The sequence below is a fragment of the Micromonospora sp. NPDC049275 genome (assembly GCF_043197115.1).
Classification (GTDB): domain Bacteria; phylum Actinomycetota; class Actinomycetes; order Mycobacteriales; family Micromonosporaceae; genus Micromonospora.
On record NZ_JBICSN010000018.1, the window covers coordinates 57,672 to 106,464 of the forward strand.

Below are 48,793 nucleotides of genomic sequence, written 5' to 3' on the forward strand. Positions count from 1 at the left end.
ACGCCCACGTGCGCCCACGTTGCTGTCACGGCTGCTGTCAACATCTGCATTCATCGATGATGGGCAGTCGGTGAAGTTGACCGGCTCCCAGCTCAGGGCCATGATCCATGCCATGCTGCCGCCTCGTCCGCCGTAGCTGCTCCACACGTACTATGTGCTCGCCGGCAACACGCCGGTGCTCGTGCACAACACCAATGGTTGTCGGACTGTCTCAAAGTATGAGGACATCACAAGCCCCGGCGCCCGCATGCCGAATAGGCTTACTGATGTCGGCCCCAATGAATTCGGGCAGAATCTTGAGGCAAACGGGTGGGCCCGTATTGACAAGGGCCCTAACATCATGTACGAGAAGGATGGGGCAAGGTACTTCCTGCGCGGGAAGGCTGACAGTTACGGCGGGTGGACGGCGGACTTCTACAAAGCGGGATCCAAAAAGGCCGATTTGAAAATCAGGCTGGGCGACGACTGATGGCAGAGGCGAGTTCGATCGTGACTGATCGCAAGGGGTATTTGGACGTTCGGGCCCACGTTTCGAGAGTCTTCAATTTTGATGCCAGGCTGCCCGGCCAGGTATTTAGGGGGGATGCGCGAGGGTCTCTGTTCTGTGAGTTTGACGCGGTCCTCGCCCCGGAGTTTTGGCTCGCGCTTCGCGCGATGGCCGGATGGCATGGTGATAGGCAGGTTGAGCTGCTTGTTCTTGAACCAGATTGCGATGATTTTTACTTTCCGGAGTATGGGATGTATCCGGCAGTATCGCTATCCGCCGAGGCTGACGTAGACGACTACTGGGCGGCGATCGGTTATGAGCCGGACGATGAAGTTCTGGGGTCGATCGCAATCTCAGCGAAAGTCATTGCGGTGACCGGACCTTCCGGAAGGTGGGGGTGCTGGGGTGAGAGGGATGCTGAAATAGCGGTTTTCCAAGGTTTCCCGAATATGCCTACGCGGAATGAATGGCGGGCGCAGTTCGGACCATTTCTGGAGGTGTCCGGAGCATTGGAAACTTATCTTCCCTTGGCCTTCGCGGGTCGGACCGTCCCTGGCGAGTACGCCGCCATCTTGGCCACCAACTATGGACCCGGGACCGATCCACCTTTACGAAATCACGACGGCCGTACTACGTCGCTGGCTTAGCACCCTTCCGGCGGTGACTGCTGCACCGTGAACAACAACCACGATTTCACTGTGGGTAATGACGTGCTGTCATTGGCCATGGCGGTCCGCCGGGGTTGCCGTCACGGTTGCCGTCACATGCATCTAGCTGATGTAGATGTATCGATGAAGGTCTCGGCGGGACGGCGACCTGATCCGGTGGCGTGCCGCGTAGCGGTGCGGCGTCGATCCCCGGAACCACGTGGCGAGGGTGATCGGTGGTGGGATCGTCACGGCCTCGGCTGGCGGGCGGCCGTACTCCTGTGCAGCGGTTCGGTGTTGGTGGGCGTGCGCGCGGGGCCGTAGGCCTGTAGCGCGTGCGCGCGGCCCGGCGTCAGCCGGGCCGTACTTGATCCTGTAGAGCAGTTTTGAGCCAGTCGGATCTTGGTCGAGGGCCTTGGTCCGGCTGGCTTACTGCTTCGGTGCGCGGTCGCGGCTGCTGCGGGGACGCTTGGCGGGCGGCGAGGGCTGGTCGCCGTCGTTGGCCCGTTGGAGGTGGTCGGGCTGTTGGGCGAAGTTGCCTCGGTCGGCCTGGTATTTGATCACTTCGTCGATGAGGTCGTTGTTGGTGTCGGCGTGGCGCAGCAGGTCGTGCAGGGCTGCGTTCTTGTCGTCGGCCGTGCGGGCGTGGTGGTAGCGGATGGTGATGGCCTGCTGGTCGGCGAGGTAGGCGGCGACTCTGCGGCGGAGGTCGGGGTCGTCGATGGGTTCGCGGAAGGCACCGCCGCGTAGGAGGTCGAAGGCGTCGGGGTGCACGAAGGTGCCTTTGCCGGCGACGCTGTAGGTGATGCGCCGGTGTTGCAGTTCGCGTAGTGCGCGTTGGGCGGTCATGGAGGCCGCCCCCCACCTCGGATAACGCCACCCATCGATGCCCTGACCACTGAACGGCGCGGACGTCTCCCCAGGTTGCCGTCACGGTCGCCGTCAACACCGATAGATTTCGATGCGGCGAGTTCGTGCCACACGCGAAAGGCCAGGTGAAACGCCATGAAAACGTAAGTCACACTGCGTGACGGGGTGAAAATCCCACACGTACTATGTGCTGGCCGGCGACACGCCGGTCCTCGTCCACAACACAGGGTGTGGTCCGACGGCGCGGTTCGAGGTCGACTCAAGCGGTGTCGCAACCGATCTAAAGCCGCTCGGCCGGGGTTCTACTGGACGTGCGACTCCGAATAACCTGACCGAGCAGATGGCGATGCACGAGGCGATGTCCAACCCGGCGACTGGTAGGCAGCTTCGCATTACCATGACTGATCCGCGATGGCTGTCTCAGGATGGTTGGGTGAAGATGTCGAACAATGTTAATGGTGTTGAGATTCACTATGTTAGGAATACGGTTACCGGGCAAGTAGATGACTTCAAGTTCAAGTGACGGGCAGTTGGATGATTGTCAGGTGTCGCACCAACAAAGGATACTCGCTGCCCTCGGATTACCGGGGCCTCTACTTCACGGAGCGTACCCGATTTGACATAACGCCAGGTCAAAGCTATCGCGTCTACGAAATGGCGCTGTTCAACTCGGGGCTCACTGTGCTACTAGTGGACGACAAGCGGCAACCCAATTGGTATCCGATGGAGTTGTTCGAAGTGGAAGAGGGAGCCCTGCCTGCCAACTGGACTTTCGCCTTACGTAATGGGGGTCAAGCTGGAACTCAAGCCGTTTGGGGTCATCCTCGACTCGTAAACGACTCAGCCTTGGATGAGTCGCTTGCAGATCAGGATTCTGATGCACAGGTGATTTTTTGGCGGGATGTCGCTGTCCCTGAGGGCGTGGAGTCCGAATAGAGCAGCCGAAAGTCTGCTGGGAAAGCCAGGAGGGGAGCCTGGCGGTCAGCGGTCTGGCTGTTCGGGACGATCGAGAGCGGTAGCGCTGAGTAGCGAAGGGCTGTCGATGACTGCTGTTGCGCGCCTGGGCTGCCGTCATGGCTGCCGTCAAGCACCACGCGTGTATGTACATGTGTCGAATGCGGTAAACGCTGGCGGTAACGGAGATCGCTTAACGTGGGCTGCATCCCCCGATCCCGTTACTGCGGAGGTGCAGCCGCATGGCTGTCTACAACTACCGCCTCGCCAACGGCCAGACCCGCTGGTTCTTCATCATCGACCTCCCGCCGGACGCGAACGGCCGGCGCCGCCAGCACAAGCGGCAGGGTTCCCCAATCAGACCGCCGCGCAGAGGGCGGAAGAGGACGCACGTGCGGCCTGCGGCGGCGCGGACCTCGGTGCCGACGGCAGTGTCGCCGCCGAGCTGGAGAGCTGGCTCGACGAACGCGAACTGGATGACGGTATGCACGAATGCAGTGCCGATCATCGGGTTGTAGTGCTTGCCGCGCGGCTTGCCCGCGGTGGCGTTGCGGTTCTTCTTGCCTTCGGCTCGGCCGACGTAGCGCCAGCCGCCGCCGTCGGGGATGTTCCCGAGCTTCTTGACGTCTACGTGCAACATCGCCCCCGCAGTGGGGTGCTCATAGCGACGCACTGCAGAGGGCCTGTGCAGGGTGAGCCCTGTTGGCCGTCCGGCGCGACCGGCATCACGGCCGGACGACCCCGACGGCATCCACGACGAGACTGCCGCTGCGCACCATGATCTCCACGGTGTGTGTGCCGGCGCCGAGGTTGCGCAGGGCGTACGTCTGATAGAACTCGGGAGAGGCGAGCGTGCTCGCCGCGGAGTTGACCACCGTACCGTCCACCCTGACCTGCAGGACGGCCGAGCCGTTGTTCGGCCCGATGATGTCCAGTCCGGTTCCGGCGAACGTGTAGGTCAGCGTCGAGCCGCTTCCCTGGCTGGTTGACAGGCTCCGCTGAACGTTGTACATACCCTTACCGTTTTCGTGCGCCCAGGACCCGCCGTACACCAGCTTCCGGGCGGGCGGATTGGCCAGGTCGGACATCTCCAGGTTGTCCAGCACCTCGGAGTAGTACCGCGGGCTTCCGTCGACCGTCTCCACCCGGAGGTTGTCAAACCGGGTGAAGTAGTAGCCGCTGCCCAGCGTGATCCGGCCGGACAGCTTGGGATTCGGGTCGGTGTAGGTGGCCAGTGTGACGCCGTCGAGGTAGGCGGTCACCGTGTTTCCGACGCCCCTCAGCGCGATGTTGTGCCACGCGTTGTGAGCGGTGTTGAACCCAGCGATCCGCACGCCGCCGGCGCCGCTGACCACGTTGCCGCTGGCGACCGCGCTGTTGTTGACCAGCAACTGCCAGCCCCCGTCGAAGGTGAACCTCACCGAGTACGGCGCACCGTTGTCACCGTGCTGCTCGCGGATGCCCAGCCGGGCGTGGTTGGCGCCGTTCTGGGTGCTGCTGTTCTCGAAGGAGACGTCGACACTGGCCTTGTAGTTGAGCCACCGGCTGTCACCGATCCTGGTGACCGCGTCCCCCCCGTTCCACGCACCGCCCAGGCCCTGGCTCGGGCTGTCCAGCTGCTGGCGCAGCACGTAATTGGTCGATCCGTCCGGCTGGTACGCCTCGAAGGCGCCGTTGCGGTCGCTGGCGTAGCGCGGGATGACGCTCCTGGCGCCGCCACGCGACGTGATGAAGTCCTCCGTGCCCGTGATGGTGCCGCCGCTGCCGATCACCGGGACCGTCTTGCCGGAGTAGTCGAAGCCGTCGGCGTAGAGGATGTTGTCGCTTGTGCTCTGCACGTCGCCGGAGATGTCGGTGTCCAGCACGGTGCGCTGGCCCTCCACCGGCAGGGGTTCCAGGTACTCGGGCTTGGTGTGGTTGGCCAGCGTCGTCACGGTGACGATCGAGTTCGGCCTGACCGTCACGGTGTACACCCCGCCGTCACCGGCCGGGACGCTGCCGAGGTGCTTCAGGTAGTTGGCGTTGAACGCCTGGCCGGGGTCGGCCGCGCGGGTTTCCCACAGCTGTAGGGCCGGAGTGCCGGAGTAGGCCATGTTCACCGGCTGGAGGCGGTACGACTGGGTGTACTCGCTGTCGTTCATGAAGACCGTGGAGAAGTTGCGCCTGTCGGGCGCGGCGAGCGTGAGATAGCTGGGCGTGCCGTTGCGTCCGACCACCGGGTTCGTCCCGGTCGCTCCGGTATAGCTGGATTCGGGGACGGCGCGCCAGATGCCGGCCGTGTTGCTGGAGTTCTCCCAGCCGGTCTTGGCGAACCAGCTGAAGTGCCGCAGCACGTCGATGGCCGCGTCGTAGTGCAGCCAGCCCGACCAGGGATCACGGGCGCTGACGACCTCCTTGTAGGAGTACTGCCCACCCTCGTAGAAGGACCCGATGGCCGGTTGGTAAATGAAGTTGGTCCGGCGCGAGTTGACGAACCCCTTGATGATGGTGTTTCCCATTTCCAGCGCACTGTTGGTGCCGCCGATGCCGGTTCCGACCACCGATGGGGACCGCATGTTGTTGTTGGGGCGCAAGGCGGAATTGCCGAAGGTCGCCTGTGCTTCGCTGTTCCAGATCTCCTTGTCGTAGTCCATCGCCAGGCGCTTGAAGTTGCCGGCGCTGTCGTCGTCGGGGCTGTAGTGGTAGCCGGCCGCCGCCACCACGTCGCGCAGGCCGGCGTCGCTGATCATGCTGCCGCCGAACGACCCGACACCGACCTCGTCGGAGATGACGACCTTGAGCTGGTTGTACCGGGACTGCTCTGTCGAGTTGGCGAAGTCGGCACTGTCGGTCCTGACCCGGTTGGCATAGGTCTTGGTCCAGTTCAGGTCCGCCCCGCGCTCGTTGAGACCCGGGTTGACGTAGTCGACCATGAACCCGTAGGTCCGGTACGCGCTCAGGATGGTCTTCTTGAACCAGGTGTAGACCTTGTCGTTGCTGTTCACCCAGCCGGGGGAGTTCCAGCGCAGCAGGGTCACCTTGACGTTCGGGTTGACCTTCTTCGCGTCGGCCGCGAGTTGGAAGCCCTGCGCACGCTTGACGTTGGGGGTCTCGGACTCCCAACGCATGGTCGAGGGGTCCGGTCCGGTGGAGTTGTTGCGGTCGTTGCCCATCTCGATCTTCACGTTGGTGAAGACCGGACTCTCCCCACCGAAGAGGACCCGCAGCAGCTGCGCGTACGCGGTCGGGCTCTGGGCCTTGTAATCCATCAGCAACTCGCTGGTGCTGTTGGCGCTGAGCGCACCGAAGCCCTTGAACGTCAGGCCGTTGACGTTGCCGGCGCGGATGTTGTTGCCGTCCACCGTGATCGTGCCCGATCCCGGAGTCGACACGTCGGTGACGATCCACTGCTGGTTGGTGCTGCCGCTGTTGGCGTACTGGACGAGGTTGGCGCCGTCGGACGTGCTGCCCCCGCCATCCAGGTACAGCCCGTTGGCCCGGTTCCTGAACTTGGTGTAGCCGCCGGAGTCCTCCCGGATCCACTGCTGGTTGGTGCTGCCGCTGCCACTCCACTGGCCGCAGATGGATCCGCCAGTCGTGCGGCCCATCCCGTCCAGGTACAGGCCGGTGGCCCGATTCTTGATCTGCACGTAGTCGCCGACGGCATCGATCGTCCACTGCTGGTTGTCGCTGGACGACGAGGAATACTGGCCGACTGCGGCGCCGTTGGTGGTCCGGCCCATGCCGTCGATGAACTTGCCGGTGGTCCGGTTGCCCAGTTTGACGTAGGCGGCGGCCGCCTCCATGGTCAGGCCCACTGGCGTGGATGCGACCGGCATGGCTACCACGTACGCAAGGACAAGCGCTGCGACCGCCAGCATGCTCAGCGCGGTGGGCCTGACGCGGGCACGGCGCGGGCCGGCTACTCCCGGAGTCTGCCGAGGCCGAGCGGATCGAGGGCTGGTCATGAGATCTCCAGTCAACCGGTCAGGGTGTGGCAGCCGACGCCTCGGGCTCGCCGGCCGGCGGTGTCCAGAGGTGGCACGCCACCGTCTGATCGCATCGAACCATATATATGCCATCCGGACTAGAGATGCCAGGAAACGGACCGAGACGTTCAAGAAGGTTCAGACTCGAACATCCGGCCGTCAGGCTGGAGGACCGCGACGGATCCACCCAGCGGTCGGGGGTTCGTCGCTCAACGCTGCCCGCTCGAACAAGATTCTCAACGGATTGAACACGCAGGTCAGAGCCGTCGAGACACCGGCTGTCGACGACATCCGTCGAGGTGCGGGCCAAGGTGCCCGACTGGGTACGCCCGAACGTGCACAGGTCCATAACGACGCTCAACGATTGATCTCGGAGGTTCGCCATCCTGCCGTCGATCTGCCATCAACTTCAGCGACGCTTGGCTCGCAGCAGATCCGGATGTTCACAGTCCCTCGACTGCTGGTGGGCCGCTCTTGAGGTGTACGAGCGCATTCCATTCGCGGGCTATCGCGGACGAAGGGTCGAGGCCCCCGTCTGATCGTGCGCAAAACGGCAGCCACTGCCAATCTTCAGCTCCCGGACAGGCCAGGGGAATCCAGCGGATGAGCAAGTCCTCGAACGAGGTCGCCATGGTCCGGCCGTGGCCTTCACCGTCGTCGTGGCTGAGGTAGACCACTCGGCCGTGCGTGTCCTCGTCCAAGTCCAAAGCGAGGTAGTCGCCGTTGCCAACCTCCATGAATGGCAGCTTGTGATGCCAGACCCTGTCGTAGGGGTCACTCGGGTCTGGGAACACGTCGTCAACCCACCCTCGGACTGCCGTTATCAAATCGGGCAGACCGTCGAGTGACCAACACAGGTTTCCAGAGAAGATCTCGCGGAACGGATCAGGGAAGGTGTGGTCGGTCGGCGCGAACCAGGCGAACTCCACCCGGCTGGCGACGGTCGTCAGGCAGTGCCGCAACGACGTCGGCAGCTTGCACCCCAGTTGACCCTCCACCGCATCGACCTCACCTGGCGAAGCGGGCGAATCGACCACCAGTGGTCGGGTGTCGAAGCCCTGCGCCGCGAGAGCATCCACGATCTCGGAAAGCCGGCCGACTGCCTCCGTCGCGTTCACGAGCGAAGTGTGCCACTGCTGCCGATCCCGACACCGGGTCCCCGGACCAGCGTGCGGCTTGCGGCAGATGAGGATGCCGAGAGTCGTACCGCTCCGCCTCCCCGACCGCTTATATCGCCGTTGCCAACACGGAGCCCTGGACCCGGGCTGAGGTGTCGAGCTCAGTTCGGTGGGCGCCGTTCACCGGCCGTCGAGTTGCTCGCGTGCCAGAGCGGCGATGCGGGAGAGCGCGGCGCCGAGGTGGCGTTGCTGTGCAGCGCTGAGTGGGTCGAACACCAGTTGCCTGACCCGCTCGACGTGAGCTGGGGCGCTGTCCTCGACTTTATGTAGTCCGGCGTCAGTCAGGGTCGCGAGGGTGTATCGGCCGTTGTCTGGGTCAGGGTATCGGGTGACCCACCCCTGCTGCTCGAAACGGACCATCAGCTTGGACAGCCGTGGTTGCGTGCTGTCGCACTGCGCGGCCAGGTCACTCAGCCGCATCGTGTGCGTCTCTGTCATGGACAGCCGAGCCATCACGCTGTACTCGAAGTTCGAGATGCCCTCGTCCCGCTGCAACTGGCGGTCCAGCAGCGTGGGCAGCGCGATGACCACGGTGCGCAAGTCCTGCCACAGCTTCTGCTGCTCGTCGTCGAGCCATCGGGGGGTGCCGGTCATAAGCGCAGCTTACTTGACTGGGCAACCCTGACACCCAGATGCCTTTCGCTGCTCAGGGGCAGGCACTGACCTGGCCGGCCCCTGTGATGCCACGCACCTTGACTTGCCTAGGCAAGTGAAGCACACTCGTTCACAGTTGCCCAGGCAAGTGCGGCGGCGTCACGGCGTCCGGAGATTCCCCTGTTCGCCACGGATCCGACACCCCGAAACCATGAGGAGAGTGCAGTGAAGGCTATTCGCTACCACGAGTTCGGCAGCACCGAAGTCCTGCGCCAGGAGGAGGTGGAGCGTCCGGTCCCCGGCGCCGGCCAAGTGCTGGTGAAGGTGGTGGCCACCTCGTTCAACCCCGTCGACGACCACATCCGGCTGGGTGTCCTCGCTGAGATGATCCCCACCCCGCTGCCGATCACCCCCGGCCTCGACGTCGCGGGCACCGTTGCCGAGCTCGGCGACGGAGTCAGCGGACTGCAGGTCGGCGACCCGATCATCGCCATGTTCCCGCTGCATGAGCACGGCGGAGCCGCCGAGTACGCGGTCGTGGCGGCCGACCGGGTGACCGCCGCGCCCCGCAGCATCCCCCTGACCGACGCCGCCGCACTACCCCTGACCGGGCTGGCCGCTCGCCAAGCAGCCGTCGAACTCGCCGGGATCAAGACCGGCCAGACCGTTCTCGTCAACGGGGCAGGCGGTGCGGTGGGAAGCATCGTGGTCCAGCTCGCCGTCGAAGCCGGCGCTAAGGTGACCGCCGTCGACGGCCAGCAGCATGCCGACCGCCTGAACGGCTACGGTGCGGAGAAGGTCGTCGACCCGCTGGACCTCGACGCAGGCCCAGCCCCTGTCGGTGGCCCCTTCGACGTGGTGGTGAACCACGTACGCCTGGCTCCCGAGGACCTCGCGAAGCTGACCCCCTACGTGGCCGACGGCGGCATCGTCGTCAGCTCCGCCGGCCCGGTGCCGGCCGACGACGCACGCTCGGTACGCACCGCCGGCGTGTGGGTCGGCCCCGACGCCTCCCACCTGGCCGACCTCGTCTCCCGCATCGACAACGGCGTACTCAAGCTGCACATCGCCGACCGCCGGCCGCTGGAGGAACTGCCGACCATCCACCAGGATGCAAGCAACGGCAAGCTGCTCGGCAAAACAGTCATCGTCGTCTGACGCCACGCCGCGTCCACGTCCACCATCGAAGCCCCTCTTCGATGGTGGACGCCGACGTACACGGAGTAGCCCGGCCGGCCGGTCGGAGCCGCGGCCAACTCGGGCGTCGTTCGTAGTCGTCATGGGCGCGGTGCTCGCAGCCGCCCGGCGACCGACACTCCGTCTTTCGCGTTCGGAGGGCTGCCATCGGTGACTGCACGGAAATCACGTCGTACTCAGCGCGCGGTCGATCGCAGACGCGAATGTCGTTCGGCGCGAAGGGGAATGTGGTCTGGCCGGTCGAGGGCAGAGATCGCACACGCGTTCATCGGCATGACCGCTCGCCCAGATGATCGTCGTATCGATACAGTCCGTAGTTGTGGATCTTGTGGTGCAGGCGGCCAGGTCAGGTTCGGGGCAGGATCGTGATCAGGTCTTCCGGTGCAACGTTGGCGGGTCGGTCGGAGACCTGGCCGTCACCGAGCTCGACTACGCGCCACACTCCGTCGGTGCGGCGGGCGAGGTCGACGGTGACGAACGGCAGGTCCAAGCCGGCGATGGCCGGTTGTAATGCGGTCAGGTCGAGGTCTTCCGGCGGCGGGTCGTTCGGTGTGTCCGGGTGTGCGGTGACCAGTCGACAAACGCCGCCGATCCACCAGGTGCGGACCTCGGCACCGGTGAACGGCTCGTAGCGGCGTAGCACGTACCCGCCGGTGAAGTCGTCACCGCGCAGGTCGGCCATCCGTGCGGCGATCGTCCACGCCGCAGCCGCGTCGGCAAGGTCGGGGATGTAGGTGGCCTCGTGCCAGTAGTGCTTCATCGACTTGCTGTAATCGCGCACTATGGCCGGGCCTGAACCCAGCGCGGCGCAGGCGGTGTCGAAGCCGCCCCGGCCGGTGCCGACGGTCCACGCCGACGCCGGAGTGAAGGCGGACAAAGCGGCGTACCAGCCGGGCAGCTCATGGCCGCGGTGATACTGCCCGGCGTCGGTGTGCAGGCGGCTCCCGCGGGCGGCCAGAGCGGCAGCGAGACCGCCGTACGCCCGGCTGGACAACATCCACCCGCGGTAGATCACGACCTCATCGGCGGGCACCCCTGCGACCGCCACCGCGCAATCAGCGCCGCCGGCCAGGGCATCGTGATCGACCAGCGCGATCGACCAGTCCAGCGCGCGAGCCGCTTGCGCCTCACCGGCGAAGTGCTCATCCACCCGCTGCGGCCGCAACACGTCCGTGGGAAACAGCAGCATCATGGCCCGGATTCTCCCGGCGGACTCGCGCCCCGGTCACCCGAGTTTCGCACCGCCCACAGCGAACACGTGGGCAGCCTGTACGCCCACGGGCACACCGCGAAGGCATTCTCCGTGACGAACTTATCGCGGCAGATGAGTTTGTTGAAGCGACCGAGATGGCCATACGTTGTGGCGGATCAGACGAACCGCCATCGGCCGGGATGCTCCATTTCAAGGTTGCGGTGCCGGTAGCCTGTTGCGGACGTTGACTTGCTCGGGGGAGGCCATGCCGTTCGTCCAGCCCAGAGCTGTGCCGTCTGCGATCACGCCAGCGGCGTTGCACCGCTATCGGGGAAGCAAATCAAGATCATTAATGCGTCGTCAGTCCGACATCGCCCACCCTGACAGACATGGCGTATCTTCCTCCCATGCCGATGCCACGGATCAAGATGGAGCTCAAGCTGCCGTTTCTGACGATCGGCGTTGATGATGTGCGGACCGTGTTCAAGGGTAGACGCAGGGAGGCCGGCCCCTTTGTCATCTTCGCCCGCTCTTGCGGCAAGGGCCTCGACACCGCATACGCCGCGGAGCCCAACCACGGCGTCATCGTTTGGGCGGCACACGGACAGCCCCAGCAACTGTGGACCGTGCAGCCAAGCGGCGTCCAAGGTGAGGTGCTCATCGTTTCCGCGTCGAACGGGTTGGCCCTGGACGCCACCGATCAGCGAAGCGAGGATCCTCATCCTGAGATGCGTGAGCCCAATGGTTCGCCTTCACAGCGGTGGCGGTTGAGTGGGACACCGGACGGCGTGGGCTATCGGATTCAATCTGCGAGTAGTCATCTCTATCTCGCCTTGAACGAGAGCGCCGAAAATGGCTGGCAACCATGGTTCGAGCCGCGCAGGGGAAATATGTCTCAACAGTGGATATTTGCCCTTCCGTACGGTGTGAAAGAAGGTTGACCGTAAACGTCGAGGAGTGTCTCGGCGTGGCAACATCGACATGACTACGTGCACTCAACTCGGCATGAGCGCTCACCACGTCGGGTCGTGAAGGCGCGCCTCAGAGGGCTCGTGCGCAAAGACGGGTCACGAACGTCTGGCTCGGGACCGTCCAAGGTGGGCCGATCTTCGGCCGAGCGGGATGGCGCCGATAAGGCGCATCCCACGTCGGGCATCGGTCGGCAGAGAATGAGTAATTTCGCACGAGCAAGTGGTAGACGCCAATAGCTGGGAAATGCCGAGAAGGCGCGGGATGCGCCAGATGGTGGTGGCAGGGTCAGGCGGAATTTCGCCACTTGCGGCCGTGCCGACCGATGAGCCGGTCGGCGTCGGTCGGGCCCCAGGAGGCGGCCTCGTAGGTGGGGATCGGCGATTTGTCCTTCTCCCAGTTGTCGATGATCGGGTCGACGATCCGCCAGCACTGCTGCACCTCGTCGCTGCGGATGAACAGCGACGCGTCACCGATCAGCGCGTCCAGGAGCAGACGCTCGTACGCCTCGGGGGACTCCTCGACGAACGTCTGGTCGTAGGAGAACTCCATCGTGGCGGTGCGGACCCGGAAGGAGTGGCCCGGCACTTTTGCACCGAAGCGCAGCGAGATGCCCTCGTTCGGCTGGATCCGCAGGATCAGCGCGTCAGCATCGAGGCCGGTGAGCTGGTCGGTCGGGATCGGCAGGTGCGGCGGCCGCTGGAACTGCAGTGCCACCTCGGTGAGCCGGGCCGGCAGACGCTTGCCGGTGCGTACGTAGAACGGCACGCCGGCCCAGCGCCAGTTGTCCACGTTGAGCCGCATAGCGGCGTAGGTCTCGGTCCGCGACAGGGGGTCGACGCCGGCCTCCTCGCGGTAGCCGGCCATCAGGTCCTCGCGGGTGCCGCCCCGGGTGTACTGCCCCCGGACCGCGGCCTCGGCGATGTCTCGGTCGGTGGGGAGCCGGATCGCCTGCAGCAGCTTCACCTTCTCGTTGCGCAGGCCCTCAGACTCGAATGAGGCCGGTGGCTCCATCAGTGCCAGTGCGAGGACCTGGAGCACGTGGTTCTGCACGATGTCCCGCATCGCGCCAGCGTCCTCGTAGAAGCCGCCGCGGCTGCCGACGCCGAGGGTCTCGGCGACGGTGATCTGCACGTGGTCGACCCAGGAGCGATCCCAGATGGGCTGGAAGATCGAGTTCGCGAAGCGCAGCGCCAGCACGTTCTGAACGGTGTCCTTGCCCAGATAGTGATCGATCCGAAAGACCTGGTGCTCGTCGAACGCGCTGTGCACGACGCCGTCGAGCTCGCGGGCCGTCACCAGGTCGCGCCCGTACGGCTTCTCGATGACCAGGCGGGAGAAGGAACCTTCGCGCGGCCGGTTGAGCCCGACAGCGGCCAGCCCGTTGATCACCGGCTCGAAGGCCCCGGCCGGCGTGGACAGGTAGAAGAGCCGGTTGCCGGACGTGCCCCGCTGTGCGTCCAGCTCGTCGAGGGTCTCCACGAGCCGCTTGTAGGTTTCCGGGTCGTCGTAGCCGCCGGCTACGTACCGCACGCCGCCCTGGATCTGGCGCTTGCTCGCGAGGGTGCGTTCGCCGAGGGCGCTCTCGGCGAACTGCTCGTCGGTCATCGACGTGCGGGCGACGCCGACCAGCGCGAACTGGTCCGGGAGCCGCTCGTGCCGAGCCAGGCTCTCGACTGCGGGCAGCAGCTTACGCCGGGTCAGGTCACCGGAGGCACCGAAGATCACCAGCGTGGCCGCCGGGGCGCTCCGCTCCTGGATGAGCTGAGATGCGTGGTCCATGGTCTGCGTTCCTCCGGGCAAGAGGTGTGGGGTTGGGGGATGCCGTCCTGTCATGCCGGGAATTGTGCGGCTGTGGCGGTGGTGACCAGGGCCACGCGGCGTGGCCCGTTGGTCGCGGAGCTTGAGCGTCGCATGCCGGGCTGAGGTTAGGCGACGCGGTGGCAACTCGGTGCGGTCTGCCGGCGGATGTGTCGACGCCACCCTGCGCCACGTCGATTACCATGCGACTGTGTCCGGAGACACTAGACGGAGCTCCGCCCGAGAGCCGGCACGACAGCGGTTTGTCGTCTGTGGGGATGGTGCGGTCGCTCGCCGTCTGGTCACTGAACTGGCAGACCGCTACGGTGTCGCGGTCACCGTGATCCTACCGTCGTCGAGTGACCACGACATACCCGACTTCGTCGACCTCGCTCCGGACTCCGGCGTGGCGGAGGGACAGCCGGAGATCATCCGAGCCCGTCGCCTGACCGGGGAAGTGCTCGATCAGGCTGGGGTCCGGGAGGCAGCGGCCGTGGCCTTCGTCGGTGTCGACGACGTGACCAACGTGGACGCCGCCATGATCACCAGGGAACTGGCTCCCGACGTTCGGCTCGTGGTCAGACTGTTCAACCCGGTGCTCGGCGAGGGCGTGGCCACGATGCTCGGGGACTGCGCCGTACTCTCCGGATCCGAGATTGCCGCACCGGCGTTCGTTGCCGCCACGCTCGGGGACGCCACGCCGACGTACCTGCGGCTGCCCGACGGTGAGCTTCTGCGGACCGCGATGCGCAGCGCCGTCGACCCGGCCAGGGCGGACGTGGTTTGCGGCCTGGCCGACACGACCGGCTCGGAGCCGGTCGTCCTTCCAGCGGACCAGGATTCGGCAGACCTGGTACTTGTCCGCGCATACGGGCGGCCTCGAATGGACCCGCCGCGTCGAAGACCGCGCCTGCTTCGGGCCCTCGGCTTGGTGTTCAGCCGCAATCTGCGACTGGCGTTGGTCGGCACGGCCGCGATACTCGCCGCGGCAAGCGTCCTGCTGGCGTACATCCGCGGCGTGAACCTCGCCGAGGCCGCCTACCTGACGCTGCTGACGGCGATGGGAGCCGCCGAGGTCGACCCCGCCGCACCGCTCAGCGAGAAGGTGACCGCGCTGGTACTGGTGACCACCGGGGTGGCGCTACTTCCCACCGTCACGGCTCTGGTGGTGGACTCACTGGTGCGCGCCCGGCTGACGGTCGCCGCCGGCGGCATGATCGAGCCGATCGACAACCACGTCGTACTGGTGGGACTCGGCAACATCGGCACCAGGGTCCTGGAAGAACTGCACTCCGTCGGCATCTCCGTGGTCGCCGTCGACCGCACGGAGTCGGCCCGAGGCATCGGTGTCGCCCGTGAGCTGGGTCTGCCGGTGATCGTCGGCGACGCGACCCGCCCCGAGACACTGCGCGCCGCGTCCGTACACACCTGCCGAGCGCTCGCGGTGTTGACCGACGACGATGTCACAAACCTGGAGACCGCCCTGTCCGGGCGCTCCTCGCATGAGGCGGACCGAGCACGGTCGGCAGCAACCAGGCCCCCGTTGCGGGTGGTGTTACGGCTGTTCGACGACGGCTTCGCGCAGCGCACACAGCGCATCCTGAGAATTGACGAGTCACGTAGCGTCTCATCCTTGGCAGCGCCCGCGTTCGCAGCCGCCATGATGGGCCAGCAGGTCATCGACACCATCTCGGTCGGCCGCCGGGTACTGCTGGTGGCTGAGTTGCCCGTCGGCGCCGGGTCCGAACTCGAGGGACGGTACTGCCACGACGTCAACCAGCCGGGCGCAGCGTTGGTGATCGCGGTGCGGACCGGTCGAACGGGACAGACCATCTGGTCGTTGCCGGAACGTCGGGCACTGGTCCGCACCGACCGGCTGATCGTGCTGGCCACACGCGCCGGTCTGGCCGCGCTGCTGCCCCGCACCGTGCCCAGCCCCGACGCTGAACCACTCGCCGATGTCGCGCCGTTGCGGCTGATCGCGCCGGCACCGCGCGATGGTGAGTGAACGCTCCCGTCGTCGGGCCATGCGCATGACCGGCCGATGCGGGACGAGGCGTACTGCACTGTTCGCCTGACCGACGACTCGGTGTGACGTCTCGGCCAGATCCACCAACATGGATATGGCTATGACTGGACATCACCCGCACCACTGCCATCACGGCCATGGATCCGACGACGGCCTGCCGTACGGCCAGGTTGAGGTCCCCGCAGGCTTCGGCCGACGGGCGCTTCTGGCCGGTGCCGGCGGGACGCTGATGCTGGCCGCGCTGCCAAGCGCGGCCCGGGCGGCCAATACGACGATGGCCGGCGCCCCGACCGCGACGGTCGGCGCCGGCCGGTCATCACGGATCACCCAGGGCACGACGTTGGTCCATGCGGACATGCACAACCACACGGTCATGTCGGACGGTGACGGCAGCGCCGAGGCCGCGTTCGCCTCGATGCGTGAGGCCGGTCTGGACGTCGCCGCGCTCACCGATCACGCGACGCTCTTCGCGATCGACGGGCTCAGCTCGTCGGAGTGGCGGACCACCGGTGACCTGGCCAACGCGGCCAACGACCCGGGTCAGTTCACCGCGATCCGCGGGTTCGAGTGGTCGCACCCGTTGCAGGGGCACATAAACGTCTGGAACACGTCCGACTTCGCCGACCTGTTGCGGGCCGGCAGCCCCGGCAGCCTGTACAACTGGCTCACCGGTCGGCCCGGCGGCCTGGCGAGCTTCAATCACCCCGGTCGGGAGGCGGGCCGGTTCAACAACTTCTCCTTCAACGCTGCCGCCCGCGACCAGCTCGTGGGGCTGGAGATGTTCAACCGGACCGACGACTTCCTCTTCGAGGGCTGGTCGTCCGGTGTGACGTCACCGCTGGTGGCCTGCCTGAACGCCGGTTGGCGGCCGGCGCTGACCGGCGTCACCGACGAGCACGGCACCACCTGGGGCTTCCACGAGGGAAAGGGACGCAGCGGTCTGTGGGTCGCCGAGAACACCCGCGCCGCGGTGTTCGAGGCGATGGCCGCCCGCCGTTCCTTCGCCACACGCGTCTCGGGGCTGCGGGTCGACGCCACCGCCGATGGCGTACGCATGGGTGGGGTGCTGAACGTGACCTCCGGCGACGTCCGGTTCCTGCTGGACCTGGACCGCGGCTCGGCCTGGGACGGCAAGCCCCTGCGGATCCAGGTCCTCCGCCCGGGCACCTCGGCGCCGACAGTCGTCGACGTCATCGACACCGTCAACGGTCAGGTCACCGACTTCACCGTGCCGCTCGACGTCGCCGACGGTGACTGGGTGGTGCTCCGGATCTCCGACCCGTCCCTGCCCAACGGCACCCCCGGCCCGGCCGGTCACCCGTGTAACGACTTCGCCGTGGCCTACACCAGCCCCTGGTGGCTCCGGCCCTGACCTTCGAGGTGCCGGTCCCGGCACTGCCGGCCAGCCGCAGACGGCTGCGTCGGTCTTCCGGGACCGGCATTCGGTCCTCCCGTCACGTCCCGTCCTGTGCTCAACGAGGTAGCGGGGGCAGCGTCGGGCTGTCGAGCCAGGCACCGAACAGGTCGTCCAGCGGCTCGCGGGCGAAGCGCTGGGCGTGCAGCCGGAACTGCTCGGTCGTCACCGTCGCGTGGGGGTGCTCGGCGACCCAGGCTCGCAGCAGCGCGAAGAACGACTCGTCGCCGACCCTCTTGCGCAGGGCGTGCACCGCGAGCGCGCCCCGCTTGTAGACGAGCGGGTCGAACATCCGGTCGACACCGGGATCCGCGACGACGACGTCGCGCGGGCGAGCCGCGACCCACGCGTACCACCGCGCGGCCAGGGCGTCCGTCGGCAGGTCGCCGCAGACGCCGGACCACAACCACTCGGCGTACGTGGCGAAGCCCTCGTTGAGCCAGATGTGGCGCCAGTCGGCCACCGTGAGGCTGTTGCCGAACCACTGGTGGGCCAGCTCGTGCACGATCAGCCGCTCGTGCGTGCGCCGCCCGTCGACGTGGTTCCGCCCGAAGACGGCCATGCCCTGCGCTTCGACCGGATCGTCGAGGTCGTCGTCGGCGACCACGACGACGTACTCCCGGAACGGGTACGGCCCGAAGAGCCGCTGCAACGCCGACATGATCTGACCATGCCGGCCGAAGTCGTGAGCGGCGTTGCGGCGCAGCGCGGGCGGGACCGCCGCGCGCTGCACCACGTCACCGACAGCCAGGTCGACCAGGTCGTAGCGTCCGATCTGGACGCTCATCAGGTACGGCGAGGTGGGTTCGCGCCGTTCGTACACCCAGGTCGTGCCGCCCGCACCCCGCCGCTGGAGCACCGGATCACCGGTCACCAGCACGGTGTACGGGGAGGGGGCCGTGACCGCCACCCGGAAGGTGGCCTTGGCGCCGGGCTGGTCGTCGCACGGGAACCACGACGGTGACCCGTTGGGCTGGCTGGCCACGAGCACTCCGTCGGTGAGCTCCTCCCACCCGAGCTCGCCCCACCGGCCGGAGATGGGCACCGGCTTTCCCGCGTACCGGATCTCCACCCGGAAGGTGTCCCCGGCGTCGATTGGCCGCTCGGGCTTGATCTGCAGCTTGTTCGGCCGGTGCAGGTACTTCGCCGGGCGCCCGTCCACGCGGACGTCCTGAACGCGGAGCCGACCGAGATCGAGAGTGAACCGGGACAACGACTGGACGGCCACCGCGGTGATGTCCGCCCGGCCGCCGAGACGGTTCGTCACGACCCGGTAGTCGAGGTCGAGGTCGTAGTGCCGCACCCGGTAGCCGCCGTTGCCGTGCTCGGGCAGGTACGAGTCGCCGGAGCGATCAGCGCCGGGTGTGGCACCGCGCGATGTCGACGCCTTCGGATTCATGCCGGCCGCGAAGCCGGCGCGGGCCAGGTGGTGATCGGGTTACCCCACCACCGGCTGTCGCAGGGCACGGCGTCGCCGCGGGTCACCAGCGAACCGGGCCCAACGGTGGTCCGCGCGCCGATACTCGCGCCCGGCAGAACGATGCCGTGCGGGCCCAGGGTGGCCCCCGCGCCCAGTGTCACCTCGTCCATGCTCATCACACGATCATGGAACAGGTGGGTCTGCACCACACAACCGCGGTTCACCGTCGCGCCGTCGCCGAGGCGCACCAGGTCGTACTCGGGCAGCCAGTAGGTCTCCAGCCAGACGCCCCGACCGATCTTCGCGCCGAGCGTGCGCAGCCACGCCGTCAGCAGTGGCGTGCCGGTCCCGAAACGAACCAGCCACGGCGCGGCGAGAACCTCGACGAACGTGTCCGCGAGCTCGTTGCGCCACACGAAGGAGGTCCACAACGCGCGCTCGGTGACCCGGAAGCGGCCGACCAGCAGCCACTTCGCGGCCGTCGCGATGGCGGCGGCGATGATCGCCGCGCCGAGCAGCACCGGCCCGGCGGTAAGCGCGGCCGCCCACCACCCGCCGGTCCGCCACACGAGCGCGAGTACGGCCAGGACGCCGATCGCCAGGGCACCGGCGCACATCACCGGAACGATCCGGCACAGCTCGATCGCCGCCCGGGCCAGCTTCAGCCGCAGAGGCGGGTCGAAGGTGCGGCTGGTGTCGGCCGCCTCCACGGTCCGGCGCAGCGGCATCGGCGGCGCACCGAGCCAGGACGTGCCCTTCTTCGCCTTGAACGGCGCCGACGACAACACCCCGACCAGGCCCCGCTTCGGCACCGAACGTCCGGGCGCCGCCATTCCTGAGTTGCCGAGGAACGCCTGCTTACCGATGCGGGCCGGAGCGACGCGCAGCCACCCGTGGCTCAGCTCGTAGGTCGCGACCATGGTGTCGTCGGCCAGGAAGGCCCCGTCGGCGACCGTGGTCATCGCCGGCACCGCGAGCACTGTGGAAGCCTCCACCCCGCGCCCCACCTTGGCGCCCAGCAGCCGCAACCACACGGGCGTGAAGAGGCTGGCGTAGAGCGGGAACAGCCCCACCCGCGCCATCCCCATCAGCCGCTCGGTCGTCCACACCTGCCACGCCACCCGCCCCTGCACCGGGTGGTACCCGGCGTGCAGGCCGATGCTGAGCGCCCGGACGGCCCCGAGCACCAGCAGCGCGTAGCCCACGACATAGGCGACGGTCGCCACCGCGACGGCGGCCAGCACAGCGCCGACCATTGGTCGGATGGCGAGCGTCCAGCCGAGCAGGGCGAGCGCCGGCAGGGCGGCTACGACCGGAACCAGTCCCAGTAGTTGGGAGGTCAGCGCGTACGCGAGCGGCCAGAGGCGCGCACCCGTCCGCGATCGAGGGGGACGCTGCCCGGGCCACCCGTCGGAATCCTTGGCAACTGCGGCTGCGGCCGGTGAGCCAGCCCAGTATTGGTTGGCCGGTACGGCGCCGGCCACCGTCGAGCCAGCGGCGACGCGCGCGCCCTTGCCGATCCGAGCGCCGGGCATCAGGGTGCTGCGGGACCCGACCCGGGCGTCGGCACCGACGCGGACCCTGCCGATGCGGACGACATCGCCGTCGACCCAGTGGCCGGACAGATCGACCTCCGGCTCGATCGCCGCGCCGCGCCCGAGCTTCAGCAGGCCGGTCACCGGCGGCGCGGAGTGCAGATCGACGTCGGCCCCGATCTGTGCGCCGAGAAGTCGGGCGTAGGTGATCATCCAGGATGCTCCGGCGACGCCGGTGGCGCCGGTCAGCTCGGCGAGGCGTTCGGCGGCCCACAGCCGCAGGTGCACGCCGCCACCGCGTGGGTAGCTGCCGGGGCGTACCCCGCGCAGCAGCAGTCGCGCTCCCGCGGCGGCCACCGCGATCCGGCCGGGCGGGCTGAACATCAGGAGCCAGCCCAGTGCCACCCACCACCACGACACGACAGGCGCCCAGGGTGCCGGCGCGAGCAGGGCGAAGACGTTGCCGAGGACGGCCAGGACGGTCAGCCAGCGCAGTCCGACAAGCGCCAGCATCGGCACCATCATCGCCGCCTGGATCAGCCCGGCGAGCCCCGGCGTCGGCCGGACCTCCCGGCGCGTCGCCGCCGTGGTGTCGAGCGCGTCGAGCACGGCCGCGAGCCGCGACAGTTTCGGGTGCAGGTAGATGTCGGCCACCGACACCCGCGGGTGCCGGCGCCGGATCCACGCCACCAGTTGCGCCGCGTTCAGGCTCCCGCCGCCGTGACTGAAGAAGTCCGCGTCGGCCTCGGTGGGACGTACGCCAAGGATCTCCGCCCAACCACCGGCGAGCCATTCCTCCGTCGCGGTCAGCTCGCCCGCGGTGTCCTGCCCGGTGGCCAGCGGCCACGGCAGCGCGGCCCGATCCACCTTGCCGGATGTCCGGGTCGGCAGCGCATCCACCACGGCCAGCAGCGGCACGAGCGCTGCCGGCAACTGCTCACGGATCCGCAGCGCCGCCGCCGCGGCATCGAATGTGACGCCTTCGTGCGGGACCACGTACCCCACCAGCAGTTGGTTGCCCGCCGCGGTGCGTTGCACCGCCGCGGCGGCGCCGGCGACGTCGGGCAGCGCCTGCAGCGCGGCGTCGATCTCACCCAGCTCGATTCGGCGTCCGCCGAGCTTCACCTGTTCGTCACCGCGACCGACGAACAGGAGCCCTTCGGGCTCCGCCCGGACGATGTCACCGCTGCGGTACGCCCGCTGCCAGCCGAGCGCGGGCAGCGCCGCGAACTTCTCGGCGTCCTTGCCCGGATCCAGGTACCGGGCGAGCCCCACCCCGCCGATGACCAGCTCGCCGGTCTCACCCATCGCCACCGGCACGCCGGACCCGTCGACCACGGCGAGTTCCCAGCCGGCCAGCGGCAACCCGATGCGGACCGGTCCCTCACCGGTCATCCGCGCGGCGCAGGCCACCACTGTCGCCTCGGTCGGTCCGTACGTGTTCCAGACCTCGCGACCCTCGACGGCCAGGCGCTGCGCCAGTTCCGGTGGGCAGGCCTCCCCACCGAAGATCAGCAGCCGGACCTCCTCCAACGCCTCGACCGGCCACAGCGCGGCGAGCGTCGGGACCGTCGACACCACCGAGATGCGCTGCTCGGCCAACCACGGACCGAGGTCGACGCCACTGCGGACCAGCGACCGCGCGGCCGGCACCAGACACGCGCCGTGCCGCCACGCCAACCACATCTCCTCGCAGGACGCGTCGAACGCCACCGACAACCCGGCCAGTACCCGATCCTGCGGGCCGATCGCCTCGCTCGCCTCGTCGACGAGGAACAACCGCGCCTCGGCGTCGACGAAAGCCGCCGCCGCGCCGTGGCTGACCGCCACCCCCTTCGGGGTGCCCGTCGAGCCGGAGGTGAAGATGATCCAGGCGTCGTCGTCCGGGCCGGGCCGACCGACCCGACCCACTGGGGTACGACGCACCGAAACCGCCAACCCGTCCCCGAGCACCGCCGTGACTCCCGCCTCGGCGAAGACGAGGTCGGCGCGTTCCTCGGGATCGTCCGCGTCGACCGGCACGTAGGCGGCGCCCGCCGCGAGAACGCCGAGGATCGCCAGGTACAGCTCGGCCGTACCGGATGAGATGCGGATGCCCACACGGTCGCCGACACCGATGCCGTGCCCGGCCAGCGACCTCCGGACGGCCTCGACCTCGTCGGCCAGGTCTCGGTAGGTCAGCGTGGCGGCACCGCTGTCGAGCGCGTCTGCGTCGGCGTGCGTGCGCACGGAGTCGTCGAGAATGTCGACAAGCGTGCGGCGGGCCGGGGCCGAGGCGGATCGGAAGACCGCCGGGATCGTCGGTGCGGCAGCCGGCGGTAGCGCGGCCACCTGGGATTCACTCGTCACGGGCACCCGGCGTTCACCATTTTCGTCTCGCGGATCGGCGTCGACCAGGCATGCCGTATGCGGACCGGCCCTGGGCAGCCCTCAACGCTACGTCGCACCCGGCTGCGGGCGGCGGCTTCGTGTCCACCACCACAGGGACCCGTTGCGACAACGGTCAGGCCGTGCCGTCGCTACGGATGTGAACGGTTCCACCGCCGCCGCGCAGTTCCTCCGTCACCTGCTTCTCGGTGAGGGCGACCAGGTGCGAGTCGATGCTCGCCCCGTCCTTGAGGCGCTTGTGCGTTTCCTGCACGAGAGCGGAGATCTCGCTTTCGTCAGCGTCGGGGAATCGTTGTTTCAGCGTCTCGACCTGGCGTTGCAAGGCGACCTCCGGGTCAACGATACCGCCACTGGCTGCGGGTTCGGTCATCACACACCTCGCACGTCGTCTTGAGTGTCTGCACAGGTGGTGCCCCGGACATCCATTCACCATTCATTCGTTTGCCCAGAGTTCACCTTCGGAAGCAGGCCATGCCGCGCTCAAGTCGGTCGGCCGCGACTCCTCCTCCAGTGCGCGACCACGACCCACCCCTGCGGCGTCGAGTTCACTGGCAGTTCATCGCAAACGTTGTGCACCAACGGTGTTCGGGCAGGCGGCGGCATCGTTGGCCGGTGGGCCGTGGCGTTCACCAGGTGAACGCTCCAGTGATCAAGGTCCTTCCGAGCGCCGGCCGGCGTTCATCCGCGAACCTCAGTCGGTCCCTAGGGTCTTGCGCCGGCACGCCTTTCGCTGTCTGCGACACCCGGGAGCCCTTCATGAGTCAGGCCATCGACATCCGCACACCGCCCGTGGGGGAGGGTCCACTGTGGCAGCAGGTCGTCGCGCAGGCCCGGCGCCGGCCCGCGGCTGCGGCGGTGGTCGACGGCGCGGGTGACCTGACCTACGCGGAGCTGGTTGCCCGCGTCGAGGAGCGGGCGGCGGAGTTGACGGTCGCCGGGGTGTCCGGCGGCGACCTGGTGGCGCTGCGTATGCCGCGGAGCCGGGACGCTGTCGTGGCGATGCTTGCGGTCCTGCGGGTGGGCGCGGGCTATGTGCCCATCGACCCGGCCTATCCGGCGGCCCGTCAGGAGCTCATCCTCGCCGACGCGAGGCCCCGCGCGATCATCACCCCGGACGGCGTCGCCGCGACGGACACCCCGGTCGGCACGGAGGCGCGCGGAGTGGCCGGCGTGGCGTACGTCGTGTACACGTCCGGGTCGACCGGGCGGCCCAAGGGCGTGGTCGTGCCGATGTCCGCGCTCGCCGCGTTCTGCGCCGCCGCCCGGCAGCGCTACGAGCTCACCGCCGCCGACCGCGTCCTGCAGTTCGCGTCGCTGAGCTTCGACGCCAGCGTCGAGGAGATCTTCCCGGCACTGACCTGCGGGGCGGCCGTGGTGCTGCGCGACGATGACATGATCAGTCGCCCCGACCTGTTCCTGGACGGCTGCGCGGGGCTGGGCGTCACAGTGCTGGACCTGCCGACCGCGTACTGGCACGAGCTGGTCGCCGCCCTGGACCGTGCCGAGGCGACAGTGCCCGCCACGGTCCGGCTGGCGATCATCGGGGGCGAGGCCGCGCGGCCCGACGCGGTGCGCCGGTGGCAGCGCGCCGCCAGTCCCGGGGTACGGCTGCTCAACACCTACGGGCCGACCGAGACCACTGTCGTCGCCACCGTCGCCGACCTGACCGGATGGGCCGGCGACGCCGTGCCGATCGGGCACCCACTGCCCGGGGTCACCTGTCGCGTACTGGGCGCGGACGGCGCCGAGGCCCCCGACGGTGAAGCCGGCGAGCTGACGATCGGCGGAGTTCAGGTCGCCACCGGGTACCTGCGCCGGCCGGAGTTGACCACCGAGCGGTTCCGGCCGGGGCCCACCGGCCGCGAGTACCGCACCGGGGACCGGGTGCGCCGTGCCGCGGACGGGTCGCTGGAGTTCCTGGGGCGCCTCGACGAGCAGATGAAGATCCGTGGTTTCCGGGTGGAGCCGGGGGAGGTCGAGGCGGCGCTGCGGGCCGCGCCGGGCATCGAGGACGCCGTGGTGGTGCTCGGTGAGCGGGGCGACCAGGCGCGGCTGACCGGGCACGTGGTGGCCGGCACCGGGATCGACCTGACCGCGGTTCGCGCCGCCCTGGCCGAGGAGCTTCCCGCGTACCTTGTCCCGGCAGCTCTGGTGCGCCACGACCGCCTGCCGCTGACCGTGCAGGGCAAGGTCGATCGGCGGGCCTTGGCCGCGGTCGTCCCGGACGGCCCGGTCGTGGACACCGGTCTCACCCCGGCGCAGCGCGCGGTGGCCCGGATCTGGGCGGCGGTGCTCGGTATCGCGCAGGTACGCCTGGACGACGACTTTCTCGCGCTCGGCGGCGACTCACTCGACGCCGTACGGATGATCACTGCCCTGCGGCACGAGCACGGCGTGGAGCTGACGCTGAGCCGGCTGTACGCGGCGCCCACGCTGGCGGAGGTGGCGAGCCTCCTCACGAGCGCCGACGCCGGCGGAATGGCCGAGACGGCCGCCGTGGCCGAGGGCGTTCCGGTGACGCTGAGCTCACTGCAGCGGGACTTCTGGGTCGCCGAGCAGGTCTGCGCCGACCTGCCCGCGCACACGCTGGGCATCCGCTACCGCTTCGCCGAGCCGGTCGAGCCCGCCGCGCTGGCTCGAGCCCTCACTGCGCTTGCTCGTCGACACCCACTGCTGCGCGCCCGGTTTCCCGACGACGGCGCGGAGCCGCGGATGGTGATCGGCTCCGACGCCAGGCTCGAGCTGGTGCGGGGGGAGCCGGTCACGGCGAAGTTCGACCTCGCCGCCGGGCCACTCGCGCGGGCGTACCTGAGCGCCGACGGCACGCAGCTGGTTCTGGTCGTGCACCATCTGGTGTTCGACGGGTGGTCCGCCACTGTCGTCGGGGAGGAGTTGGCCGCGCTGTACCGCGCCGCCCGTACCGGTGCGGAGCCCGACCTGGCCCCTGCCGTCGCGCTGCCCGATCTGGCGGCGCGGAACACGGCCGCCCGCTCCGACGAGCGGTTGCGGGAATACTGGCGGCAGCGGTTCGTCGACGCGGACCTCGACCTGGAACTGCCCGCCGACCGGCCGCGCCCGGTGGCCCGGTCCTTCGCTGCCGCGCGGCTGACCCGTCACGTCGACCCCGCGCTGCTGGAGCGGCTGCGCGCGTACGGCCGAGGCGAGCGCGCGAGCCTGTTCATGGTGGTGCTCGCCGGGCTGCAGACGGTCCTCGCCCGCTACACCGGCCGAACCGACGTGACAGTGCTGACTCCGGTCGCCGGGCGCACCGGAGCGGGGGAGGCCACCCTGGTCGGGCCGCTGCTCAACATCCTGCCCATGCGCGGCGACGTGGCCGGTGCGCCGACGTTCGCCCAGCTGGTCGCGCGGGTCCGCGACGCTGTCCTGGCCGACCTCGACCACCAGACGCTCGCGCTGCCCGACCTGGTCGACGCGTTGGCGCGGCCGGGCAGCGGCAACCGGAACCGGGTCAGCCCGGTGATGCTCACCGTGCACAACACCCCGGCGCCGCGCGACACGGCTCTCCGGTACGCCGGAGAAGTCGCGCCCGCCGCCACCATGGTGGACCTCGCCGTCGGCCTGGACTTCCCGGCCGACGGACCGCTGCTGACCATCGACTACGCCACCGAACTGTTCGACGAGCCACGGGTGGCGGCGCTGGCCGACCATCTGCTCACCCTGCTGGCCGCCGCCGCGAGCGACCCGGGCACCGAGGTCCTACGGCTGCCGCTGCTGACCGCCGAGGAGCGGCACCGGATCCTGCACGACTGGAACGACGTCACGGCGCCCGTTCCGGACGCGACGACGGTCCACGAGCTGTTCGAGCGGCACGCCGCAGCCACACCCGACGCGCCGGCGCTGACGTTCCGGGGCGACACGATGAGCTACGGCGACGTGAACGTGCGGGCCAACCGCGTCGCCCGGCGGTTGCGGGCCGCTGGTGTCCAACCCGGCGACCGGGTGGCGATCTGTCTGGACCGGGGCCTCGACCTGTTCGTCGCGATGTGGGGCGTACTCAAGGCGGGAGCGGCCTACGTGCCGCTCGACCCCGCCTACCCGCGCGAACGCCTCGACTACATGCTCGCCGACAGCGGCGCCGCCGTGCTCGTCGACGCCGCGTACCTGCGGGACCCGCTACCGGAGGACGGCAGCGACCTGCCGCCGGCCGCCGCGGCGGACGACCCGGCGTACGTCATCTACACCTCCGGCTCCACCGGCAAGGCCAAGGGCGTCGTCGTGACACACCGCAACCTGGTGCACGCCGCCGACATGTGGCAACGCGCCTACGACCTGCGCCCGGAATGGACGTACCAGCAGGCGGCGAGCTTCTCCTTCGACATGTTCGTCGGGGAGACGCTGCGGGCCCACACCACCGGCGGACGGCTGGTCGTCGTGCCCCGCGAGACGCTGCTCGACCCGGCCGACCTGTACGAGCTGATGCGCGCCGAACGGGTCGAGTGCACCGAACTGGTCCCGGCCGTGCTGCGCGGGCTGCTCGCACACGCCGAGAGCACCGGCGCTGGCCTTTCCTGGCTGCGGATGCTCATCGGCGGCGGCGAGAAGTGGCACGTGCACGAGTACGAGCTGGCCCGCCGCCTGGTCGGGCCGCACGGCCGGGTGGTCAACGCGTACGGCGTGACCGAGGTGACAGTCGACAACGTCTGGTTCGACGCCTCCGCGGCGCACCTGCCCGCCGAGGCGCCGCTGCCGATCGGGCGTCCGTTTCCCCGCAACCGCGTGTACGTGCTGGACGCCCACGGCGAGCCGGTACCCGCAGGTGTCGTCGGCGAGCTGTATCTGGGCGGCGCCGGTGTCGCCCCCGGATACCACAGGCGGCCCGAGCTGACCGCCGAACGTTTCGTCGACGACCCGTACGCCCCCGAACCCGGGGCGCGTATGTACCGCACCGGCGACGCCGCCCGCTTCCACGCCGACGGCACAGTCGACTTCCTCGGCCGCCTCGACGACCAGGTCAAGGTCAACGGTTACCGGATCGAGCTGGGTGAGGTGGAGGCCGCGCTGGGCGCCCTGCCGGGCGTCGCGTCGTGCGCTGTCGCCGTGCACACCCCGACCTCAGGTATCGCCCGGCTGATCGGGTACGTGGTCACGGCGACCGGTGCGGAGGCCGACGAGGCCGCGCTCCGCGACGCCCTGGGCCGCGCCCTGCCCGTGCACATGGTCCCCGCCCGCGTGCTGAGCCTCAGCGCGCTGCCGCTGACACCCAACGGCAAACTCGACAGGCGCCGTCTGCCCGCGCCGCCGCAGACCGGTGCCACAGTGGCCGGCCCCGCGCCGGAGACACCACGGGAGAAGGCGATCGCCGAGGCGTGGTCCGCCGTGCTCGGTGTCGCCGACATCGGTCTGGACGACAGCTTCTTCGCCCTCGGCGGGGACTCGTTCGCGGCGCTGAGGGTGGTCCGGCAGATCACGCCGGCGCCCACGCTGCTCGACCTCTACCAGCAACCGACCGTACGGCGACTCGCGGCACTGCTGGACAGCCGTGTGGAGAACCCGCCCGCCGAGCGGCGGATGCTGCATCGGCTCACCACGCGCGACGCGGACCTCGCCGCCGGTGGCATGACAGTCGTCGGCGTCCCGTACTCGGGTGGCAGCGCTGTCGCCTACCAGCCGCTTGCCGACGCTCTGCCATCCACCTGGGCGCTGCTGGCCGTGGAGCTGCCCGGGCACGACTACGCCCGCCCCGACGAGCCGCTGCTGCCCTCGGCCGAGGTGGCCGAGCGGGTGCTCGCCGAGCTGCAGGAGGTCAGCGGACCGGTGCTGCTGTACGGCCACTGCCTCGGCGTCGCCGTCACCATGCAGATCGCACAGCGCGCCGAGGAGGCGGGCGTCGAACTCGCGGGTGTGGCGCTCGGCGCCGGCTTCCCGACGGCCCGGCTGCCGGGACGGATCTTCGACTGGTTCTACCGGTTCGTCCCGACCGACGCGCTCACCTCGGACCGCGAGTACCTGGCCTACCTGCGGGGCCGCGGCGGCTTCACCGACGTGGACGACCCGCAGCAGCAGGCGTTCGTGCTGCGCAACGTCCGGCATGACGCCCGCGACGCCGAGGAGTTCTTCACCACCGCCTACGGGGGGCAGACCACCAGACTGAAGGCTCCCGTGCTGGCCGTCGTGGGCTCCCGCGACCGGGTGACCGAGCACTACCAGGAGCGCTTCCACGAGTGGGAGCACTTCGGCGAGGGGGGTGTGCACCTCGCGGTCCTGCCCAAGGCCGGGCACTTCTTCGTCAAGTCGCACGCGCAGCCGCTGGCCGCCGAGCTCGTGGCGTTCGCGGGCGGCGCGACGACCGAACCGGTGCACCAGAACCACCAGGCGGGGCCGGCGCCAAGCCTCGCGCGCTTCGCGACGGTCGCAGCCGGCCAGTTCCTCTCGATGATCGGCAGTGGGCTCAGTGCTCTCGTACTCAGCATCTGGGTCTTCCAACGCACCGGATCCCTCACCGACTTCGCCGTCGTCAACGCGATCGGCCTACTGCCCGGCATCTTCGTCGGGCCGATCGCCGGCGCCGTCGCCGACCGCTGGGACCGGCGACGGGTGATGCTGGCCAGCGACACCGTCGCGGGCCTGTCCATGGTGGCGCTTGCGGTGGCGGTGTTCGCCGGTGGCGGCCTGCAGCTCTGGCAGATCTACCTGGCGGTGTCGGTCACCTCGATGGCTGGCGCGTTCCAGCGGCCCGCCTACCTCGCGGCCGTCGCCCAACTGGTGCCCAAGCGGTTCCTCGGACACGCCAACGGCATCAGCCAGCTCGGCGTCTCGGTAGGCACCGTGTTCGCCCCGCTGCTCGGCGCCGGCCTGATCGCCTCAATCGGCGTTTCCGGCGTGCTGCTCATCGACACCGCCACCTTCGTTGCCGGGGTGCTGTCCCTCCTGCTCGTGCGGTTCCCGAACCTGATGTTCCACCGGCGGGAGGAGACGTTCCGCACCGAGATCGCCAACGGCTGGCGCTACATCATCCGCCGCCCCGGCCTGCGGGCCGCGTTGCGGTTCTTCATCGTCGACCATGCCTTCTACACGCTCGGCTTCGCCGTCATCACCCCGATGCTGCTCATCGAGCAGAGCCCGGCGGTGCTCGGTCTGGCCCTGGGCGCCGGGGGCGTCGGAGGGCTCGCCGGCAGTGTCGTCATGGGCGTCTGGGGCGGGACCGTCCGCCGCGCCCACGGCCTCATCCTCTTCATGGGCCTGGCGAGCATCGCGATGACAGTCGTCGGGCTCGGCACCGGCCCGGTGTGGGTGATCGTGGGCATGTTCCTGCTGACCTTCGGCGAGTCGCTCGCCGAGGGGCACTGGATCGCCGTGGTGCAGACGAAGGTCGGTTTCGAGTTGCAGGGCCGCGTCCTGTCGATCTTCATCTCGCTGATGATGCTCACGATGCCGGTCGGGTACCTGGTGGTCGGCCCTCTCGCCGAACGGTACGTCCAGCCGCTGCTTGAGCCCGGCGGCGCCCTCGCCGGCAGCGTCGGTGAGGTGCTCGGCACCGGACCCGGCCGCGGGCTCGCCCTGCTGGTGACCGTCAGCGGCCTGCTGCAACTCGCGTGGGCCGTTCGGGGCTGGCTCGACCGCCGGCTGCGCCTGCTCGAGGACGACCTTCCCGACGCCCTCCCACCGGCCGAGATCGGCTCCCGCGACGACCTGCAGCGCGCGGCCGACTCCGCCCTGTCCACCCGCCGCTGACATCCACCCTCGCGAAAGGCCAACACATGTCCGTCGACACCTACGTCGAGCACCCCATCGACGCGTACGGAACCCCCCTGATCGACGCGCACGACCTCGTGCCCGGCGCCCGGATCCTCGTCAAGGACGAGACCCGGTACGCGTCCGGAAGCCACAAGGAACCGGCCGCACGCCAGGTCGTCGCCCGGGCGATCGCTGAAGGTCGACGGCGCATCGTCATCGCCACCTGCGGCAACTACGGACGCGCGATGGCGATGGCCTGCGGCGCCATCGGCATGCCCTGCACCGTCGTGCTGCCCACCGGCTGGAGCGACGGCGGCGCCTTCATGCGTTCGGTCGGCGCGGACGTGCACCTGATCGACGGCAGCTACGAGGACGCGGTCGACGAGTCTCGGCGACTGGCCGCCCTCGACGGCGCGATCGACGGCAACGTCGACGGCCCCTACGTCGAGGCGGTGTTCACCGGCCACGGCACCGTCGCCCACGCCCTGCACGCCGAGCTGGCCGAACCGCCTGCGGCGCTGTGGATCCCGGTCGGCAACGGCACCACAGTCATCGCCCTACACAAGGCTCTGGGCCGGCTGGGGTGGGACGTGCCGCTGCACGGAGTCGGCTCGGCCGGCAACAACCCGCTGGTCACGAGCTGGCCGGGTCCGTACCGAATGCTCGACCCGGACGGCGTCACCACGACCGACCACAACCAGCCGCTCGTCAACTGGCACGCACTACAGGGCCCCGAGGCACTCGACGCGATCAGGGCCAGCGGCGGGGCCGTGCACGCGGCCACCGACGACGAACTGCTCACCGCTCGGCACCTGCTCGCCGAGTACGGAGCCCAGCCCACCGCCGCCGGCTCGGTCGCCCTGGCCGGGCTGCTCGCGCACGCCCGCAGCACCGCGTTGACCGGAACCCACGTCGTCCTGCTCAGCGGCCGCTGAGCCGACCCACACCCGCCCCCGAGGAAGAACCATGACGCTCACCGCCGTACCCGCGTCCACCCCTGCCCCCGCGCCCACCCTGCTGTTCGCCCGCGCCCGCACCACAGGCGGCGACGAGCGCGTCTTCCTCGGCAAGCTCGGCGTCCTGGCCCTGATCACGGCGGCCGGGGCCACCCTGGCCCTGCGCCCGGAGCCGGTCGCGGTCGTCGCGGGCGTGCTGCTGCTGGCTGCCATGTACACCCACGCGGTCGAGCTTCAACACCAGGCACTGCACCACTCCGCGTTCCGCAGGGCCTGGCCTCACCGCGTGGTCGGGGTGCCACTCGGCCTGCCCCTGTTCGTCGTCTACAGCCACTACCGGGTACGGCACCTGCAGCACCACCGCTTCCTGGGCACCCCACACGACACCGAGTTCTTCGGGTTCGACACGCGCCAACCGCTGACGCTCGCCACGCTGCTGCGCGGTTCGCTCGACTACCACCGCATCCTGGTCGTGCTGCGGGACGTCGTCCGCAGCGCGGCCGGCCGGTGGAACTACGAGTTCGGTGACATCAGCCCGAAGATGCGGCGTCATGTCGTGCAGGAGCACCTGGTCCAGGGGGTTGCGGTTCTCACCGCCATCGGTCTGGCTCTCGCCGGTCTCGGTGAGTACGTGTTGCTGCTCTGGGTGCTGCCGGTCGTCGCCGCCGTGCCGATGCACTTCTTCGTTGAACTGCCCGAGCACATTCTCTGCGACACCGAGACCACTGACGTGCTCCACAACACCCGGTCGATCCGTGGCAGCTGGTTGAGCACCTGGTACACCAACGGCAACAACCTGCACATCGAGCACCACGCCGCAATGAGCGTACCCATCAACCAGCTCCCCGCCCGGCACGAGGAAACGAGGCGGTTCGCCACACACGTCGAGCGGACCTACCCCGACTTCTACCGCACGCTCTGGCAAGCGCTGCGCGCACCGAAGTAGCACCACTAGTAGCCGCTCTAGCTGCGTTTCAGTCGAAGTGCCGCACCAGTGCTCCGCGAGCGTGCCAGAGGAAGGAACAATCTGTGGTTCAGGAGGTCCGGCCACGGAGGCGGTGCAGATGCGGGCTCGGCTACGGCAGATACACATCGACGGGCACACTTACACGTGGCGCGCTGCGCTGCACCGCGTCCAGGTCAACGGTTTCTCCCACCGGGCCGTCTACGTTCGCGCCTGGGGTCCCGGCGGTAAGAACAGCCAGAAACTCGAAGCGGATCTGCTGTCGGCTCCCGGGCCGTACGTTGTCGACAACGGCTACCCCACACCCGCAGACGTGCGGGCGGTCATCATCTGCGGCCTGAAGAGCGGTTGGCAGCCAGAGCAGCGGGGCGGAACGTTCGTGCTGTCCGATCGCGAGCACGGGGCCAACCTCGCGGCGCCGGGGTTCCAGCTGACCAATCCCGTAGGCCCGGGCGAGAGCGCGGACCCCACGACCCGCGAGGCTCAGCAGCGACGCTGACGGCCGGTGGGGCAACCGCGCCCGACCGGCCGCCGCGCCTGCTACAGGTACGGGCGGGTGATGATCTCGATGGCGTGTCCCGCCGGGTCGAAGAAGTAGAAACCGCGCCCACCGTGCTCGGTGTTGGTCTCCCCCTCCCGCTTCAGCTGCGGGTCGGCCCAGTACGTGATGCCACGCCCCTCGACGAACGCCAGGCAGCGCACGAACAACTCGTCGTCGACGAGGAACGCGTAGTGCTGCATCTGGATGTCCACCGGCGGCTCGGCGAACTGGAGCAGCTGCCCCTCGTCCAACTGCACGTTGGCGAACGGCCCCCACGACGGCGCCTCCGGCAGCTCGAACAGCTCCCGGTAGAACGCGGCCGAGGCGCTCTTGTCCTTGCTGGCGATGATGGTGTGGTTGAACGTGACCGTCATTCGTACCGTCTTCTTCCCGGTCGATCCGAAGACCCGACCGGAGGCCCACAGCGTTCACCCAGCCACGCAGATGACAAAGCCCCGAGGGCGCCGACGCCCCGGATCCCGCACGAGCGACGCGTATATCGCATCGATCTCGGCGTGGTGGCTGAAGTAGCCAGAACCTCCGGGGGGTAGGCCCATCTGGGGCGCGCACCGAGGCTAACACAGCGGTGCGGAGCAGATCATCACCGCTTCTGCAACATGCGGCCCGGTTTCGGCTTCGGACATGCGGCTTCCCCATGAGTCGATTGATCTCGATGGAGATTATCGATCCCAGCCAATGGGCGGGCCCAACCACGCAGGCCTGTTCGGGACTGTCCCGAACGCGCTGGAGCCATTGCCCACGGTGGCCGCGTACACCCAGTGTCCTAGTCGGACGGGCGGCCCGGCGCGGCAGGGTCGCCGGTTGGTTGGTCGGTCCTCGTCCACGTCGCCACCACAGCACCCGGGGAGAACAGGATGCCTTTACCAGGTACCCATCGGATCGGCCGGATACGCGTCGGCCGTGGTTCACTGGCCGGCGCTCTCGTCCTGGCGCTGGTTCTCAGCCTGGTGGGGGCGGCCCCCGCACAGGCCGGGCCCGCCGGCAGCCCTCGGCCGCCCGCCCCGAAGAACCCGGTCGTGCCGGTCAAGGGCACGTCGGCGCCGGCCCGCCCCCGCGCCGTCGACCTGGAGGGGCCAGCCGCGCTGCGGGCCGCGGCCCGTCCCGAGTGGCCGTCCGCCGCCGCGGTGGACGTGCCCGTCGCTGCCGCCGTCCGGCCGACGTCGAGCGAGCCGGAGATCTCCCTCGCCCGGGCCGGTGCCCTACCTCTGTGGGTCGGCTCGCCCACCGGGGCCGGCACGGTGCGCGTCGAGCTCCTCGGCCAGGACGCCGTACGAGCGGCCGGGCTGACCGGCCTGCTCGTCCGGCTCTCCCGCCGGGACGACGCGGCCCGGACGCAGGTGAGCATCGACTACTCCGGCTTCCGTACCGCCTACGGCGGCGACTACGGCTCCCGGCTGCAGTTGGTCCGGATGCCCGACTGCGCGGCCACCACGCCGGCCGCTCCCGGTTGCCGTGCCGGCACGCCGGTGCCCAGCCGCAATCGGTCGGCCACCGCCCGGGTCGAGGCCCGGGTGCCCGACGGCCTGTACGCGCTCACCGCGGGCCCGTCCGGGGGCGCCGGCAGCTACCAGGCCACCTCGCTGTCGCCGACGGCCACCTGGCAGGTGGGGCTCCAGTCCGGCGACTTCACGTGGTCGTACCCGATCGACACGCCGGAGGTTCCCGGCGTCGAGCCCGACCTGGCGCTGACCTACTCGTCCGGGTCGATCGACGGGCGGGTGGCCGCCAACAACAACCAGCCGTCCTGGGTGGGCGAGGGTTTCGAACTCCAGTCCGGCTTCATCGAACGCTCCTACAAGCCCTGCTCGACCGAACCCGCCTCTCGCCTAGGGGACCTGTGCTGGGGCACTGACAACGCGATCGTGTCGCTGCCCGGCGTGGCCGGCGAACTGGTCCTCGACGACACCAGCCACACCTGGCGGATGGCCGACGACGACGGCTGGCGGGTGGAGCGGTTCACCGGCGCCGCGAACGGCGACGACGGTGACGACGGCGACAAGGGTGAACACTGGCGACTCACCGCACCCGACGGCACCCAGTACCACTTCGGCCTCAACCGGCTACCGGGCTGGGCAACCGGCCGGGCCGAGACGAACTCGACCTGGACGGTGCCGGTCTTCGGCAAGGAACCCGGGGCCCGGTGCTACCGCGGCACCCCCGCTGACGCCTGGTGCCAACAGGCGTACCGCTGGAACCTCGACTACGTCGTCGACCCGCACGGCGACGCCATGTCCTACTACTACCGCCCCGAGACCAACCACTACGGCCGCAACGCCACTGCCACCGCGCCGACCCCCTACGTCCGGGGCGGCCAACTCGACCGCATCGAGTACGGCCAGCGCGCGGACACCCTGTTCACCGTGCCGGCCGCTGCCCGCGTCACGTTCGCCGCGGCCGACCGGTGCATCTCGGGGAGCAGCTGCGTCACCTCCCAGCCGCAGAACTGGCCGGACACTCCGCTCGACCAGACCTGCACGTCGAGCGGGACGTGCCAGGTCTTCGCCCCCACGTTCTGGTCGACCAAACGCCTCGACCGGGTCACCACGCAGGTGTACACCGCCGGGGCCTACCGCGACATCAACTCCTGGCAGCTCACCCAGTCCTACCCCCGGCCGGAGGACCAGACCAGCCCGCCGCTGTGGCTGGACGCGATCCGGCAGTCCGGTCACGTCGGCGGCACCACCACGCTGCCGGCGGTCACCTTCGACGGGCAGACCTGGCCGAACCGGGTCGACACCACCGACACCGTGCAGGCGCTGTACAAACGCCGGATCAGCGCCGTACACACTGAGACCGGCGGCCGGATCGCGGTGGCGTACGCGCCGGTGCAGTGCCGGCCCGGGGGCCTGCCGGCCGAGGACGACAACGACCGGCGCTGTTTCCCGGTGTACTGGGGCATCGGGTCCACCTCCCGGCTGGAGTGGTTCCACAAGTACGCCGTCAGCCAGGTGACCGAGGAGGACCTGGTGGGCGGCAACCCGCCCGAGATCACCTCTTACGAGTACGACATCGGCGGGCACGCCTGGCACCATGACGACGCCGAACTGGTCCCGACCGACCACAAGACCTGGGGCCAGTGGCACGGCTACCGCACCGTACGGGTGCGGACCGGGGCCGCCGGTGGCCAACGTTCCCTGACCGAGTACGTCTTCATGCGCGGCATGAACGGCGACGTCAACAAGTCCGGCCCGCCGGACCGGGACGTCCGGGTGGACGGTGTGTCCGACGATCCGCAGTGGAGCGGCCTGAACCGGGTGGTCACCACGTACGACGGTGACGGTGGTCCGTGGCTGCAGCGTAGGGTCTCCGCGCTGACCGGCGTACGGGCCACGGCCGCCCGGCAGCGCGCGGGTTTGCAACCGCTCACCGCGTACCTGGTGACCGGCACCACCGAACGGATCCTCACCGCGCTCAGCGACGGCTCGACCCGTACCACCGAGACCAACTACGGCTACGACCCGGACTACGCCGGGATGACCCGGGTCGAGGACAGGGGTGACCTGGCCGATCCGGACGATGACACCTGCACCCGCACCTGGTACACCCGCAACCTCGACAGGTGGATCACGGACACGGTGTCCCGGACCGAGACGGTTGCCGTGGGTTGCGCCGCCACCCCCGCGTACCCCGACGACCTCATCTCCGACGAACGCGGCTACTACGACGGCCAGTTGGCCTGGGGTGCGCCGCCGATTGCCGGCGACGAGACCCGCAGCGAGCAGGCCGGCTCCTGGTCCGGCGGTCCGGTCTACGTCACCGCCGGCTCGACCGAGGTCGACAGGCACGGCCGGCCCACCGCCGAGGTCGACGCGTTGGGCAGCCGCAGCACCATCGCGTACACCCCGGCGCTGGGCGGACCGACCACCCAGGTCAGCACCACCAACGCCCTCGGCCACACCACCACCAGCACCCTGGACCCGCTGCTGGGCAGCCCGGTCAGCGCCGTGGATGCCAACGGGCGACGGACCGACCTGACGTACGACGCGCTGGGCCGGTTGCGCCAGGTGTGGCTGCCCGGCCGGGCCAAGGGCACCCAGAGCCCCAACACCCGCTTCGAGTACCTGGTTCGCGCCGACGGGACCAGCGCCACCCGCGCCGAGACCCTGACCGGGGACGCCGGCGGTGGTTACCGGTCCGCGTACACCCTCTACGACGGGTTCCTGCGTCCCCGGCAGACCCAGACGGCCTCCCCGGCCGGCGGCCGGATCATCACCGACACGTTCCACGACGGCCACGGCCGCGTCGAGCGCACCTACGACGACTACTGGGAGGCCAGCCGCGACCCGGTCCCGGAGCTGTTCCGGCCGACCGGCAGCGTGCCCGGTGAGACCCGGTACGGCTACGACGGAGCGGACCGGGAGACGGTGGAGATCTTCCTGTCCCACGGCGTCGAGCAGTGGCGTACCGGCACCGCGTACGGCGGCGACTGGACATCGGTGGACCCGCCCGACGGCGGCACCGCCACGACGACTGTCGTCGACGCCGACGACCGGGTCACCGCGCTGCGGCAGTACACCGGCGGGTCACCCACCGGTGCCTACGACGAGACCCGGTACACGTACACCAAGGGTGGTGAGCTGGCCACCGTCACCGACCCGGCCGGCAACGTCTGGCGCTACTCCTACGACCTGCGCGGTCGCCGGATCCACACCGAGGACCCGGACAGCGGCACCTCGACCTCCCGCTACGACGACGAGGACCAGCTGATCAGCGTCACCGACGCGCGCGGGCACACCGTCGCCAACACCTACGACCCGCTCGGCCGCCCCACCGGTCGGTACGACGGTTCCCCGGACGGCACGAAGCTGGCCGACTGGACCTACGACACGCTTCCCGGCGGCACGGGGCTGCCCACCGCCGCCACCCGGTACGCGGGCGGCGACACGTACCGGACGGAGACCCTGGGCTACGACCCGGCGGGCCGGCCGACCGGCACCGCCGTGACGGTCCCGGCCGCCACGGCCGGGCAGACCGAGCGGTACGCCAGCGCGTTCGGCTACAACGCGGCCGGGGCGGTGACCTCCGCCAGCCTGCCGGCCGTCGGCAGCCTCGGCGCGGAGACGGTCACCTACACCTACAACTCGCTCGGCCTGCCGGCCACGATGACCTCCCGGACCGGCTCCGGCGGCAGCGTCACCTACGTCAACGACACCGCGTACGACCCGCTGGGTGACGTCGAGTCGTACCAGCTCGGCGGCCCGGACGCGGTGCTGCTGCGGGCCTTCGGCTACGAGACCGGAAGCCGCCGGCTCAGCACCGCCCAGGCCGTCGGCGTGAGCACCGAGGACGTCACAATGGTGAGCGACGTCAACTACCGCTACGACGACGCCGGCAACATCACCTCCATCGCCGACGCCGCGGTCGATGACACCCAGTGCTTCCGAACCGACCACCTGCGCCGGCTCACCGAGGCCTGGACCGCCACCGACGACTGCGCCGGCGAACCCAGCCTGTCCGTTCTCGGCGGACCGGCCGCCTACTGGCAGTCGTACCGGTTCGACAAGGTCGGCAACCGCACCGAGGAGGTGCGGCACGCCGCCGGCGGCGACACCCGCCGCACCTACGGCTATCCCGATGCCGGCACCGCCCAGCCGCACACGCTGCGCTCGGTGACCACCACCGGCCCGGCCGGCAACCGGACCGACACCTTCGGCTACGACTCGGACGGCAACACCACCACCCGCGCGGTGGCCGGCAAGGACCAGACCCTGACCTGGGACACCGAGGGCAATCTGACGGCAGTCACCGAGGGCGGCCGGACCACCTCCTTCGGGTACGACGCCGACGGCAACCGGGTGCTGCGTCGCGACGCCACCGGCACCACGTACTTCCTCGGCGACGCGGAGTTGTTCCGCCCGGCGGGCGGGGGCGGCGCCCTCGGCACCCGCTACTACGGCCAGGACGGCGACGTGGTCGCCGTACGGGCCGCGGACAACCGGCTCAGCTGGTTGGTGGACGACCACAACGGCACCGCCGGGGTGGCGGTGGACGCGGCCACCCTGACCGCGACCCGTCGCTACAGCCTGCCGTACGGCGGAAGCCGCGGCCCCACGGCGAGCACCTGGCCCGGTCAACGGGGCTTCGTCGGCGGCACCCTGGACACCGGGATCGGCCTGGTGCGGGTCGGCGCCCGCGAGTACGACCCGGAGACCGGCCGGTTCCTGTCCGTCGACCCGGTCATCGACGAGTCCGACCCGCAGCAGATGCACGGCTACGCGTACGCGAACAACAGTCCGGTCACCTACTCCGACCCGGACGGGCTGCGGCCCGACTGCGGCACCGGAAAGGGCTGCACCCAGTTCAACAAGACGCACCGCTACAACGGCAAGAAGTACGTCAAGAAGCCCAAGCCGAAGCCCAAGGCCAAGGCCGTGCGTCGTCCGGCGGCCGGACCGAAGTCGGCGCGGGACCGCCTGCTGGCCAAAGACAAGCAACTCGACAATCGCGACAAGCGCGGCAAGGTCAAGCCGAAGAAGGCGAAGGCACCGAAGTCCGCCCGCGACCGCCTGTTGGCCAAGGACGCCCAACTGGACGCCCGCGACAAGCGGGCGACATCGAAGAGCAAGCCAATCGGCGCCATCAACGATGCGGTGTCCCGGGCGGATAAGGCCGAGGGCGGTTTCGGGGCCGCGGCCGATAGCAAGGGACCATCCAAGAAAGAATTGAAAAAGCAGGCCCGTAGCGGAAATCCCAGCGTGCGCGAGCCGGCCAAGACGGCTCTCAAAAGCGGCCAGGGCAGTCGCGGATTCCTTGCCGCGTACGGGGACAATCCGCTGGTACGACACGGCGGCGACCTGCTGGGACCGGCATCGGATGTGCTCGGCGTCGCGAGCGACATCGAGGGTGGCATGCCGGCGGGAAAGGCACTGCAGAAATTCGGCTTCAAAAAGTCTGTGGAATTCGTCGGAACTCTTTTGGGAGTCGGCCTGGGCTCACTGTGCGGCCCTGCCGCACCCGCGTGTATGCCCGTCTTCGGGTTTCTCGGAGAGGTTGCCGGCGACAAGGTCGGCGACATGATATGGCGCGATTGATGATTAGTCCCAGTAGCACCTCGTCACCTTCGGAGGCTTCAATGCGGCCACGGCAAGGACAACGCATCGGATCGGCCCTGTGCGGGATCCTGATCACCGTTGCCGGATTGTCGGCACCGGCGGCGGCCCGGTCGCCAGCACATTCAGAGGGTTGGTCGGGGCAGCCGGCGCATCGGCTGGCAGCCCAGCCGCGCGGGGCGGACCCCGAGGCGAAGGTCGCGTTGCGCACGGCGCCCGAGGTGGCCTGGCCCGCGGCCGGCATCGCCGAGGTGCCGGTGCCGCGCAAGGTCGACGGGCGGGCGCCCGACGACGTGCCGGCGTTGGTGCGGGCCGGCAATCTGCCGGTGAAGGTGGGCGCCCCGACGGCGGCCACCGGCCCGGGTACGGCGCGGGTCGAGGTCTTCGACCGCGCCACCACCGCCCGAGTCGGCGCGCGGGGGATGGTGCTGCGGATCGGCCACACCGACAGGGCGGCCCGGGAGACCACGGTGGAGGTCGACTACTCGGGCTTCCGGCAGGCGTACGGCGGTGACTACGCCAGCCGGCTCGGGCTGGTCCGGCTGCCCGACTGCGCGTTGACGACCCCTGCCGCGAAGGGGTGCCGGACCGGCACGGCGGTGCCGAGCCGCAACGCGGTGGACAGCGGTCTGCTGCGCGCCGAGGTCGGCGACGGACTCTACGCCGTGACGGCCGGCCCCGAAGGCAGCGCCGGCAGCTTCCGGCCCACCTCGCTGGCCCCGTCCGCGACCTGGCAGGTGGGCCTGCAGAGCGGCGACTTCACCTGGTCCTACCCGGTGAGCACGCCGAGCGTGCCAGGCCCGACGCCGGAGATCGCGTTGCGCTACTCGTCGGGTTCGGTCGACGGGCGGGTCGCGTCCACCAACAACCAGCCGTCCTGGCTCGGCGAGGGATTCGACTACCAACCCGGCTTCATCGAGCGGTCGTACGTCCGGTGCGGCGACGACGGCGGACCGGCGACCAGCGGCGACCTGTGCTGGGCGACGGACAACGCGACGGTGGTGCTGCCGGGTCTGACCAGTGAGCTGGTCTACGACGCGGGCAGGCAGCTGTGGCGGGCCGAGCAGGACGACGGTTGGCGGGTCGACCATCTCACCGGAGCGCCGAACGGCGCCCGCGACGGCGAGTACTGGCGGCTGACCTCACCCGAGGGCACCCAGTACTTCTTCGGCCGGGAGCGGCTCCCGGAGGGCACCGGAAGCAGCCCGACCACCGGGTCCACCTGGACCGTGCCGGTCTTCGGCAACGGCACCGGCGAGCCCTGTCACGGCACCACCTTCGAGGCGTCCTGGTGTCAGCAGGCGTACCGGTGGAACCTGGACTTCGTCGTGGACCGGCACAACGACGTGATGTCGTACTGGTACGCCCCGGAGTCCAATCACTACGGCCGCGCGGGCCGGACGGACCTGCCCACCCCGTACGTGCGGGGCGGGCAACCGACCCGGATCGACTACGGGCAGCGGATCGGTTCCGTCTACACCGCTCAGCCCGCGGCCCGGGTGGTGTTCACCCCGGCCGACCGGTGCGTTCCGGGCACCAGCTGCGTCCGCTCGCAGCCGCAGAACTGGCCGGACACGCCCTGGGACCAGTGGTGCGACGCGACCGGGTGTCAGGTGCTGTCACCGACCTTCTGGTCGACCAGACGGCTCTCGAAGATCACCACTCAGGTGGTAAGCGGTGGCGCCGCCCGGGACGTGGACTCCTGGACCTTCGGCCAGTCGTACCCGGTGCCGGCCGACCGGCAGCCCGCGGCGCTGTGGCTCGACTCGATCACCCGGGCCGGCCTGGTCGGCGGGACGGCGACCCTGCCGGCGGTGACCTTCGACGGGCAGCCGGCGGAGAACCGGGTGGACCGCGCCGACACTCGACCGGCCATGTACAAGCGGCGGATCAGTTCCATCTACACCGAGACCGGCGGGCTGGTCCAGGTCGCGTACCAACCGACCGAGTGTCGGGCGGGGACGGTGCCCGCTGTCGACAGCAACGAGAAGCGTTGCTTTCCGGCGATCTGGGGGACCACCCCCACCGAGGACTGGTTCCACAAGTACGTGGTCAGTCAGGTGACAGAGTCCGACCTGGTCGGTGGCAACCCACCGAAGACCACCTCCTACGAGTACGTGTTCGGCGGGAGCGGCTGGCATCACGACGACGCCGAGCTGGTGCCGGCCGGGCGCAAGAGTTGGGGACAGTGGCGCGGCTACCAACGGGTGAAGGTCCGTACCGGCGCGGCGGGCGGTCGGCGCACGCTGACCGAGCACCTGTTCATGCGGGGCATGAACGGCGACGTCAACCGCAGTGGCCAGGCCGATCAGGTCAGTGTCGACGGTGAGTCGGACCTGCCGATGTGGCGGGGCTTCAACCGGTCCGTCACGGTCTTCGACGGCGAGGGTGGTGCGCTCGTCAGCCGCACCGTCGCCAAGCCGCGTGACCTCGGTCTCACCGCCCAGCGCCCCCGCGTCGGCGGGACCGGCGGCGCCCTGGAGGCCCACCTGACCGACCTGGAGTGGGAACGCGTCGAGACCGCACTCGCCGGCGGTGGCACCCGGACCACCGAGCGGGCCTACACGTACGACGCCAGGGGCCGCCTGATCGAGACGCACGACCGGGGTGACGTGGCGGAACCGGGTGACGACACCTGCTCCCGGGTCGAGTACGCCGAGAACACCACCGACTGGGTCGTCAGCGCCGTCAAGCGGGAGATGACCCTCGGCGTGGCCTGCGACGCCGTCGGAGCGTACCCGGCCGACCTGGTCGCCGAGAAGCGTTACTACCACGACGACAACACGCCGTGGGGCGCCCCACCGAGCGCGGGTGACGTCACCCGGGTCGAGGAGGCGCAGACCGGGACCGGCGGGCCCACGTACGTCACCACCAGCCGCCGCACCCTCGACCAGCACGGCCGGCCGACTGTGGTGTACGACGCGCTGGACAACGCCACCCGCACCGCCTACACCCCGTCCGTGGGTGGACCGTTGACCCGCACGGTGGTCACCGACGCCCTCGGCTTCGCCACCTCCACGGACTACGAGCCGCTGCGCGGTGTCGAGACCAGCACGACCGACGCCAACGGGGGCACCACCACCAGGGCGTACGACCCACTGGGCCGGATCACGCGGGTGTGGCGGCCGGGACGGCCGGCGAGCGCGTCGGCGAACGTCGAGTTCAGCTACACGGTGCGCAGCGATGGGCCGAGCGCCGTGCTGGCCCGTACCCTGCTCGCCGGGTCGAGCTACCAGAACAGCTACGAGCTCTTCGACGGACTCCTGCGGCAACGCCAGACGCAGCGGGACTCGCCCCGGGGCGGGCGGATCGTCACCGACACCCAGTACGACGCGCACGGCCGGGTCGCCGTCGTCGTCGGACCCCGGCACGATCCCGGCCTCGTCAACGGGGCGCTGGCACCTGATCCGCAACTGGTGACGGCGCAGACGGTGTACGGCTACGACGGCGCGAACCGCCAGACCTCCAGGGCGCTCCAGGTCCTGGGGGAGGATCCGGACCGGTGGCGCACCACGACGGCGTACGGCGGGGACCGGATCTCCGTCACACCGCCTGCCGGTAGCACCCCCACCACCGAGATCCTCGACGCCCACGGTCGGCGGGCGGCGCTGCGGCAGTACGCCGGACCGACCCCGACCGGCGGTTTCGACGAGACCCTCTACACGTACGCCAAGGGCGGCCAACTGGCGACGGTCACCGACCCGGTCGGCAACGTGTGGCGCTACGGCTACGACCTGAGCGGCCGGCAGGTGCGGGAGGAGGTCCCGGACACCGGCACGACGCTCACCGGTTACGACGCGCGGGGTCAGGTGACAAGCGTCCGCGACGGCCGGGGCCAGACGGTGGCGTACAGCTACGACCCGTTGGGCCGCCGCATCGGCGCGTACGCCGGTTCGACCGACGGCCCGCGGCTGGCCGAGTGGACGTACGACACCGCGACGCTCGGCAAGGGACTACCGGCCTCGGCGGTCCGCTACGAGGCCGGCCAGCGGTACGAGAACCGGGTCGTCGAGTACGACCTGCGGGGCCGACGGACCGCGACCGCGGTGGTGGTCCCCGCCACGGAGGCCGGGCTGGTCGGCACCTACCCCACCACCTACACCTACAACGAGGGCGACCAGGTCACCTCCACCGGGTTGCCGGCCGCGGGGGACCTGCCGGCGGAGACCCTGCGACACGGCTACGACAACCTGGGCTTCCCGACGAGCCTGACCTCGCCCCTGGACAGCTACGTGGCCGGCACCAGCTACACAAGCCTCGGCGAGCCCGAGGAGTCGGCGCTCGGCCCGGCGGGTCAGCAGGTGGTGCGCGGCTTCGGCTACCAGGACGGCACCCGGGCCCTCACCCAGTCGACTGTGGTGCTGGGCGAGGAACTGCTGACCGCCACGGTGCACGAGTACGACCCGGCGGGCGACCTGACCCGGGCAGCGGACCTGGCCACCGGCGATGACCAGTGCTTCCGCTACGACCGGTTGCGCCGGTTGACCGAGGCGTGGGCGGGTTCCGGCGACTGCGTCGCCGGCCCGTCAACAGGTGACCTGGCCGGTCCGGCACCCTACTGGCAGTCCTACGGCTACGACCCGACCGGCAACCGGACCAGGGACGTGCGGCACGCGGCGGGCGGCGACGTCACCCGCACCTACACCTACCCCGCCCCGGGCGGGGCCCAGCCGCACACCGTGCGGACCGTCGACACGACCGGCCCGGCGGGCAACCGCTCCGACGAGTACGGCCACGACGCCGCCGGCAACGCCACCGGCCGGCCCGGTCAGTCGCTGACCTGGGACGTGGAGGGCCGCGTCGCGTCGGTCACCACGAACGGGCAGACCACCTCGTACGTCTACGACGCGGACGGCAACCGGCTGATCCGCCGGGACCCGGGCGGCAGCACCCTCTATCTCGGCGACACCGAGGTGCGCCGGTCCGGCGCGGCGACGACCGGAAACCGGTACTACCGGCACGCCGGGGAGACCATCGCACTGCGGGTCAAGGGCGGCGTCACGCGGCTGGTGCCGGATCGGCGCGGCACCGCCGTACTCGCCGTCGACGCGGTGACGCACCAGGTGACCCGCCGCCACGCGCTGCCGTTCGGCGACCCGCGCGGTGGCCCGGTCAACTGGCCGGGCGACCGGGGCTTCCTCGACGGCACCGTCGACCCGCTCACCGGCCTGACCCACCTCGGCGCACGCGACTACGACCCGGGCACCGGTCGGTTCGGCTCCGCCGACCCGGTGGTCGACCACCAGGACCGGCAGCAGGTCAACGGGTACGCGTACGCGAACAACAACCCGACCACCTTCACCGACCCGGACGGCCGCCGGGTCCGGATCCCGGAACCGTACGACAGCCTGTTCAAGCGGCTGGGCGTCGGTGACCCGGTTCGGGTGGCATCGCAGTCGAACACCGGCAAGCCCGTGCCGAGACCACAGTGCCGTGCCGGCACCTGCTCCGTCACGGGGGAGATCAACGGACCTTCCCCGGTCCGGGAGTCCGACTCGTGGGTGATCGACCTGCCGATCTACGAGGTCTACCCACGCAACTACGGCCGGGACATCCGGGAGGACAACTGGAACGCCTGCGACAACGGTGATCCGGCACCGGCGATCGCCTGCGGTAAGCGGCCGGACCCGGCGCCACGGGTGGTCTACCAGTGGTTGGAGCGCGACTGCGTGGGTTGGAACAACTGCCTCAGCCCGCGGCCCCACGAGAACGTACGGACCGAGGTCTACGACGACGAACCGGACGGCAGCACTGGCGCGCCGCGCAGCAGCATCGACATACAGCGGTTCCTGCACGGCGGCACGGGCGGCGGCACGGGCCGCTCCACCGGTGGCTGGCCGTCGAGCGGCGGCGTCTACTACCTCGGCTGACCACCCCGCACGCTTCGACCGGGAACCGCAGAAGAGGAGAACACGATGGGACGACTGGTGTACGCCGCGGCTGCGGCCCTGGTGGGGACGGCGCTGCTGGTCGTCCCGTCGGGTTCGACCACGACACAGCTCCGGCCACCGAAGCCGCCCGAGGCCGGGCAGGACGGCTCGGCCATGACCCGGGCCCGGCAGACCGGGCGGCCCGTCGAGGACACGGCGTCGGGCTCGGCGAACCGGGAGGTGTTCGCCCACCCCGACGGCACCTACTCGGCCCGCATCCACGCCCGCCCGGTGCGCGCCCGTACCGGGGCGGGGTGGGTGCCGATCGACACCACCCTGCACCGGCGGCCCGACGGACGGGTGGCGCCCCGGGCCACCACCGTCGACCTGACCCTGTCCGGCGGGGGAACCGGCGACCTCGCCGTGCTGCGCACCGCCGCCGGGGCGGAGTTGGCGCTGAGCTGGTCCCAGCCGTTGCCCCGTCCGGTGCTCACTGCCGGCACCGCGCGCTACCGGGACGTCATCCCCGGGGTGGACCTGCTGGTGCACGCCACCGACGTCGGCTTCTCCGAGGTACTCGTGGTCCGTACGGCGGAGGCGGCCCGGCGACCGGAGTTGGCGCGGATCCGGTTCGGGTTGCGGACCGCCGGCCTCACCGTGCGCGCCGATCCGGCCGGCACGGCCGTGGCGGTGGCCGCCGACGGTACGCCTGCGGTCACCTTCGGAACCGCCTGGATGTGGGACTCTTCCGGTGCCCAGCGGCGAGCCGCCACGACCGGGGTGTCTGGGCGGGCCGATCCGGTGGTGTCCCGCGAGCGGGAGCCGGCACCCGGTGACCGGCGGGCGCGGATGGGTCTGCGCGTCGAGCGGGACTCACTCGCAGTCGTGCCCGACCGGCGCCTGCTGACCGACCCACGGACCACCTTCCCGGTGTATCTCGACCCGCCGCAGTCCGCCGACCGGCAGCACTGGCTCATGGTGGAGCAGGACCTCTCGTACTACGGCTGGTGGGACTCCGCCTACGACGCCCGGGTCGGACGTGATCCGGAGGACTCGACGACGGACCGGTTCCGGTCGTACTTCCAACTGGACACCGGCTACCTGGCCGACAAGCAGATCAAGAAGGCGATCTTCACCCTCAAGGAGAAGTGGCGCTACTCGTGCAACCCGGAGCCGGTGTTCCTGTGGACCAGCGCACCAATCGCGGCGACCGGGAGTTGGGACGCCAAGCCGGCGTTGCTGCGCAACCTCGGGTCCGTCACCACACCCACCTCGGACTGCGAGACGCTGGAGACGGTTGAGTTCGATCTCCAAGCGTTGGTCACCGAGGCGGCTGCCGGACACCTGCCGCAGGTGACCCTCGCCGTCGCGTCGGACGAGTCGGGCGGTGGGAACGGCGGCAAGGTGTTCGACAACGACCCGTTCGTCGACGTCTGGTACAACAGTCTGCCCGCGGCGCCCACCCAGGTCAGCACCGCCCGCGTCGCCGGCTGCTCGGCGACCACCCCGGTTTTCGTGGACACCGCCCGTCCGGAGTTCCGGGTCCGGCTCTTCGACGCCGACGATGGTCAGGCGATCTTCACCCGGTTCGAGTGGCGCGAGGCCGGCTCGTCCTCGATCTTCTCCACCGATTCCGACGCCCACGCCTCGGGACAGGAGGTGGCCGTACCCGTGCCGACCGCCCTCGAACAGGATCGCGTCTACGAGTGGCGGGCGTCGGCCTACAACAACGAGTTCGAAGGGGTGGTGGACGTCGGTCCGGCCAGCCCGTGGTGCCGGTTCGTCGTGGACACCACCCCACCGAGCGGTAAGCCGGCCGTGACCCGGGTTTGCGTCGGGGCCTGCCCCACGACGTTCAAAGTCGACCAGCCCGCACAGTTCCGCCTCGACGCCAGGGCCATGCCGGACGTCGTCGCCCTCGCCTACCACCTCAAGGACAGTTCGGCCACCACCGTGCCCGCCGTCGACGGCCAGGCGACGATCACCGTCACCCCGATCAAGACCCTGGACACCCTGCGGGTCTACGGAGTGGACCGGGCCGGCAACCGGAGCCAGTCCACCGACTACTCGCTGCTCGCGACCGGCCTGCCCGTCGAGGCGGCGGGCTGGCCGGTCGATCGCACCGACACCGGCGTCCTGGCCGACACCCGTGCCGCCAACCCCGTCACCCTGCGCGGCGGCTACTCCTGGCGGGAGGGCCAGTCCGGCGGCGACGCCATCGGGCTGGACGGCGCCGAGGGCACCGGCGGAGAGACCCCCGGGCCCGTCGTGCACACCAACAGGAGCTTCACCGTCACCGCCTGGGTCCGGCTCGACGCCTCCGCCGACTGGCGGGTCGCGGTCAGCCAGTCCGGGGTGAATTTCGCCGGCATGGAACTGCGGTACGACCTGACCAACCGGTGGGCCTTCGCCATGCGCACCAGCGACACCGAGGCCGGCACCGAGGACATCGCCTTGTCCGACACGCTGGCACAGGTCGCCGTCTGGACCCACCTCGCCGGCGTCTACGACCACGAGGCCGGTGAACTGCGAATCTACGTCGACGGACGGCTCGCCGGGCGGGCGCCTCACCGCAGCACCTGGGACGCCACCGGTCCGTTCGCCGTCGGCTACCGCAACTGGTACGGATTCACGCCGTCGCGTTGGCAGGGCCTCCTTGATGAGGTGCACGCCTATCCGTACGCCGCCTCCAGCCGCCGGGTCGCCGAGATCACTGGCGCCTTCGGCCGGTGGGGTCCGACCGCCTGGTGGCCGCTGGACGGCACGGACGTCGACGCGACCAGCGGCCAGCACACCCTCGCTCGGATCGGCGCCACCGGCTGGACCACCCGGAGGCAGGGCACCGACGCGCTGACCCTCGACGGCGCCGCCGCGCAGGCATACACGGCGAACCCGGTCGTACACACCGACGCCAGCTTCAGCGTCGCCGCCTGGGTGCGCCTGGACCGGGACGCCACCGCCCTAGGCCGTGTTTCGTAGGGCGTTGATGTTGGGGCGTGGCGGTGGTCGCTAATTGAAGAGGTCTCCGGTAGTTGGTTCAGCGACCAAGCTAGAA

At 69.8% G+C, this 48,793-nt stretch carries 23 protein-coding genes and 2 pseudogenes; 14 read left to right on the forward strand and 11 right to left on the reverse strand.

What is annotated here, in order from left to right:
* Positions 1-154: 154 nt before the first annotated feature.
* Positions 155-469 carry a hypothetical protein gene (locus ACGFIE_RS31005; protein WP_393301375.1) on the forward strand — a complete coding sequence of 105 codons (315 nt, stop codon included), beginning with the start codon at positions 155-157 and terminating at the stop codon, positions 467-469.
* Between the two features lie 20 nt (positions 470-489).
* A complete protein-coding gene (locus ACGFIE_RS31010) occupies positions 490-1,134 on the forward strand; it encodes a hypothetical protein (RefSeq protein ID WP_393301378.1) in 645 nt (214 codons plus the stop codon).
* Positions 1,135-1,563: 429 nt separating this feature from the next.
* On the opposite strand, the pseudogene ACGFIE_RS31015 reads toward ACGFIE_RS31010, so the two are convergent.
* A pseudogene (locus ACGFIE_RS31015) lies at positions 1,564-1,998 on the reverse strand (GntR family transcriptional regulator); the annotation flags it as partial.
* Positions 1,999-2,191: 193 nt separating this feature from the next.
* Here ACGFIE_RS31015 and ACGFIE_RS31020 point away from each other — a divergent pair.
* Positions 2,192-2,527, forward strand: coding sequence for a hypothetical protein (locus ACGFIE_RS31020; RefSeq protein WP_393301381.1), 336 nt, complete (start codon positions 2,192-2,194; stop codon positions 2,525-2,527).
* 906 nt (positions 2,528-3,433) lie between these two features.
* On the opposite strand, the pseudogene ACGFIE_RS31025 reads toward ACGFIE_RS31020, so the two are convergent.
* The 4 genes and pseudogenes from ACGFIE_RS31025 to ACGFIE_RS31040 form a co-directional block, all read right to left on the reverse strand.
* Positions 3,434-3,631 (reverse strand): annotated as a pseudogene (locus tag ACGFIE_RS31025) (IS481 family transposase); the annotation flags it as partial.
* A 52-nt stretch (positions 3,632-3,683) separates the two neighbouring features.
* The gene (locus ACGFIE_RS31030) at positions 3,684-6,818 is read right to left on the reverse strand and encodes an RICIN domain-containing protein (RefSeq protein ID WP_393301384.1); all 3,135 of its coding nucleotides are present in this window, start codon (positions 6,816-6,818) and stop codon (positions 3,684-3,686) included.
* 551 nt (positions 6,819-7,369) lie between these two features.
* Positions 7,370-8,044 (reverse strand): SMI1/KNR4 family protein, encoded by a 675-nt coding sequence (locus ACGFIE_RS31035; RefSeq protein ID WP_393301387.1) that lies wholly within the window; start codon positions 8,042-8,044, stop codon positions 7,370-7,372.
* Positions 8,045-8,224: 180 nt separating this feature from the next.
* Positions 8,225-8,698 (reverse strand): MarR family transcriptional regulator, encoded by a 474-nt coding sequence (locus ACGFIE_RS31040; protein ID WP_363689125.1) that lies wholly within the window; start codon positions 8,696-8,698, stop codon positions 8,225-8,227.
* Between the two features lie 225 nt (positions 8,699-8,923).
* Between ACGFIE_RS31040 and ACGFIE_RS31045 the strand changes: the two genes are divergently transcribed.
* Positions 8,924-9,856 carry an NADP-dependent oxidoreductase gene (locus ACGFIE_RS31045; protein ID WP_393301390.1) on the forward strand — a complete coding sequence of 311 codons (933 nt, stop codon included), beginning with the start codon at positions 8,924-8,926 and terminating at the stop codon, positions 9,854-9,856.
* A 385-nt stretch (positions 9,857-10,241) separates the two neighbouring features.
* On the opposite strand, the gene ACGFIE_RS31050 is transcribed toward ACGFIE_RS31045, so the two are convergent.
* Positions 10,242-11,087, reverse strand: a complete 846-nt coding sequence (locus ACGFIE_RS31050; RefSeq protein WP_393301393.1) for an ATP-grasp domain-containing protein — start codon at positions 11,085-11,087, stop codon at positions 10,242-10,244.
* A gap of 389 nt (positions 11,088-11,476) precedes the next feature.
* Between ACGFIE_RS31050 and ACGFIE_RS31055 the strand changes: the two genes are divergently transcribed.
* The gene (locus tag ACGFIE_RS31055; protein WP_393301396.1) at positions 11,477-12,028 is read left to right on the forward strand and encodes an RICIN domain-containing protein; all 552 of its coding nucleotides are present in this window, start codon (positions 11,477-11,479) and stop codon (positions 12,026-12,028) included.
* A gap of 316 nt (positions 12,029-12,344) precedes the next feature.
* Here ACGFIE_RS31055 and zwf read toward each other — a convergent pair whose 3' ends face one another.
* Positions 12,345-13,838 (reverse strand): glucose-6-phosphate dehydrogenase, encoded by a 1,494-nt coding sequence (gene zwf / locus ACGFIE_RS31060; protein WP_393301399.1) that lies wholly within the window; start codon positions 13,836-13,838, stop codon positions 12,345-12,347.
* 169 nt (positions 13,839-14,007) lie between these two features.
* Here zwf and ACGFIE_RS31065 point away from each other — a divergent pair, with 169 nt between their 5' ends.
* Positions 14,008-15,864: an NAD-binding protein gene (locus tag ACGFIE_RS31065; RefSeq protein WP_393301402.1), complete on the forward strand. Its 1,857-nt coding sequence runs from the start codon at positions 14,008-14,010 to the stop codon at positions 15,862-15,864.
* 121 nt (positions 15,865-15,985) lie between these two features.
* On the forward strand, positions 15,986-17,257 hold the full coding sequence (locus ACGFIE_RS31070) for a CehA/McbA family metallohydrolase (protein ID WP_393301405.1): 1,272 nt from the start codon (positions 15,986-15,988) through the stop codon (positions 17,255-17,257).
* A 100-nt stretch (positions 17,258-17,357) separates the two neighbouring features.
* Here the strand turns inward: ACGFIE_RS31070 and ACGFIE_RS31075 are convergent, their stop codons facing one another.
* From ACGFIE_RS31075 to ACGFIE_RS31085, 3 genes are all read right to left on the reverse strand, one after another.
* A complete protein-coding gene (locus ACGFIE_RS31075) occupies positions 17,358-18,698 on the reverse strand; it encodes a M1 family metallopeptidase (RefSeq protein WP_393301408.1) in 1,341 nt (446 codons plus the stop codon).
* The gene (locus tag ACGFIE_RS31080; protein ID WP_393301411.1) at positions 18,695-22,609 is read right to left on the reverse strand and encodes a Pls/PosA family non-ribosomal peptide synthetase; all 3,915 of its coding nucleotides are present in this window, start codon (positions 22,607-22,609) and stop codon (positions 18,695-18,697) included. Before ACGFIE_RS31080 ends, ACGFIE_RS31075 begins: the two co-directional genes overlap by 4 nt.
* A 148-nt stretch (positions 22,610-22,757) precedes the next feature.
* On the reverse strand, positions 22,758-23,012 hold the full coding sequence (locus ACGFIE_RS31085; protein ID WP_393301414.1) for a three-helix bundle dimerization domain-containing protein: 255 nt from the start codon (positions 23,010-23,012) through the stop codon (positions 22,758-22,760).
* Positions 23,013-23,398: 386 nt separating this feature from the next.
* On the opposite strand from ACGFIE_RS31085, the gene ACGFIE_RS31090 reads away from it, so the two are divergent.
* From ACGFIE_RS31090 to ACGFIE_RS31105, 4 genes are all read left to right on the forward strand, one after another.
* Positions 23,399-30,334, forward strand: a complete 6,936-nt coding sequence (locus tag ACGFIE_RS31090; protein ID WP_393301417.1) for an amino acid adenylation domain-containing protein — start codon at positions 23,399-23,401, stop codon at positions 30,332-30,334.
* A gap of 26 nt (positions 30,335-30,360) precedes the next feature.
* Complete coding sequence (locus ACGFIE_RS31095; RefSeq protein WP_393301420.1) at positions 30,361-31,272, forward strand: pyridoxal-phosphate dependent enzyme; 912 nt, start codon at positions 30,361-30,363, stop codon at positions 31,270-31,272.
* A 31-nt stretch (positions 31,273-31,303) separates the two neighbouring features.
* The gene (locus ACGFIE_RS31100) at positions 31,304-32,239 is read left to right on the forward strand and encodes a fatty acid desaturase family protein (protein ID WP_393301423.1); all 936 of its coding nucleotides are present in this window, start codon (positions 31,304-31,306) and stop codon (positions 32,237-32,239) included.
* A 118-nt stretch (positions 32,240-32,357) separates the two neighbouring features.
* Positions 32,358-32,756 (forward strand): integrase, encoded by a 399-nt coding sequence (locus tag ACGFIE_RS31105; protein WP_393301425.1) that lies wholly within the window; start codon positions 32,358-32,360, stop codon positions 32,754-32,756.
* Positions 32,757-32,797: 41 nt separating this feature from the next.
* Here ACGFIE_RS31105 and ACGFIE_RS31110 read toward each other — a convergent pair whose 3' ends face one another.
* Entirely contained in the window at positions 32,798-33,172 is a 375-nt protein-coding gene (locus tag ACGFIE_RS31110) for a VOC family protein (RefSeq protein WP_393301428.1), read from the reverse strand.
* 501 nt (positions 33,173-33,673) lie between these two features.
* Here ACGFIE_RS31110 and ACGFIE_RS31115 point away from each other — a divergent pair.
* The 3 genes from ACGFIE_RS31115 (at position 33,674) to ACGFIE_RS31125 (ending at position 48,717) form a co-directional block, all read left to right on the forward strand.
* Entirely contained in the window at positions 33,674-39,850 is a 6,177-nt protein-coding gene (locus ACGFIE_RS31115) for an RHS repeat-associated core domain-containing protein (protein WP_393301431.1), read from the forward strand.
* Positions 39,851-40,071: 221 nt separating this feature from the next.
* Positions 40,072-45,738, forward strand: coding sequence for an RHS repeat domain-containing protein (locus tag ACGFIE_RS31120; protein ID WP_393301434.1), 5,667 nt, complete (start codon positions 40,072-40,074; stop codon positions 45,736-45,738).
* Positions 45,739-45,783: 45 nt separating this feature from the next.
* Entirely contained in the window at positions 45,784-48,717 is a 2,934-nt protein-coding gene (locus ACGFIE_RS31125) for a LamG-like jellyroll fold domain-containing protein (protein ID WP_393301437.1), read from the forward strand.
* Positions 48,718-48,793 lie beyond the last annotated feature (76 nt).

What these genes read in the sequence shown, in the direction of transcription:
- ACGFIE_RS31030 (WP_393301384.1), bottom strand. Translation starts at nt 6,818, where the DNA reads ATGCTGGCGGTCGCAGCGCTTGTCCTTGCGTACGTGGTAGCCATGCCG.
- ACGFIE_RS31040 (WP_363689125.1), bottom strand. Translation starts at nt 8,698, where the DNA reads ATGACCGGCACCCCCCGATGGCTCGACGACGAGCAGCAGAAGCTGTGG.
- ACGFIE_RS31050 (WP_393301393.1), bottom strand. Translation starts at nt 11,087, where the DNA reads ATGATGCTGCTGTTTCCCACGGACGTGTTGCGGCCGCAGCGGGTGGAT.
- ACGFIE_RS31055 (WP_393301396.1), top strand. Translation starts at nt 11,477, where the DNA reads ATGGCGTATCTTCCTCCCATGCCGATGCCACGGATCAAGATGGAGCTC.
- zwf (WP_393301399.1), bottom strand. Translation starts at nt 13,838, where the DNA reads ATGGACCACGCATCTCAGCTCATCCAGGAGCGGAGCGCCCCGGCGGCC.
- ACGFIE_RS31070 (WP_393301405.1), top strand. Translation starts at nt 15,986, where the DNA reads ATGACTGGACATCACCCGCACCACTGCCATCACGGCCATGGATCCGAC.
- ACGFIE_RS31075 (WP_393301408.1), bottom strand. Translation starts at nt 18,698, where the DNA reads ATGAATCCGAAGGCGTCGACATCGCGCGGTGCCACACCCGGCGCTGAT.
- ACGFIE_RS31085 (WP_393301414.1), bottom strand. Translation starts at nt 23,012, where the DNA reads ATGACCGAACCCGCAGCCAGTGGCGGTATCGTTGACCCGGAGGTCGCC.
- ACGFIE_RS31090 (WP_393301417.1), top strand. Translation starts at nt 23,399, where the DNA reads ATGAGTCAGGCCATCGACATCCGCACACCGCCCGTGGGGGAGGGTCCA.
- ACGFIE_RS31095 (WP_393301420.1), top strand. Translation starts at nt 30,361, where the DNA reads ATGTCCGTCGACACCTACGTCGAGCACCCCATCGACGCGTACGGAACC.
- ACGFIE_RS31100 (WP_393301423.1), top strand. Translation starts at nt 31,304, where the DNA reads ATGACGCTCACCGCCGTACCCGCGTCCACCCCTGCCCCCGCGCCCACC.
- ACGFIE_RS31105 (WP_393301425.1), top strand. Translation starts at nt 32,358, where the DNA reads ATGCGGGCTCGGCTACGGCAGATACACATCGACGGGCACACTTACACG.
- ACGFIE_RS31110 (WP_393301428.1), bottom strand. Translation starts at nt 33,172, where the DNA reads ATGACGGTCACGTTCAACCACACCATCATCGCCAGCAAGGACAAGAGC.
- ACGFIE_RS31115 (WP_393301431.1), top strand. Translation starts at nt 33,674, where the DNA reads ATGCCTTTACCAGGTACCCATCGGATCGGCCGGATACGCGTCGGCCGT.
- ACGFIE_RS31125 (WP_393301437.1), top strand. Translation starts at nt 45,784, where the DNA reads ATGGGACGACTGGTGTACGCCGCGGCTGCGGCCCTGGTGGGGACGGCG.